This is a genomic window from Bradyrhizobium sp. Leo114 (assembly GCF_055229415.2).
The window spans coordinates 56,612-112,641 of record NZ_JBUYEN020000014.1 but is presented as its reverse complement, the minus strand read 5'-3'; the positions used below and the strand labels follow the sequence as shown (position 1 = coordinate 112,641).

At 60.4% G+C, this 56,030-nt stretch carries 57 protein-coding genes and 2 tRNA genes (2 of these 59 running past the window's edge); 27 read left to right on the top strand and 32 right to left on the bottom strand.

Annotated features, from left to right (window positions below; all coding sequences use genetic code 11):
• Positions 1-261: the end of a S10 family peptidase gene (locus tag ACZIRK_RS18875; RefSeq protein ID WP_463327911.1), read on the top strand. The gene continues 1,329 nt to the left of window position 1, outside the view; only the last 261 of its 1,590 coding nucleotides appear in the window; its start codon lies beyond the left edge, outside the window; it ends in the stop codon at positions 259-261.
• Between the two features lie 623 nt (positions 262-884).
• Here the strand turns inward: ACZIRK_RS18875 and ACZIRK_RS18870 are convergent.
• Positions 885-1,421 carry a tetratricopeptide repeat protein gene (locus tag ACZIRK_RS18870; protein WP_130231594.1) on the bottom strand — a complete coding sequence of 179 codons (537 nt, stop codon included), beginning with the start codon at positions 1,419-1,421 and terminating at the stop codon, positions 885-887.
• Positions 1,422-1,717: 296 nt separating this feature from the next.
• Between ACZIRK_RS18870 and ACZIRK_RS18865 the strand changes: the two genes are divergently transcribed.
• The 4 genes from ACZIRK_RS18865 to ACZIRK_RS18850 all read left to right on the top strand — a co-directional run bounded on the left by ACZIRK_RS18865 (position 1,718) and on the right by ACZIRK_RS18850 (position 4,008).
• Complete coding sequence (locus ACZIRK_RS18865; RefSeq protein WP_196237249.1) at positions 1,718-1,996, top strand: His-rich protein BRANT; 279 nt, start codon at positions 1,718-1,720, stop codon at positions 1,994-1,996.
• A gap of 211 nt (positions 1,997-2,207) precedes the next feature.
• Complete coding sequence (locus tag ACZIRK_RS18860) at positions 2,208-2,636, top strand: hypothetical protein (protein ID WP_028163278.1); 429 nt, start codon at positions 2,208-2,210, stop codon at positions 2,634-2,636.
• Between the two features lie 264 nt (positions 2,637-2,900).
• Entirely contained in the window at positions 2,901-3,617 is a 717-nt protein-coding gene (locus ACZIRK_RS18855; RefSeq protein ID WP_130231596.1) for an outer membrane protein, read from the top strand.
• Between the two features lie 151 nt (positions 3,618-3,768).
• Entirely contained in the window at positions 3,769-4,008 is a 240-nt protein-coding gene (locus tag ACZIRK_RS18850; protein WP_028163280.1) for a hypothetical protein, read from the top strand.
• On the opposite strand, the gene ACZIRK_RS18845 is transcribed toward ACZIRK_RS18850, so the two are convergent.
• The 7 genes from ACZIRK_RS18845 to ACZIRK_RS18815 form a co-directional block, all read right to left on the bottom strand.
• Positions 3,985-4,284: a hypothetical protein gene (locus ACZIRK_RS18845; RefSeq protein ID WP_051396658.1), complete on the bottom strand. Its 300-nt coding sequence runs from the start codon at positions 4,282-4,284 to the stop codon at positions 3,985-3,987. The genes ACZIRK_RS18850 and ACZIRK_RS18845 overlap by 24 nt on opposite strands.
• Positions 4,285-4,636: 352 nt before the next feature.
• Positions 4,637-5,062: a hypothetical protein gene (locus ACZIRK_RS18840; RefSeq protein WP_463327910.1), complete on the bottom strand. Its 426-nt coding sequence runs from the start codon at positions 5,060-5,062 to the stop codon at positions 4,637-4,639.
• A gap of 153 nt (positions 5,063-5,215) precedes the next feature.
• Positions 5,216-7,084, bottom strand: coding sequence for an acyltransferase family protein (locus ACZIRK_RS18835; protein WP_463327909.1), 1,869 nt, complete (start codon positions 7,082-7,084; stop codon positions 5,216-5,218).
• An 86-nt stretch (positions 7,085-7,170) separates the two neighbouring features.
• Entirely contained in the window at positions 7,171-7,362 is a 192-nt protein-coding gene (locus tag ACZIRK_RS18830) for a hypothetical protein (RefSeq protein ID WP_028163283.1), read from the bottom strand.
• A gap of 44 nt (positions 7,363-7,406) precedes the next feature.
• On the bottom strand, positions 7,407-7,559 hold the full coding sequence (locus ACZIRK_RS18825; RefSeq protein WP_165435568.1) for a hypothetical protein: 153 nt from the start codon (positions 7,557-7,559) through the stop codon (positions 7,407-7,409).
• A 92-nt stretch (positions 7,560-7,651) separates the two neighbouring features.
• Positions 7,652-7,726, bottom strand: a tRNA-Thr gene (locus ACZIRK_RS18820).
• Positions 7,727-7,849: 123 nt separating this feature from the next.
• Positions 7,850-8,296: a hypothetical protein gene (locus ACZIRK_RS18815; RefSeq protein WP_130229856.1), complete on the bottom strand. Its 447-nt coding sequence runs from the start codon at positions 8,294-8,296 to the stop codon at positions 7,850-7,852.
• Positions 8,297-8,512: 216 nt separating this feature from the next.
• On the opposite strand from ACZIRK_RS18815, the gene ACZIRK_RS18810 reads away from it, so the two are divergent.
• The 3 genes from ACZIRK_RS18810 (at position 8,513) to ACZIRK_RS18800 (ending at position 10,409) form a co-directional block, all read left to right on the top strand.
• Positions 8,513-9,208, top strand: a complete 696-nt coding sequence (locus tag ACZIRK_RS18810; RefSeq protein WP_130229857.1) for a HoxN/HupN/NixA family nickel/cobalt transporter — start codon at positions 8,513-8,515, stop codon at positions 9,206-9,208.
• Between the two features lie 160 nt (positions 9,209-9,368).
• Complete coding sequence (locus tag ACZIRK_RS18805) at positions 9,369-9,845, top strand: hypothetical protein (protein WP_130229858.1); 477 nt, start codon at positions 9,369-9,371, stop codon at positions 9,843-9,845.
• Positions 9,846-9,968: 123 nt separating this feature from the next.
• Positions 9,969-10,409, top strand: coding sequence for a hypothetical protein (locus ACZIRK_RS18800; protein WP_130229859.1), 441 nt, complete (start codon positions 9,969-9,971; stop codon positions 10,407-10,409).
• An 88-nt stretch (positions 10,410-10,497) separates the two neighbouring features.
• On the opposite strand, the gene rlmB is transcribed toward ACZIRK_RS18800, so the two are convergent.
• Complete coding sequence (gene rlmB / locus ACZIRK_RS18795) at positions 10,498-11,322, bottom strand: 23S rRNA (guanosine(2251)-2'-O)-methyltransferase RlmB (RefSeq protein WP_207231145.1); 825 nt, start codon at positions 11,320-11,322, stop codon at positions 10,498-10,500.
• A gap of 206 nt (positions 11,323-11,528) precedes the next feature.
• Here rlmB and ACZIRK_RS18790 point away from each other — a divergent pair.
• From ACZIRK_RS18790 to ACZIRK_RS18760, 7 genes are all read left to right on the top strand, one after another.
• Positions 11,529-11,614 (top strand) — tRNA-Tyr (locus ACZIRK_RS18790).
• Positions 11,615-11,970: 356 nt separating this feature from the next.
• Positions 11,971-14,415 carry an EcoAI/FtnUII family type I restriction enzme subunit R gene (gene hsdR, locus ACZIRK_RS18785; RefSeq protein WP_463327908.1) on the top strand — a complete coding sequence of 815 codons (2,445 nt, stop codon included), beginning with the start codon at positions 11,971-11,973 and terminating at the stop codon, positions 14,413-14,415.
• Positions 14,416-14,418: 3 nt separating this feature from the next.
• On the top strand, positions 14,419-15,873 hold the full coding sequence (locus tag ACZIRK_RS18780; RefSeq protein ID WP_463327907.1) for a type I restriction-modification system subunit M: 1,455 nt from the start codon (positions 14,419-14,421) through the stop codon (positions 15,871-15,873).
• On the top strand, positions 15,870-16,877 hold the full coding sequence (locus ACZIRK_RS18775) for a restriction endonuclease subunit S (protein ID WP_463327906.1): 1,008 nt from the start codon (positions 15,870-15,872) through the stop codon (positions 16,875-16,877). Before ACZIRK_RS18780 ends, ACZIRK_RS18775 begins: the two co-directional genes overlap by 4 nt.
• 231 nt (positions 16,878-17,108) lie before the next feature.
• Entirely contained in the window at positions 17,109-17,510 is a 402-nt protein-coding gene (locus ACZIRK_RS18770; protein WP_463327905.1) for a restriction endonuclease subunit S, read from the top strand.
• On the top strand, positions 17,507-18,190 hold the full coding sequence (locus ACZIRK_RS18765) for a hypothetical protein (RefSeq protein ID WP_463327904.1): 684 nt from the start codon (positions 17,507-17,509) through the stop codon (positions 18,188-18,190). The genes ACZIRK_RS18770 and ACZIRK_RS18765 overlap by 4 nt, the downstream gene beginning before the upstream one ends.
• Positions 18,191-18,353: 163 nt before the next feature.
• Positions 18,354-21,146, top strand: coding sequence for a TrlF family AAA-like ATPase (locus ACZIRK_RS18760; RefSeq protein WP_463327903.1), 2,793 nt, complete (start codon positions 18,354-18,356; stop codon positions 21,144-21,146).
• A 685-nt stretch (positions 21,147-21,831) separates the two neighbouring features.
• On the opposite strand, the gene ACZIRK_RS18755 is transcribed toward ACZIRK_RS18760, so the two are convergent.
• The 7 genes from ACZIRK_RS18755 to ACZIRK_RS18725 form a co-directional block, all read right to left on the bottom strand.
• Positions 21,832-23,412, bottom strand: a complete 1,581-nt coding sequence (locus ACZIRK_RS18755; RefSeq protein WP_463327902.1) for a hypothetical protein — start codon at positions 23,410-23,412, stop codon at positions 21,832-21,834.
• 27 nt (positions 23,413-23,439) lie between these two features.
• Positions 23,440-23,760, bottom strand: a complete 321-nt coding sequence (locus ACZIRK_RS18750; RefSeq protein ID WP_474418315.1) for a hypothetical protein — start codon at positions 23,758-23,760, stop codon at positions 23,440-23,442.
• Between the two features lie 545 nt (positions 23,761-24,305).
• Positions 24,306-25,091 (bottom strand): hypothetical protein, encoded by a 786-nt coding sequence (locus ACZIRK_RS18745; protein WP_463327901.1) that lies wholly within the window; start codon positions 25,089-25,091, stop codon positions 24,306-24,308.
• 2 nt (positions 25,092-25,093) lie between these two features.
• Positions 25,094-25,474 (bottom strand): hypothetical protein, encoded by a 381-nt coding sequence (locus tag ACZIRK_RS18740; protein WP_463327900.1) that lies wholly within the window; start codon positions 25,472-25,474, stop codon positions 25,094-25,096.
• Positions 25,475-25,798: 324 nt separating this feature from the next.
• Positions 25,799-26,308, bottom strand: coding sequence for a hypothetical protein (locus ACZIRK_RS18735; RefSeq protein WP_474418312.1), 510 nt, complete (start codon positions 26,306-26,308; stop codon positions 25,799-25,801).
• Positions 26,309-26,633: 325 nt separating this feature from the next.
• Positions 26,634-27,077 carry a hypothetical protein gene (locus ACZIRK_RS18730; protein ID WP_463327898.1) on the bottom strand — a complete coding sequence of 148 codons (444 nt, stop codon included), beginning with the start codon at positions 27,075-27,077 and terminating at the stop codon, positions 26,634-26,636.
• Entirely contained in the window at positions 27,074-27,982 is a 909-nt protein-coding gene (locus ACZIRK_RS18725) for a hypothetical protein (RefSeq protein WP_463327897.1), read from the bottom strand. Before ACZIRK_RS18725 ends, ACZIRK_RS18730 begins: the two co-directional genes overlap by 4 nt.
• Positions 27,983-28,321: 339 nt before the next feature.
• On the opposite strand from ACZIRK_RS18725, the gene ACZIRK_RS18720 reads away from it, so the two are divergent.
• Entirely contained in the window at positions 28,322-29,392 is a 1,071-nt protein-coding gene (locus tag ACZIRK_RS18720; RefSeq protein ID WP_463327896.1) for a hypothetical protein, read from the top strand.
• A gap of 187 nt (positions 29,393-29,579) precedes the next feature.
• Here the strand turns inward: ACZIRK_RS18720 and ACZIRK_RS18715 are convergent, their stop codons facing one another.
• The 10 genes from ACZIRK_RS18715 to ACZIRK_RS18670 form a co-directional block, all read right to left on the bottom strand.
• Positions 29,580-29,768, bottom strand: coding sequence for a hypothetical protein (locus ACZIRK_RS18715; RefSeq protein WP_463327895.1), 189 nt, complete (start codon positions 29,766-29,768; stop codon positions 29,580-29,582).
• Positions 29,769-29,779: 11 nt separating this feature from the next.
• A complete protein-coding gene (locus ACZIRK_RS18710) occupies positions 29,780-33,040 on the bottom strand; it encodes a bifunctional DNA primase/polymerase (RefSeq protein WP_463327894.1) in 3,261 nt (1,086 codons plus the stop codon).
• Entirely contained in the window at positions 33,033-33,296 is a 264-nt protein-coding gene (locus tag ACZIRK_RS18705; protein WP_463327893.1) for a hypothetical protein, read from the bottom strand. The genes ACZIRK_RS18710 and ACZIRK_RS18705 overlap by 8 nt, the downstream gene beginning before the upstream one ends.
• 67 nt (positions 33,297-33,363) lie before the next feature.
• Complete coding sequence (locus tag ACZIRK_RS18700; protein ID WP_463327892.1) at positions 33,364-33,558, bottom strand: helix-turn-helix domain-containing protein; 195 nt, start codon at positions 33,556-33,558, stop codon at positions 33,364-33,366.
• A 175-nt stretch (positions 33,559-33,733) separates the two neighbouring features.
• Positions 33,734-33,904 (bottom strand): hypothetical protein, encoded by a 171-nt coding sequence (locus ACZIRK_RS18695; protein WP_463327891.1) that lies wholly within the window; start codon positions 33,902-33,904, stop codon positions 33,734-33,736.
• Between the two features lie 14 nt (positions 33,905-33,918).
• A complete protein-coding gene (locus ACZIRK_RS18690) occupies positions 33,919-34,113 on the bottom strand; it encodes a helix-turn-helix transcriptional regulator (protein WP_463327890.1) in 195 nt (64 codons plus the stop codon).
• A 114-nt stretch (positions 34,114-34,227) separates the two neighbouring features.
• A complete protein-coding gene (locus ACZIRK_RS18685; protein WP_474418307.1) occupies positions 34,228-34,680 on the bottom strand; it encodes a hypothetical protein in 453 nt (150 codons plus the stop codon).
• Positions 34,681-34,708: 28 nt separating this feature from the next.
• Positions 34,709-35,962 carry a tyrosine-type recombinase/integrase gene (locus tag ACZIRK_RS18680; RefSeq protein WP_463327888.1) on the bottom strand — a complete coding sequence of 418 codons (1,254 nt, stop codon included), beginning with the start codon at positions 35,960-35,962 and terminating at the stop codon, positions 34,709-34,711.
• A gap of 424 nt (positions 35,963-36,386) precedes the next feature.
• Positions 36,387-37,673: an amidohydrolase family protein gene (locus ACZIRK_RS18675; RefSeq protein WP_474418305.1), complete on the bottom strand. Its 1,287-nt coding sequence runs from the start codon at positions 37,671-37,673 to the stop codon at positions 36,387-36,389.
• A gap of 166 nt (positions 37,674-37,839) precedes the next feature.
• The gene (locus ACZIRK_RS18670; RefSeq protein ID WP_130229862.1) at positions 37,840-38,943 is read right to left on the bottom strand and encodes an oxidoreductase; all 1,104 of its coding nucleotides are present in this window, start codon (positions 38,941-38,943) and stop codon (positions 37,840-37,842) included.
• Positions 38,944-39,095: 152 nt separating this feature from the next.
• On the opposite strand from ACZIRK_RS18670, the gene ACZIRK_RS18665 reads away from it, so the two are divergent.
• The 5 genes from ACZIRK_RS18665 to ACZIRK_RS18645 all read left to right on the top strand — a co-directional run bounded on the left by ACZIRK_RS18665 (position 39,096) and on the right by ACZIRK_RS18645 (position 44,156).
• The gene (locus tag ACZIRK_RS18665; RefSeq protein ID WP_130229863.1) at positions 39,096-40,040 is read left to right on the top strand and encodes a LysR family transcriptional regulator; all 945 of its coding nucleotides are present in this window, start codon (positions 39,096-39,098) and stop codon (positions 40,038-40,040) included.
• 360 nt (positions 40,041-40,400) lie between these two features.
• Positions 40,401-41,309 carry a glycosyltransferase family 9 protein gene (locus ACZIRK_RS18660; RefSeq protein WP_463327887.1) on the top strand — a complete coding sequence of 303 codons (909 nt, stop codon included), beginning with the start codon at positions 40,401-40,403 and terminating at the stop codon, positions 41,307-41,309.
• Positions 41,310-41,451: 142 nt separating this feature from the next.
• Positions 41,452-42,249, top strand: a complete 798-nt coding sequence (locus ACZIRK_RS18655) for an enoyl-CoA hydratase/isomerase family protein (protein WP_245475072.1) — start codon at positions 41,452-41,454, stop codon at positions 42,247-42,249.
• Position 42,250: 1 nt separating this feature from the next.
• Positions 42,251-43,516: a CaiB/BaiF CoA transferase family protein gene (locus tag ACZIRK_RS18650; RefSeq protein ID WP_463327886.1), complete on the top strand. Its 1,266-nt coding sequence runs from the start codon at positions 42,251-42,253 to the stop codon at positions 43,514-43,516.
• A 136-nt stretch (positions 43,517-43,652) separates the two neighbouring features.
• Positions 43,653-44,156, top strand: coding sequence for a winged helix-turn-helix transcriptional regulator (locus ACZIRK_RS18645; RefSeq protein WP_130225668.1), 504 nt, complete (start codon positions 43,653-43,655; stop codon positions 44,154-44,156).
• Here ACZIRK_RS18645 and ACZIRK_RS18640 read toward each other — a convergent pair.
• Genes ACZIRK_RS18640 through ACZIRK_RS18625 form a run of 4 tightly spaced genes read right to left on the bottom strand, consistent with a single transcriptional unit; the run spans position 44,136 to position 48,520 of the window.
• Entirely contained in the window at positions 44,136-44,990 is an 855-nt protein-coding gene (locus ACZIRK_RS18640) for an FAD binding domain-containing protein (RefSeq protein ID WP_130225667.1), read from the bottom strand. The two genes, ACZIRK_RS18645 and ACZIRK_RS18640, sit on opposite strands and share 21 nt — an antisense overlap.
• Positions 44,987-47,356 (bottom strand): xanthine dehydrogenase family protein molybdopterin-binding subunit, encoded by a 2,370-nt coding sequence (locus tag ACZIRK_RS18635; protein ID WP_130225666.1) that lies wholly within the window; start codon positions 47,354-47,356, stop codon positions 44,987-44,989. Before ACZIRK_RS18635 ends, ACZIRK_RS18640 begins: the two co-directional genes overlap by 4 nt.
• Positions 47,357-47,361: 5 nt before the next feature.
• Positions 47,362-47,844 (bottom strand): (2Fe-2S)-binding protein, encoded by a 483-nt coding sequence (locus tag ACZIRK_RS18630; protein WP_463327885.1) that lies wholly within the window; start codon positions 47,842-47,844, stop codon positions 47,362-47,364.
• A gap of 37 nt (positions 47,845-47,881) precedes the next feature.
• Positions 47,882-48,520, bottom strand: a complete 639-nt coding sequence (locus ACZIRK_RS18625; protein ID WP_130225664.1) for a hypothetical protein — start codon at positions 48,518-48,520, stop codon at positions 47,882-47,884.
• A gap of 222 nt (positions 48,521-48,742) precedes the next feature.
• Between ACZIRK_RS18625 and ACZIRK_RS18620 the strand changes: the two genes are divergently transcribed.
• Complete coding sequence (locus tag ACZIRK_RS18620) at positions 48,743-49,240, top strand: winged helix-turn-helix transcriptional regulator (protein WP_130225663.1); 498 nt, start codon at positions 48,743-48,745, stop codon at positions 49,238-49,240.
• A 124-nt stretch (positions 49,241-49,364) separates the two neighbouring features.
• Here ACZIRK_RS18620 and ACZIRK_RS18615 read toward each other — a convergent pair whose 3' ends face one another.
• Entirely contained in the window at positions 49,365-49,586 is a 222-nt protein-coding gene (locus tag ACZIRK_RS18615; protein ID WP_130225662.1) for a hypothetical protein, read from the bottom strand.
• Positions 49,587-49,705: 119 nt separating this feature from the next.
• Between ACZIRK_RS18615 and ACZIRK_RS18610 the strand changes: the two genes are divergently transcribed.
• The 3 genes from ACZIRK_RS18610 to ACZIRK_RS18600 are packed head-to-tail and all read left to right on the top strand — an operon-like array spanning position 49,706 to position 53,448.
• Entirely contained in the window at positions 49,706-50,434 is a 729-nt protein-coding gene (locus ACZIRK_RS18610) for a gluconate 2-dehydrogenase subunit 3 family protein (RefSeq protein ID WP_130225661.1), read from the top strand.
• 10 nt (positions 50,435-50,444) lie between these two features.
• Positions 50,445-52,223 carry a GMC family oxidoreductase gene (locus ACZIRK_RS18605; RefSeq protein WP_130225660.1) on the top strand — a complete coding sequence of 593 codons (1,779 nt, stop codon included), beginning with the start codon at positions 50,445-50,447 and terminating at the stop codon, positions 52,221-52,223.
• Positions 52,216-53,448 carry a c-type cytochrome gene (locus ACZIRK_RS18600; protein WP_130225659.1) on the top strand — a complete coding sequence of 411 codons (1,233 nt, stop codon included), beginning with the start codon at positions 52,216-52,218 and terminating at the stop codon, positions 53,446-53,448. The genes ACZIRK_RS18605 and ACZIRK_RS18600 overlap by 8 nt, the downstream gene beginning before the upstream one ends.
• 16 nt (positions 53,449-53,464) lie before the next feature.
• Here the strand turns inward: ACZIRK_RS18600 and ACZIRK_RS18595 are convergent, their stop codons facing one another.
• Positions 53,465-54,208: an IclR family transcriptional regulator gene (locus ACZIRK_RS18595; RefSeq protein WP_130225658.1), complete on the bottom strand. Its 744-nt coding sequence runs from the start codon at positions 54,206-54,208 to the stop codon at positions 53,465-53,467.
• Between the two features lie 287 nt (positions 54,209-54,495).
• Between ACZIRK_RS18595 and ACZIRK_RS18590 the strand changes: the two genes are divergently transcribed.
• Entirely contained in the window at positions 54,496-55,716 is a 1,221-nt protein-coding gene (locus tag ACZIRK_RS18590) for an ABC transporter substrate-binding protein (protein WP_130225657.1), read from the top strand.
• Between the two features lie 121 nt (positions 55,717-55,837).
• Positions 55,838-56,030 carry the 5' portion of an aldehyde dehydrogenase gene (locus tag ACZIRK_RS18585; RefSeq protein WP_207231012.1) on the top strand. It continues 1,301 nt past the right edge of the window, so only the first 193 of its 1,494 coding nucleotides appear in the window; its start codon is at positions 55,838-55,840; the stop codon falls past the right edge of the window.

The following is a 56,030-nucleotide window of genomic DNA, read 5'->3' as shown; positions in this document are numbered from 1 at the left end:
CGCGGGACAAACCCGGCCGAGTCGGTCTCACAGCTCCGGCAGATTCTCGCGCTCGATCCGAAGCTGAAGCTCCTGGTCGGCCACGGCCTGTTCGATCTCGCGACTCCTTACTTCGGCTCGGCGATGGCGCTCGACCAACTGCCGGCCTTTGCGAGGCCGGACCGTGTCAAACTCGTCGTCTATCCCGGCGGCCACATGTTCTATTCCCGCGACACCTCACGCCAGGCGTTCAGAGGCGAGGTCGAAGCGGTGATGAAGTAGGCAAGAGCGATTGACGTTCTTCGCCTACGTATTCAAACAGCGTGCTCTCTAGGAGACCCTCATGGTGACGAGCGCGTCTTCGCGCGTCTCGAACCATGAGGCCTCGATCTCACCCGCGCCATGCCTCGAGACGCCGCTTGCGCGGCTCCTCGGGATGAGGGTCGTCGCATTCATCGCGCAAGGGACGTGACAATATTTTGCAGCTTACTTGAAGTTGCCGTCTCGCGTGATCGGCAGCGCTTCTGTCGTATGACGCGCATCATTTAGCTGATGCAAAACTCACGTTTTTGAGAGTCGTGATTGAACCTGATGACGTGCGGCACTGACCAATTCAGTGCTGGGGATTTCAGGGCCCAGTGACGACCAACGCCACCAAGCAATACTCATTGCGCTCGGTGGCGTTTATTTTTGGCGAAGCTGTTTCGCCACAAGCCCCACCGTCGTCATTCCGGGGCGCGCGTAGCGCGAGCCCGGAATCCATTTCTCCACCTGCACCCGCGGCTCGATGGATTCCGGGCTCATCGCTGCGCGATGCCCCGGCAGGCACGACACCGGTGTGAAGCGCGACAGAAACTGAAGGGCACGGCGCGTGCGCCGTTGCCCGTCACACGGCAACTACCGCCTCAATACACCAGCCCGGTGCCGGGCGGCTTTTCCAGCGCGGCGGCGAGCGAGCGGTATTCCTCGCTGTTGGTGCCTGCGAGCTGGGCGATGCGGTTGAGATGATACTGTGCCTGGTCGCGGTTGCCCTGTTCGACCTGCCACAGACCGTAATACTGCCAGGTCTTGACGTGGTTCGGATCGGCCTTCAGCGCGCGCTCGTACCAGACCTGCGACAGCTTGTAGTCGCCGAGCTTGCGATAGGAATAACCGATCAGGTTGGCGACCGCGGCGGTGTCGTCGCGGTGCAGGGCCTTCAGTTGCTCGATCGCGTTCGCATAATCGTGGCGGTCGTAGATCGTGGCATAGGCGGCGTGATAGCCATTCTCGAAGGCGGCCTGTTCGACGTTCGGACGAATCTCCGACTTCTTCTTGCCCTTGGGCGGCGGCGGGGGCGGATCGTTATCCGGCGCGGCAAAGACCGCGGTAACGACGGGCGCTGCCGCAAGCGTCAGCGACAACATGGCGAGCGTCAACAGCCTGATCGCGAATTTCTGCATGCCTCTCTCCTGATGGTCAGCCCGGCGATCCTATACCGCGGCCCGTTTCCTTGAACACCCAGTGCTCGGAAACATTCCCGCTTCGGCACGCCATTTTGAAACTCACGCCTCGCAGACGTGACGCCGGTCAGGACTTAACGCAGTCGCGGACATGAACAGGATGTCATGGAGATGAACGAATTCCGTCCGCGCGTTTCAGCGTGGGTTCAGCGCCGCCGACTTAGGTCGTCATCACTGATCGGCGAGCCCGGCCATCCGACCGGAAGTCTCAGCGATCCCTGGAAGAGGAGACAACCATGCTCAAGACCATTTCCGCGGCGCTGCTTGCGGTTTCCGTGATGGCGGCGCCCGCGTTTGCCGGCAACTATGGCAAGACGACCCAGGCGCCGGTGATCAAGTCCGAACTGACGAAGTCGAAGGCGCTGCATGCCAACGCCAAGATGGTGCGCCATCATCATAAGCACCAGCGCTACGTCCGCCATCATGGCCACCACAAGCACATCGGTGTGATCAAGACGCATGTCACGCCGAAGGTCGCGGTCAAGCCCATCGTGCGGCCCGCCAAGCGCGGCTGAATCCTGACTTCCACGACTGGTCCGTCCGCCGCGGTTTTGATCCACATTGCCCCACCGCGCCGGCGGATATCAGGCCCACCCACGGCCATTGCATCCCCAATGGCCGTGGGATGGTGCATTGAGGCGACGCCTAGATGCGAATTCCCTTTCGCCGCTGGCCGGTCTAAGAAACTGCCGGGACCGACGCAGTCGACTTTGGGGCGAAAGGAACTTGGCGAAGACAGCAAGACTTACGGCAATCCTGCTGTTGCCGATCGCGCTCGGGGCGTGCTCCGCATTCAGCAGCGACGACAACAGGTCGATCAGCTTCACCGATGACCGCGGTGTCGCCGACCAGCCGTATCCGAAGAATTACCGCGCCGAGACCCTGGCGTTCATGCACACCTATCTCAACGACCCCACCGGCGTACGGGACGCGGCCATGGCCGAGCCGGTGCAGCGGACGGTCGGTGGGCGGCAGCGCTACGTCACCTGCCTGCGCTTCAGCGCCCGCGACTCGGACGGCGCCTATCGGCCGACGCGGGAGCGCGCGATCGTGTACGTCGATGGCCGGCTCGACCGCATGATGGAAAATGCTACCGAGCCTTGCGCCAGCGCGACCTACGCGCCATTTCCTGAGCTGGAGAAGATGTCGCGGTAGCGGCGGCTCGGTGGCCGCAGGGTTACCGGGATGGGATCACTTTTCGGCGAGGGGTGAACCTCTGCTTAGTCAGATCCGACATCCGTTCTGGTGGCCGGCTCCGGATTAACGGGAGGGAAAATTCTTCCATGCAATGGAACCCGCGGGTGTTGCGGCGCTGTCACTGTGACGAACACGTGATGCTCTGGCGGTGCCCCAAAGCAACCTAATTGAAGTCACGTTGTTTGGTTTGATGTCGCGTCGTGGAGTGAACGGGGAAGTACCATGAAGAAGTTTTTGCTTGGCGCAGTCGCCATGGCCGCATTCGCCGGCCCCGCTTTCGCGGCTGACATGCCGGCACGGCCCTATACCAAGGCACCGCCGGCCTATACGGCGCCGGCGTTGGTTTACAATTGGACCGGTTTCTATATCGGCGGCCATATCGGCGGCGGCTTCACCGACGGCAACAATCTGCTCGGCAGCGACGCGCGCTTCCTGGGCGGCGTGCAGGGCGGTTTTGACTATCAATTCGCGCCGAACTGGGTGGTGGGCGTCGAGGCGCAATACAGCTGGCTGCCGGGCAACAGCAATAATGGCTTCGTGTTCCCCGCTGGAACGGTGGTGACGGGCAATACCGACCAGCTCGGCTCGGTCACCGGCCGGCTCGGCTACACCTGGGGTCCGGCGCTGCTCTACGCCAAGGGCGGTTACGCCTGGCGTGAGAATAGCAATATCGGCGTCGCCTTCGCTGGCGTGCCGCAGCCCTTCACGACTGACGGCAACCGCAAGGACGGCTACACGGTTGGCGCAGGCCTCGAATACATGTTCGCGCCGAACTGGTCGGCCAAGGCCGAGTACCAGTATTACAATTTCGGCCACACGACCTTCACCTCCGGTCCGGCCGAGATCGTCGGCTCCCGCTTCCGGGACGACGAGCATACGGTCAAGGTCGGCGTGAACTACCGCTTCGGCTGGGGCGGGCCGGTCGCTTCCAAATACTGACCGCGGGTTTCCGCGGGGGCGAGGGCCGGCTTTCCGCCGGCCCTTTTGCTGCGGGGCTACCGGCGCCGCAGAAAATATTTTTTGCGGTGCACGGAACTTTCACGCTCAATGGTTTATTATGCCGGCCGCCGGGCGAGGTGGACACACGAACATGCGTGCTTTTGCGTTAGCGTTGATTTTTTCTGCGGCGATATCGCCATGCCTTGCCCAGACCGTGCTGAAATCCGAACCGCTGATTCTCGCCCCCTACGAGGTCGCCTTTGTCCAGGATCCGGCCTGCGGGGTCGGGAAGGTGCTCAAGGTCACCGGCGCGATCAGGGGACTGCACCGGCGTAAGGCGTGCGTGACGCTGGCCTCGGAGCAGGCCTCACTGGTGAGCGCGACGCCGTAAGGCTTTTTCCTGCGGCGGCTCGGGCGGCGAGAGCTGCGGCTCGCTCCGCGCCTCGCGTTCGGCATCGGCTTTGTTCTTGGCGGGGTCTTCGTTCGGCTCCGCCTGGCAGGGCCTGATCTCGTAATCATTGTCCAGGACCGGACGCGGGGCGGCCTTGTCCTCGTCCGTGGCGACATCGACGACCAGGCCGCTCTTCCGAGCGACCTTCCAGACATCCGCCTCGGTCGGATAGGCCTTGCTCAGCTTGGCATCGTTGGAAAACAGCGCGTACGGCATTCTTAGCTCGTGGCTCCGCAAAGGCAGTCAACGCCAACCCCGCCCCCGGGTTTCAGCACCGCCAACCGTCTTGTTTCACGCCCAGGTGAGGGCATCCGTCACCCCGTCTTGAGTCCCTAATAAGTGGTGAATCCCCCAAAAAAGAATCCGCAAGACTCCGGTGCTAGAATCGCCGGATGCTCCGGGCATGACAACGGTTCTGCACACATCCAGCGAACGCGTGCATGTCACGCTCACCGTGGCGCTGTTGGTCGCGTCGGTGGCCAATATGCTGCTGGTATGGGCCTGGCTCTGACCGCCAAGACCTGGCGGGACAGCCTGTGGGACTATTCTATTCGGCGGAGCGAGGCGGCTAGGTACCCTCGCTCAGAGTGGCGCGGACCTTGGCCATGGTGGCACGGCAGTATTCCTCGCGCTCCCGGGTAAACCGCTCCTGGTGGGCGCGGAAGCTTGCCACCCGGGCACGGATTTCGGACTGGAAATCGGCGGGGAGGTCGAGACCCGCGATCCGAGGCGGCTTCGCCTGAGACGGCCTTGCCTCAGGGTGCATTGTCTGAGCAGGCATCGTCTGAGCCGGGTTGGGCGGGACGGCGATCGGGAGCGGCGGAGGTTCGGCGAGCACGGCTTCAACGTTAACCACAGCGGTGGTTATAGTCGCGCGGACGGTCGTCTCGGTGGCCGGCGACAACAACTCGGCGTCGGGCTTCTTGCCGGTCACCGATTGCACGAACGCCATTGTCTGAGCGATCAGGAGATCGCGTTCCTTCATCCATTTCATGGCACACCTCGACCTTACTCGACTGCAGCAAAGGTTGCCTTCGGAATCAAGCATCCCAAGTTATGGCAGTCCCAATTTCCACCGAGGTGACAAAAGAGTAACACCGCGTCAATCGGAAGAGATCGTTTACCATAACAGGGTGATGGCAAGTCCTCACGGGCGCGGTGGAGACGGCAGCAATTCCTTGCCGATCGCTCTGATGAGAAACTTCGAGCCGGAGTCGGAGAGGTGCACGATATCTGTTATCAGCACCTGGTTGGCATCGGTCCCGATCCCCGTCAGACAGCCCGCAGCATTGCATAGCGTATGCCAGGCAGAGATGTACTCGATGCCTTCGGCTTTGCTGAAAGCCTCCATCCGCTGATCGTTGTCCAAGCCTGATACGCCCGACGCGATCCGCTCCGGAATCTCGTGCCAAATCCGGTAGTGATTGACGAGCGTATGGGGAAGCGTTCGCTTCCAGACCGGCAGTGGACCCAGGATGACGATGCGCCGGACCTTGCTGGCGCGCAGCCGCGCGATCGTTTCGTGCAGCTTGCTGAGATCGTTGTTCGTGCCCCACATCGCATGCAGCAGCACGACGTCCGGATGCGCGGACTGAAGTAGGCCGAAGGCGGTGCGATGGACTTCGTCGCAGCGTGCGTTCGCGCCCGAATCCAGGATCGGCGCGCAGCCCGGCGCGCTGAACCTCGCCAGGCGGAACGATCCGCTCGCAGCCTCTGCTTCCTTCAAGCCCGGATAGAGCGCGGCCGCGGTCGAATCGCCCCACAAAAATACGAGCGGCTGCGTTCCCTGCTCGATGCAGTCTGCGTTGAATTCAGCGCCCGGCGTTTCCAGGAAACACCTGTCGCCAAATCCCGCATTGTCCTTCGCCTGGGTCCGCGCGATCGCCTGCACCTCCACAGGAAAACGAAAATCGAATCCGGCCGCGGCGATGGTCACGATACCGGCAAGGCCGACGAGCGCGAGACCGAGCGTTAGTCTCTTGACTGCCCGGTCGTAGTGGCGAAGCGGAATTTCGACAAAGCGGAATGTCAGCCAGGAAAGAATCACGGAGACGGCGACCGCCGCCCAGATCTCCATCACGTTCGGCACGCCGTTGCGCAGAATGCCGAGATAGGACAGGACCGGCCAGTGCCAGAGATAGAGCGGATAGCTGATCAGGCCGATCCATACCATTGGCCGGTTCGACAGCAGCATCTTGTTCACCGCCGAATTTGGCGTGGCGATCAGGAGTACCGCGCCGAGCACGGGCAGCAGGGCGTAGAGGCCTGGGAATGCGCTGGCGCGATCCAACAGCAGCGCTGGGCCAAGGATCGCGGCGAGGCCCAACAAAGCAAGATACTCGCCGATCCGCTTGTCCCAGCTAACGTTCTTCCGTACGAGCACCAGGTGGGCAAGAAGTCCGCCCGCGAGCAACTCCCAGGCGCGCGTGAGCGGTGAGTAGAACGCGACGGTCTCGTAGCCGAAGAAGATACTCAGGCTGAACGCAAACGACGCCAGCGCGATGACCGCGATCCATCGGCCGCGGATTGCGGTTGCGGAGAGAAGAAGGATCAGCGGCGGCCAGAAGATATAGAACTGCTCTTCGACGCCCAGCGACCACAGATGCAGCAGCGGATTGTCCGCGGCGGCAGGTGCGAAATACCCGGTCTGCCTGAGCTGGAACAGATTGGCCGCAAAGGCGACGCCGGCGGCAATGTTCTCGCCAAGCAGGGTGAATTGATCGGGCAGCAGCGCGAACCATCCGACCAGATAGGTCGCGGTGAGCACGATGACGAGGGCTGGAAAGATGCGGCGAACGCGCCGCGCATAGAAATCGGCGAACGAGAAGGTGCCGGCATCGACCCTCGTCAGGATGATCCGCGTGATCAGGAAGCCGGAGATGACGAAGAAGACGTCAACGCCGATGAAGCCGCCCGGCACCAGCCAAGGCTGAGCATGATAACCGACGACCAGCAGAATGGAGATTGCCCTCAGCCCGTCAATATCGGGCCGATAAGCCGTTTCGTGATGCGCCATTGTGCGGATGATGTACCCGGTCCACGGCGACGCCGCCAGAGCGGGCAGCGGCCCGCTTCATCACGTATCAAATGTTTGTGGCCCGCCTAGCTCGCGGGAAGTGGTGTTGCGGTCGTCTCAGCCAGCCGTTCGGCGGCCTTTGCTTCGATCAGGTCGGCGTAGCGGTCATATTCATCGGCCATTTCGAGCAGTTTTTCGCGAACGTCTGCATCGATGACCTGATAGGCCAGCCGCTTCGCTTGCTCGGATTGAAACCGGTAGTGCTGCGTGTCGGACATGTGGGCACCTCGAACGTATGTCCGGCACCAACCGCAAAGGTTCATCAGGCAGCGGCAGGCTTCTTGTCCTGTCGAATCTCGACGTCGAACCAGCCCATCTCCTTGAGTTCGTGCGCCTTCTTCAGCGCGGCATCCTCGCTCTCGCGTCTTAGGATGATCTGCCCGGTGCCGTCGCGGGCGTAGATGAAATAAGCCATTCTTAAAATCCTGTTCGGCTGAAATACGCGCTCCGACAACGGAAATAATTGAAACGATTTTGGCCCAAAACACGGCGCTTTGATGAAACGGATGGTGCCGGCTGAGGGGATTGAACCCCCGACCTTCGGTTTACAAAACCGCTGCTCTACCGCTGAGCTAAGCCGGCCGATTTCGGCCGCTCGCATATCAGACTTGGGAGCGGAGGGCCAGAACCTGAGGGCAGCCAGGCGAGACCTGTGCAGGAAAAAGGCGGCCGGGCGGCCACCTTTTCCCCAACTGGTCGATTGGGTTACTGGCAGGGATGGCGGCGGCCATCCTCGCCGCGGAACCAGGTCCCGGGCGTGCAGACGAGGCCGTTACGCTCGGCGTAGCTCTGGGTGTAGTAGCCGCCTCGGTAGCCGTTATCGAAACCGGCAAATGGCGCAGTGGCAACCGCCGCCGCCGTGCCGACGGCGCCTCCGACAACCCCGGCGGCCACGTTGCCCGGCCAGAAGCTGCCGCGATCGTCCCAGTGGGCGTAGCTGTTGTTCCAGCCATTGTTGTACTGATAGGCGGCGGCGCGACGCTGCTGGTAGCTGCCGGTATAGGGATTTCCCGGTCCTTGGTTCTGGCAATTGGCGTTCGGATAGAACTGAGCGCAATAGCCGGGATTGTAGATCACCTGTTGCGCCCCGGCGGGAGCGGCCAGGGCGGAAGCGAGCAGCGCGGCGGTGCCGACGATAGCGAGTGGTCTCATGTGAGATTCTCCTTGAAGTCGCAATCGACACCAAGCGGCCGCGCGGCGGGCCTGTTCCAACGATCCTGTTCACACGATTTCAAACCCAAGTGATCGCAGCAAGCGCATCAAGAGAGTGGTACTCGCGGACGTTGATACGCCGCCGATTGTGGAAGGAGTGGCCTGACAAGGGCTGCCACTTCGTGTCAAATAGGGGCATCGAGCGGACGGGGCGGAATGTTTGGAATCCTGGGACTTGGTTTTCTGTTGGGCATGCAGCACGCGCTCGAGCCCGACCATATCGCGGCCGTCTCCAGCATCGCCGCGCGCCGGACCCATATCGGCGACATCGTCAGGCACGGGCTGACCTGGGGACTCGGCCACACGCTGACGCTGTTCTGCTTCGCGGGTGCCGCCATCCTGCTCGGACACGCGATCCCGGAGACAGTGGCGCAGCCGATCGAAGGGGCCGTCGGCATCATGCTGGTCGGGCTCGGCGTCCACGTGCTGTGGCGTCTGTGGCGCGACCGCATCCATTTCCACCGCCATGGCCACGGCGACGGCACGGTGCATTTCCACGCCCACAGCCATGCCGGCGAGACGACGCCGCATCGTGCCGCGACGCATGTCCACGCGCACGGCTTTCGCTGGCGCACGCTGCTGGTCGGCCTGATGCACGGCATGGCCGGCTCTGCGGCGCTGCTGGTGCTTGCGGTGTCGCAGGCCGCAAGCCCGATCGTCGGACTGGGCTATGTCGCGCTGTTCGGGATTGGCTCGATGATCGGCATGGGCGCGCTGTCCACGGTGATTGCAGTGCCGATCGCGGCCTCCGCGCGCTGGCTCACCTGGGCCAATCGCGGCCTGCAAGGCGCGGTCGGGCTCGTGACCATCGCGATCGGTATCAACACCATCGTCGAAACACTGCTGGTGTAAGCGCCCGCGCATACGGCGTTAACAAATGCTGACCACGATCGCCCGCAATTGAGCGAGCCGGCATGCTCACGCGTTAGGCTTACCGGCAGTTTGGCCTGTCGCTTTAACCTTTGGCTGCGCGCATTCGATTAGGTTGCTGAACGAGACAGGAAGGCAACCAATGCGCGTTGGCATTACAGCAGGGATTCTTTTGGCGATGACGTCAACGGCCTTTGCCGGTGGCGGCTCCGGCGGCGGCTTCGATATCGTCGTTCCCTATCGGCGGGGCGTGCCGATCATCATCAACGGCATCGACGTTTCCTATGCCGTGATCGAAGGCGAATGGGGTCTTGGCAAGAACGTCCACGTGCAGCCGACCATCTATGGTGGGCGTTACATCGATCCCGAGCCCAATGTCGGCCATTATTATCCGAGCCTCGGCCACATGCCGGGCTATGGGCGACTGGAGATCGAGCCGCCGTCGAACCGGCGCCTGCCGAAGCCGGCCGAAAGCTATCACCAATCCTGGTCCGCGCAGTCGATGCCGCTGCCGGCGCAGTCCAATCCGCCGGTCGATGCGCCGCCCATCATCTATGCGCCGCAGTATGACCAGTCCCCAGGCGACCATCGCCGCCGGCCGCCGAGAATTCCGCGCTAGGGCATGATCCGGAAAAGTGGAAACCGGTTTTCCCTCGCGACAAACGCTAAGCGTTTGCGCGGAGATCATGCTCAAACAAAGAGATGAGCCAATAAGAACACACCAACAGGAGAGAGTAGAGTAATGCGTCAGATGATTTCAGGAATGGTCGCGGCAGTCGCGGTCATGGCCGCGGCACCCGCAATGGCGTGCGGGTACGGGTACGGCTCGTGCTCACCGTGCGGCTCTTATGGCTATTATGCCAGCCCCTGCGCGCCGCCGGTCTACGCCGCGCCGGTCTATTCCGCACCGGTCGTGAGCTACAACTACACTTCCGGCTGCGGCGGCTGTGGCGTTGGCTATGGCTGGGTCACCCAGCGGCTCCCGGATCCGGAGCAGCAATACTACTATGTCAACCAGGGGCCGACCTATACCGGCCCGGGTAACTGGGCGCCGGTTCCGACCTATCGCGAGAGCGGAGTCTCGTACTATCGTCCGTTGCGTCCGCGCTACTATCGTTCGCACTATCGCTACGGCCACTCGCAATATTACCAGGGTCAGCGCGTGCTGCGCCGCTACTACTGATCTGATAGGCGCTCTTGAAATTGGCGCCCGCTCGCCTCGTGCGAGCGGGCGCTTTCATTTGCCTCGAGCTACTTCGCTCGAAGACGCTCTACATCAGGCCAAGCCGGCTTGCGCCGATATAGAGCGCGAGCACAGCGGCGTTCGAGACGTTGAGGCTCTTGATCTCGCCGGGCATGTCGAGCCGCGCCACCACGCTGCAGGTCTCCCGCGTCAGCTGTCTCAATCCCTTGCCCTCGGCACCGAGCACCAGCGCGAGCGGCTGCCGTAGCGCGACCTGGCTGAGATCCTCGCTCCCCTGACTGTCGAGACCGACGGTCAGGAAGCCGCGCTCGTTCAATGCGGTCAGCGCGCGGGCGAGGTTCTGCACGGTGACCAGCGGCACCAGCTCCAGCGCGCCGGAGGCCGATTTCGCGAGCACGCCGGTCGCCTCGGGGCTGTGGCGGGCGGTGGTGACGATCGCCCTCACCGCGAAGGCCGCGGCCGAGCGCAGGATGGCGCCGACATTGTGCGGGTCGGTGATCTGGTCGAGCACCAGCACGATGCCCTCGGGCTCGAGCGTATCGATATCGGGCGAGGGCAGGGGATCGGCCTCCACCAGCAGCCCCTGATGCACCGCATCCGGCCCGAGACGCTGGTCGATGGTGCTGGGGCGGACGAGCTCCGGGGGCACCCGGGTGTCAATCCCTTCCTCGGCGAGCCGTCGGGCCGCATTCTCGGTTACGAACAGCTTGCGAATCCGGCGCTCCGGATTGGCCAACGCCAGCGAAACCGTATGCCAGCCGTAGAGAATCACCGGGCCGTCGGCATCCGAATCACGGCTGCGCCAAACCGGCCGCCCGGCCGATTTTCGCCCTTTTTCGAATGGTTTAGCCCCGCCGCGGCGGAACGGGGGCTTGCGGTCACGATCGCTCATCAGGGGCGTTGTGTCACGGGTTCCGGACAATGGCAATTTTGCCGGCAAAAGGATGCCGATTAACGGCTTCCCTTGGTTGACTTTGCCACCTCCCTTCGCACATAAACGCGCCGGCCGTGCACCCCGACGGGTCCCACGGTCACCAGCGTCACCGATTGACCTGTCCGCTGCCACCAAGGGCGGGTGGCGTCCGACGCTGTTGGGACGGGGGAGTGTCCCGAGTGGCAAAGGGAGCTGACTGTAAATCAGCCGCCTCATGGCTTCGCAGGTTCGAGTCCTGCCTCCCCCACCATGTTGAAACTGCTAGGGAATATCCAATTTCCTGGCCCGCGTTCGAGAGCCTCTCCTTCGAGGTGGCTGCTCCAAGCCCCACTCCAGGCCCCACCTGCATGGGCGCTATGATCGTCTCACGCGAGAAGCGATCCTCAGCGCTGCGCTGGGTGAATCCGCTGTCCCCAATACCAGGAAGGTATCCCTCTGCGTCATCCACACTGTTTAGTGCTGAACAGTCGCGGAGGACTTCAGCACCTAGTTGTTTCATGCTCAACTTTCGCGCATTGAGGGGTGCGAGATTAGGTCCGGGGCAAGTCATTCATCTGAATTTGCATTCGCCTGTCGCGCTTCGCGCCGCAACAAAGCTTGCCATCAATGGACAAACGCTCATTAAGCGAACGAGATATTTGCACGAAGTACATCACGCCAGCGCTGCGCGATGCTGGCTGGGACGAAATGCTGCAAATCCGCGAGGAGGTCGGCTTTACCAAGGGCCGCATCATCGTGCGCGGCAAACTGGTCACGCGCGGGAAGGCCAAGCGCGCCGACTACGTCCTCTGCTACAAGCCGAACATGCCGCTGGCGCTGATCGAGGCCAAGGACAATTCTCATAGCGTCGGCGACGGCATGCAGCAGGCGTTGGACTACGCCGCCACGCTCGATATCCCCTACGTGTTTTCTTCCAACGGTGACGGCTTTGTGTTCCACGACCGCACCGGCCAGAGCGTTCCGATCGAAGCGAACCTTGGCCTTGACGCCTTTCCGGCGCCCGCCGAACTGTGGGCACGGTATCGCGCCTGGAAGGGTCTCGACGCAGAGGCCGAACAGATCGTGCTTCAGGATTATTTCGACGACGGCAGCGGCAAGTCGCCGCGCTATTATCAGGTAAATGCCGTCAACGCCGCGATCGAGGCAATCGCCAAGGGCCGGGACCGCGTGCTGCTCGTGATGGCTACCGGCACGGGTAAGACCTACACGGCATTTCAAATCATCTGGCGTCTATGGAAGGCGGGCCGCAAGAAGCGCATCCTGTTTCTCGCCGACCGCAACGTGCTGATCGACCAGACGATGGTGAATGATTTCCGTCCGTTCGGCGCGGCGATGGCGAAGCTTTCGACCAATGCCAAGACTATTGAAAGACAAGACGGAACCGCTGTCGATCTGACGTTAGCGCTCGATAAGAAACGGCGGATCGATACAGCTTTCGAGATTTATCTTGGGCTCTATCAGGCGATCACGGGGCCTGAAGACCGGCAGAAACTCTATCGCGAGTTCTCGCCCGGCTTCTTCGATCTGATCGTGATCGACGAGTGCCATCGCGGCAGCGCGGCCGAGGATTCGGCATGGCGCGAAATCCTCGACCATTTCTCCGGCGCGACTCAGATCGGCCTCACCGCCACGCCAAAGGAAACTGAATACATCTCCAACACCGATTATTTCGGTGAGCCGGTCTTCACCTATTCGTTAAAGCAGGGAATCAGCGACGGCTTTCTCGCTCCCTATAAGGTCGTCAAGGTTCACATCGACCGCGACGTGGAAGGCTATCGCCCAGAACTCGGGCAGCTGGACCGCGATGGCAACGAGATCGAGGACCGAATTTACAACACCAAAGATTTTGACCGCAATATCGTGCTCGACGACCGTACGGTGCTCACAGCGAAGAAGGTGACCGAGTTCCTAAAGGAAAGCGGCGACCGCTACCAGAAGACCATCGTGTTCTGCGTCGATGAGGAGCACGCGGCGCGCATGCGACAGGCGCTGGTCAACGAGAACGCCGATCTGATTGCGGAAAACCAGCGCTATGTCATGCGTATCACCGGGAGCGACAAGGAAGGCCAGGATCAGCTAGGTAACTTCATCGACCCGGAATCGAAATATCCCGTGCTGGTCACAACGTCGCGACTTCTCTCCACTGGCGTGGATGCGCAGACCTGTCGCCTGATCGTCCTCGATCGCGCGGTGGGCTCAATGACCGAGTTCAAGCAGATCGTCGGGCGTGGTACACGCGTTCATGAGGATACAAAGAAATTTTACTTCACGCTGATCGACTTTCGCGGCGCGACTAGCCATTTCGCCGATCCGGATTTCGACGGCCATCCGGTCCAGATTTACGCGCCCGACGAAGGCGATCCGATCACGCCGCCAGACGATGCGCCGACCACAGCCGAGGGCGACGATGCGATCCCACCGACGCCGGGCGAGGACGAAACCATCGTCGATCAGCCGGGACTGCCATTGCCGCCCAGTGACCCGATCCGCAAGATTTACGTCGATGGCGTCGGCGCCCGCATCCTCACCGAGCGCGTCGAATATCTCGACGAGAACGGCAAGCTAGTCACCGAGTCCCTGCGCGATTTTACCAAGAAAGCGCTGAAGAAGCGCTTCGCCAGCCTCGATGACTTCCTCAAGCGCTGGAAGTTGGCCGAGCGCAAGCAGGCGATCATCGAGGAACTGGAGGCCGAGGGTCTGCCGCTCGATCCCATCGCCGAGGAGCTTGGAAAGGACCTCGACCCCTTCGATCTGATTTGCCACGTTGCATTCGACAGGAAGCCGCTTACGCGGCGCGAGCGGGCCGAGAACGTCAGGAAACGGGACGTGTTCACCAAATACGGGCCGCAAGCCCGCGCCGTGCTCGATGCGCTGCTCGAAAAGTATCACGACGAAGGCGTGCTCAATCTCGATGACGCGAACGTGCTGAAGGTGACGCCCTTCACCGCGATGGGGAGCGTCGTCCAACTCATCAAGGCGTTCGGCGGCAAAGAGGGCTTCGAGAAGGCCGTCCACGAAATGCAGGACGCGATCTACCAGGAGACCGCATAGGCAATGATTGTTCGCACCACTGTCAAATCCATTCAGGACATCATGCGCCAGGACGTAGGCGTCGATGGCGATGCGCAGCGCATCAGCCAGCTTACCTGGATGTTCTTCCTCAAGATCATCGACGATCAGGATCACGAACTTGAACTGACGAGGGACGGCTACCGGTCGCCGATCCCGAAGAAATTCCAGTGGCGCGCCTGGGCTTCCGACCCGGAGGGCATTACGGGGCAGGCGTTGCTTGATTTCATCAACGACGCATTATTCCCAGCGCTGAAGGAGCTGAAGCTCACCGGCCAGCCGGGCGACCGGCGGCGCGTGGTGCGCGACGTGTTTGAGGACGCCTACAACTATATGAAATCCGGCCATCTCATCCGGCAGGTCGTGAACAAGATCAATGAGATTGACTTCAACAACCTCGACGAGCGCCGGCACTTCGGCGAGTTCTACGAACAGCTATTGAACGATCTGCAATCGGCCGGCAATGCCGGCGAATATTATACGCCGCGCGCCGTCACCGCCTTTATGGCTGACCGAATCGATCCGCATCCTGGCGAAATCCTCTTCGATCCCGCCTGCGGCACAGGCGGCTTCCTCACGTGTGCCATCCGCCACATGGAGAAGAATTACGTCAAAACACCCAAGCAGCGCGAAAAGATGCACGGCGCGTTGCGCGCGGTAGAGAAGAAGCCGCTTCCGCACATGCTTTGCGTCACCAACATGCTGCTGCACGGCATCGAGGACCCGAGCTTCGTGCGCCATGACAACACGCTGGCCCGGCCGCTGATTTCGTGGGGTAAGGATGAGCGCGTCGATATAGTGCTCACGAATCCGCCATTCGGGGGGCGAGAGGAAGACGGCATCGAGAACAACTTCCCCACCTTCCGCACTAAGGAGACGGCCGATCTGTTCCTCGCCCTGATCGTGCGCCTGCTAAAACCGAATGGACGTGCCGCTGTGGTGCTGCCTGACGGCACGCTGTTCGGCGAGGGCGTCAAGACGCGGCTCAAGGAATATCTGATGGAGGAGTGCAACCTCCACACCATCGTCCGCCTGCCCAATTCTGTGTTCAAGCCCTATGCCTCGATTGGCACCAACCTCCTGTTCTTCGAGAAGGGCGAGCCGACGAAAGATATCTGGTTTTACGAGCACCGCGTGCCCGAAGGCCAGAAGGCCTATTCGATGACCAAGCCAATCCGGCTGGAGCATTTCCAGGACTGCATCGAATGGTGGGGCGGCAAAGAGCGCAAGGGGCGAAAGGAGACGCCGCAGGCGTGGCGCGTTACCGCCGAGGAGATCAAGGCGCGCGGCTACAATCTCGACATCAAGAACCCGCACGCGGTGGCGGACGACCACGGCGACCCGGTAATGCTGCTGGCCGATCTTGCAAAGGCCGAGGTTGAGGCGGCGGCTTATCGCGACCAGTTGAAGGCGATCCTTGCCGAGGCACTGACCCGATGAATGCGGAGCGCCTGCTGAAGCACTACGAGAAGATCGCCGACGCGCCTGACGCGATTGCCCGTCTGCGCCGCTTTATTCTCGATCTGGCCGTGCGCGGCAAGCTGGTGGTCCAGGACCCTAAGGATGAACCGGCGACGGGATTGTTGAAGCGGATTGCGATTGAAAAGGCGCTGCTGGATCGCAAGCGGGGTCCTCAGCGAGAACTGAAAAAACTCAATGACGATGCTGGGGCCATTCAAATTCCGCGGAATTGGGCGTTAGCACCTCTGGCCGATCTCGTCACTGTTCTGAATGGACGTGCTTACAAACAGCATGAACTATTGAACGCCGGAACGCCGGTTCTTCGGGTGGGAAATCTCTTCACCTCAGACAAATGGTACTACTCCGATTTGAGCCTCGACGACGACAAATATTGCAATAAGGGCGATCTGATTTTCGCTTGGTCCGCTTCCTTTGGGCCGTTCATTTGGGACGGGGAGAAGGTGATCTATCACTACCATATTTGGAAACTTCTGCTTCATAGCGAAGCTGATCTCGATAAGGGCTACCTATATAACTTCCTTCTCCAGAAGACGCGGGAGATCAAAGAGTCTGGTCACGGCATTTCAATGATACATATGACAAAGGAGAAAATGGAGCGACTTCTAGTCCCCGTCCCACCGCTCGCCGAACAGCGGCGCATTGTTGCCAAGGTCGATGAACTGATGGGCTTGTGCGACCGGCTGGAGGCGGCGAGGGGAAGCCGCGAGGCGGTGCGTGACCGGCTAGCGGTCACAAGCTTGGCCCGACTCAATGCGCCCGATCCTGAGACTTTCCAGGCCGACGTCTGCTTCGCGCTCAATGCGCTGCCAGCCCTTACCGTGCGTCCAGATCAGATCAAGCAACTGCGCCAGACTATCCTCAACCTCGCTATTCGCGGCAAGCTCGTACCGCAGGACCCGAGGGACGAACCAGCGCCCCCCCCCCGGCGGTTTTCGCCGAATCCGAGCTTGGAGGCCGACTAGATACTAAGATTCCGGCTACCTGGCGATGGGTTCGTGTTGAAGATGTAGCGGATGCCCGGCTCGGGAAGATGCTCGACAAGTCCAAAAATAGAGGCCAGCCATATCCGTATTTGCGGAATACAAACGTTCATTGGTTTGATATTCGCCTCGACAATCTAAAAACTATTAAACTCGACGATGCCGAATTGCAGGAGTATCGCCTGCAGAAGGGCGACGTTCTAATATGTGAGGGTGGGCACCGGTATCGGCCGCACCGCGGTATGGCGAGGCGGTTTCGAAACCCTCGTGTTTCAGAAGGCGCTACATCGCGTTAGGCCCGGCCCTTATCTTGATCCGAACTTCTTCGCGCATTGCTGCTTTGTGTATTTCGATGCTGGGATTATGCAGACGTACTTCACTGGTGTCGGCATCCCGCATTTCACTGGACGAGCACTTGCAAAACTAGTCTTTCCCCTTCCGCCTCTCGCCGAACAACACCGCATCGTCGCAAAGGTCGATGAACTGATGGGTCTGTGTGACCGACTGGAAGCGAGCCTCAATGCCAGCGCCAACACCCGCCGCCGCCTGCTCGACGCGCTGCTGGCCGAGGCGCTCGGGCCGGAAGCAGACCGCGAACTGGAGGCGGCGGAATGAGCGGCGTATCGAATATGCAGGTAGGTGAATATTTCAATCCCGAAAAAGTGGCCTACTGGTATTTCCGCTTGAATGGCTTCCTGCAGATCGAAAACTTTGTCGTTCACCCGGAGCGGCGCGGGTCCCAGCGGACGGACGCCGACCTGTTGACGGTTCGATTTCCGTTTCGTGCCGAGCGCCTGTTCGATGATCCGAACGATATCATGGCGGACGATGTACAGCAGCTAGCGCTCTCCGACAATCTAATCGACATCGTCATTGCCGAAGTGAAGACAAATCAACCTTGCGCCTTGAACGGACCATGGACTCGACGAGATCGGCAGAATGTCCACCGGGTACTGGCGGCAATCGGTTGCCTGCCATCCGACCGGATCGAAGCTGCAGCGACGGATATCTATCGGGCAGGCTTCCACCGCAGCGACACGCTTCGCGTTCGCTTGGTTGCGGTGGGGCGTGACCGCAGCGAGGACATCGCAGCGGCATATCCCGAGGTGACGCAATTGCGATGGGCAGGGATGTTGGCGTTCATCTGGGAACGATTTCATCGATATCGACGGCAGAAGGCGCAAGTGGATCAGTGGGACTCGGAGGGCTTGAAGATCAAACAGCTCGCCGATCGATCTAAGAATCTAGCGGAGTTTAGCCGGGACGCCTTACGCCTCATGGGGATAGAAGGATAATGACTCTCGCGCAGATGGAGCCGAGCACCACCATGGTCACGACCATCGCTCCAGCTTTCATGGAGTTACGCAAAATTGAAATGAGCCGCGTCCAGGCAAGGCCGGAGAACGCGCATGGCGTGGCTTCGGCGAGGCGAGCTGCGGTCAAGGGTGATTGTATTCCATGATCGACAAAGGGGCACATTTCCACCGCTGTGACTTTCAGGTTCACACCCCGCGAGACCTGCAATGGACGGGCGCAGATCGTGTGTCCGATGAGGAGCGGCTGGCTTATGCGACGAGCCTTATCGATGCATGCCGAAAAAAGGGCTTGAGCGCGGTCGCGATTACCGATCATCACGACATGACATTTGTGCCCTATGTCAAACGGGCTGCTCTTGCCGAGACGGACGAGACAGGAAGGCCCCTCGTACCGGAGAAACGTCTTGTGGTTTTTCCCGGCATCGAACTCACTTTGGCTGTCCCTTGCCAGGCGATCCTCATTCTTGATGCTGATTTTGAGGACAATAGGTTTGGCGCGGTTCTCACAGCGCTCGCCATAAACCCCGCACCGGAAAATGCCGCCAAAACAGCGCAAACGGAACGACTTGAGAATATTCAGTCCCTGAAAGCACTAAAGGAAAAGCTAGACGAGCATACCTGGCTTCGCGATCGCTACATAGTCTATCCGAACGTGACAGGCGAGGGGAAATTTTCGCTGCTGCGTAACGGGATGATGGCTAAGTACAAGGAAATGCCGTTTGTTGGCGGCTATGTTGACGGCCTGCTAAGCGACCTAAAAGCCGGTCCCTTAAGCATCCTCGCCGGCAAGGACAAGAGTTGGGGTAACAAGCGAATTGCCTGCATTCAAACCTCCGACAACCGTCGCGAAGATCACGCCGATCTCGGAAAGCATACGTCGTGGATCAAGTGGGCACGGCCGACAGCCGAAGCTCTTCGGCAGGCCTGCCTTGCGCAAGAATCTCGTGTTACTCATGAAGAGCCTCAGCTTCCCGCTGCGGTCATTTCAAGTATCAGCGTCAGCAACAGCCAGTTTCTCGGACCCGTAGAGCTTACATTTAATTCGCAGTATAATGCCCTCATCGGCGGGCGCGGCACAGGCAAGTCCACGATACTTGAGTATCTGCGGTGGACATTATGCGATCAGCCACCCGCCTCGGATGATCCTGACGCCCCCAACTATCAGTCGCGGCGCAGCCGACTGATTGAGAATACGTTGAGACCTCTCAACGCTACGGTAGAAGTCAGTTTCGCAGTTAACGAGGTAGTTCACGTTGTCCGCCGAGACAGCAAGGATGGGAGCCTGTTAATAAAGATCGGCAACGATGACATGCGACTATGCAACGAAGCGGAGGTGCGCGCACTTCTCCCGATCCAGGCTTATAGTCAGAAGCAGCTCAGTGATGTAAGCGTGCGAACCGAGGAGCTGTCTCGCTTCATCACGGCCCCTATCCGCGCGGAGCTGAACCAGCTCGACCGGCGGATCGAAGAGGGGGCCGAGCGCATCCGACAAACCTACGCCAACCGCCACCGCCAGCAGACACTCCAGAATGATCTTGCGAAGCGGGCTCTTGAAGGGCGCTCACTGCAAGAGCAGGCTGATGCGATCCGCAATTCGCTAGCCGGCCTGTCAGAACAAGACCGTAGTTTGCTGAACGAAGGCAAGTCCTACGACGCTGCGGAGGACATTGTTGATGGCTGGCTTTCCGACTTGAAGGCGGTTGCTGGCAGTCTTTCCTCCCTGTCGGCGAGCATAGCCGGGAATCTAAACCAAGCAAGTCCTCTGCCAGAGACGCCCGAGGGCACGCTGCTTAAGGCGGCATATGGGGAATATGTCACGATCATGGGACGAGCCCGTGAAGTCGTGGACGCGCTTCTTCCTGAAATCAGGAAACCCATCGACGTCGTTGACGGAACCCCGTGGACGGAATGGCGTGAAAAGCTTCAAGCTTTCCGCGATGCTTATAATGCTGCGGTAAGTCGGTCCTCGACTCATCGCGAACGTATGGAGCAGCTTCACGCAATCGAAACAAGGTTGTCAGCGTTCCACAAGGAAACGGCGCGGATTCAGGAAGAGCTGAAAACCCTCAATGCTGCAAGCGACATTTACAACACTGAACGCCAAAGTTGGTACAATCTCAAAGCCGAACGGGACAGTCTCTTCGACGGTCAATGTCAGAAGCTGACTGAAAATGCCAATGGAGCGATCCGCGCGCACATTAAGCGCTTTGCGGACGCGAGTGATTTTGTAGAGCGGCTACGCGAATCCTTATCGGGCTCGAACGTCCGAAGGGAAAAGCTTGAGGCCTTAGGATCTTCTATCGTCGAGGCGGAAAATCCGCAGGATCGGTCGGCGCACGTCTTATCCGAACTCGAACAGCTCGCCGCGTTCGACCCCGAGCAAGAGGGCGCGGACCGTAGGCCGGACACGGCTTCGCTTTTGGCCACCGGCATGACGGCGACCGATCTCGACCGCATTGCGCGTAAGCTCCGGCCGGACGATTGGCTCGCGCTCTCATTGATCGACGTGAAAAGCGTGCCCGTCTTCGAATATCGGGCGCGCGAGAATGACTACATACCCTTTAGCAATGCCTCCGCCGGTCAGCAGGCGACCGCGCTGCTAAAGACTCTACTGAATCAAGTTGGTCCCCCGCTTCTAGTCGATCAGCCGGAAGAGGACCTAGACAATCCCGTTATGCAAGAGATTGTCGAGCAGCTTTGGAACGCCAAGCAAAAGCGTCAAATCATCTTCGTAAGTCACAATGCCAACCTCGTCGTGAACGGCGACGCCGAGCTGGTCGCATGGTGCGACTATCGAAAGGCGGGTGACCAGTCAGGTGGCAAGATAGCTGGCGAAGGGGCGATCGACGTGCCCGAGGTTCGCGAGGCCATCAAGCGCATCATGGAAGGCGGAGAGGAGGCCTTCAATCTTAGGCGGGAGAAGTACGGCTTCTAGCCCCGCAGCGTCTCGGGCCTAGATCGCGCCAGTACAGCACGGTTCGACCGCAGATCCTCTCTCGGCTCTGTCTGCGCTAGAAAGCGCGGCAAGGGATTCTGATCTCTCGCACCCGGGGCGCCGAATACGCCCTTAACTCCTATGGGCCAGTCGGGAGATCGCATTCATTCATAAATCGATCAGCGGCGTCAGCATCTATCGAGATAAGCCGAACTCCCACCTTGTTGAGTCTCATCAAAGCGCCGTGTCTGTCAAATGGGTTTCCGTTTCCTCGAGCGTGCAGCGTAAAGACTGATCGACCGAAACTTACGGGCTCATCTGGATCCCGCGTCCACCAATTGGCTGCTCCCACTTGGAAGCTGTGTGTCCCGCTGTTTGAGGGCTCCTCCGTGTATATCGCCTTGCAAACCTGCCAAGAGCTAGGCCAGCTTGGTACGTCGACGAGTTCGTCCCCGTCGCAATATTGGTACCAATCAACACGGCATTCCACCCAGTCATAATAGATGTAATCAAAAGTGCCCGAGGCAACTGCAGGCAGCGCAGCGACAGCCGCAGCACGGCTTGAACTTGTTTTAACGGGTTCGGGCTCCCGATTTTGCGCAATTGCCGCCGCCATATTAATCAGCAGCATGAGCGCAATCCATCCGATTTTACACATGTGATAGTCTCACCGTATGAGCGCAGCTTAGAAAGTGTCGGTGACGAGCTTGTAGGCCTGAGTCCTTGCTTGAGTGTTCAAGCACTCGACAAACATCGCACATCGAACACTACTTACACGATCAATCCAATGGTCGTATAGCTGAAGAGAGTATTCGTATTTTCGCTGATCAACAGCTCCGGTCTTTTTTACTAAACGATCTAGCAGATCCTTCGGAAGAGCATTTATTGGGACTGGTAGTTTCACCGAGAACTGAAAATCGTTAAATGTCAGATTCTTTTGTGCCAGCGCGCGGGAAGCCTTCTTACATGTGGTTTCCGAGACTGGGCGTTGATGGCAGGCTATGTCGAGCAATTTTAGGTAACCCTCCATCGCATCGATCTCGTTCAGGAGACTTTCGTTCGTTTTTGCATAGTCAGTCCCTCTCAAGCCGTGTATCCGATCATGTAAGTAAGCGTACTCGCTAGCATTTGCTTGATGTTGCCGAAAATCAGCAATGACCGACTGCAGCTCATAGAAAATCGTTTGCAGCCTCTGCAGGTACCTGATGATCGAAGTTCGAAGGTCGGCTACGGGCGGTGTAGCAAAAGAAATCGGCCAATTGTTCAATGCGGTATAGGGCACGATGATTACGTATAGAGGCCGACCGTTCTGGAAAGCCTCTCCGGGCAATGCCGAGATGCGCGCCGCAACATCTTCTACCTTGACGGGGAGTGCTGCAATTTTACCCCCATTCTGCACATAATAAATCCCGAGCTTGTCGCGCGAGACCAAGTCTTTGAAATCAATCGACGAACTTGCTGATCCTCCTGCGTTGAACATTCCACCAACGCCACCTCCTGCGCTGAAGGAGCTAGTTACTTTCAGCCTTGTATCAGTGTCGAGATGTGTGAAATGATATAGAATGTAGAGATCTGCTCCGGTCCCAATGGAGGCAACGAAGCCATCGCCGCAAGCCGCACGAAACGCTTCTAGGGATGTGCCAGATCCCTTGAGCAGCTTGAGAGCGGCGTCGCTCAACCTTACGCCGGCTATATTGGGCGAGGTAGGCTGCATTTGCTTATCGCCCGTGGGGGCTTGGGCGGCAACATAAACAGCGCCGTTAACTACAGAAGCGTGAGCAACTATCAAGTCGTCCTTGGATGTAAACTTGTAAGACGAATCGATGCCAAGGCTCCCGCTCGCACTTCCACTAAAAACTCCAATTGATCCACCCGCGTGCGCGGACGAGTTAAAGTTTAGTGCTATCGACATCGTTTCGTCATCGATAGATCTTGTGTAATTAAGATTCGCCTGCTGATAGCCGTCGGTTGCAGTTGCTCCGAAGTTGATGCATTGGCTGTAAACGCGAGTATTTGTGAGATAGTCCCAGCCGTCACCTAACCGCGCGCCGGACTGATACGGATATTCAACTGTCCGAGGGGATAGCGGCGACGCTCCGCCTACAAGCTTACCTGGCTGATCCTTATTAAATTTAAGTGGTTGTTCCATATTCTCGATATTTTTGGCATCTATGCCTCTCAATGGGCCATTCCTCGTCGTCTCCCAGGACGAAGCATCGCTGATTGAGAGAAACTCTATTAGAGTGAAAAAAACCAGTGTGCGCATCTTAGCCCCCCAGAAGCGGCGTTGTCGTTAGGGTTTCTTCCCTTGCTGCGCTCTACGCAGGAGCTGCTCAAACAATTGTTGAGAGACCCCCTGAGCGGCAATAGCGCCCTTACGAAAAGAAACGCCCTTCTTCTTACCCGTTGCTTGATCATTATCCGTGCAAGTGGTCTTGCAGCAGTCGTCGCCGCACTCTCCGCTCTCATCGTAGTAGGCGATGCATCCTTGATCATCGTCGCAAGTAACTTTGCAGTCCGGATGGCCGGGCGCGACACAAGTTTTGTCGGCGAAAGCCGGTGCGCAGTAGCAAAGACCCGCCACAGCAAGGAAAAATCTGATGTGTTTGCACATTGGCACCTCAGATTTGACGAACCGTCGGGGGAAGCTCACGTCTCGCCACAGCCATCATCGCACTCTTGCTGCGCGAGTTGCTTGGCCTCGTTTTCGTTCGCAGACGTAACGACTATATTCGGCTTATTGGTGCCGTCCGCGCACTGGCATTTGTATTCCCAGTTGAAGTTGCCTGGTGAACCCGCCGGCGTCTTTTTGAGAAAAGTGATAGTGGACATTCTACCTCGCTGCCGAGCTAGAAACGTACGTTCAAAAATTTACACAACTCGAAAGAAATACAAATACGTGTTACTACCAACTCATACAACTTGCAACCAAAATTGCAATTTTTTTCTCATCCTCAAGCGCTGGCCAAGATCATGGGCTGGCGGAATTGGGTCATGGACTCTTCGCGACTTGATAGCGCAGCACCAAGATCAGCACGGGTCATGTCACGGCCGCGCCTCTTCCGCACAACGGCGGCCTTCTCGCATAGCGTGAGTTGCCGTGCACCATCCCGCGTATTTGGACAGGATGGCACAATTCTGCTTCAAGCGCCGCGCCCATCACTCACGCGGCCAATGCTGGTTACCATTGACGAAGCCGGCGGGCAGATGAATCACAGAAAGCGGAGTTTCGTAGCGACCAGGGCGGTACATGGTGCGCTCAACTACGATTTCTTCGCGACCGAGCTCCGGGGCTTCAAATCTTTGCAGGTGATGAACCCATACAGGCTCCGGCCGATGGAGCGTGCCGTCTGCATTTTCTTTCGCGCGGTTCACAGCGCCGTGCGCATAGCGCCACACGGGGTGCATTTCCCGCCGCTCACTCGCCTGCCGGTCCGGGTGCTTGCGATACGTGTCGTCGATTCCGCGCACCGAACCAAATCCTGAAACGTATCGGCCAAGTTCATTGACCGCTCTCGCCTCAGTGTTGATCGCGTCAAGGCGGGTGAGTACATCTGCAATCGCGGCGGCGTGTCGATCGTACTCCGCGAGAAGCTCAGCGCCCTCGACCTCAACCGCTGTGCGCGCAGCTTCCACACGCTTGCGGAAACGTTCTGCTTCGGCCTGCTTCTCGGCCTCTGCTTCAGTCGCGAGCGCTTCGGCATGCGCCTTTTCGAGGTCGGCGATGCGCGCCGCAGCGCGGTCTGCAGCGCGCCGGTGCACGTCATGTTCGGCTTCAGCCTTGGCGTGCTCCTCGTCGCTCATGGCTCCAAGCCCAGCCAGTGCAGCGCCGCGCTTGGCGATAGCGTTGTCATGCTCGGTGCGCGCCTTCTCGATCTCGGCCGCGATGGCGGTGGAGTTGGGGGTCTTCTTTCCAAAGATTTTGGATAGGACGTTGATATTCATTGTTAGTCAGCTTTCGTGCGGGTCGAGAGTCTAAATGCAATTCGGTCGCGCCAGTCAGGCATGTGCCTTTTGAGATCATCATTCAGCGCGGACGGCTTTTCAGCGCGGGGCGCCGCCGGGGTGACGGAAGACGAGGCGGCCGCAACTTGTCCAATTTTTGCACTAGTTGCCGGTGCCTTGAAGGGTTGCGGCGCGCTGGCTGCAAACGCTTCATGAGCGCGGAGCCATCGGTGAAACGACACATGCTCGCGCGACGTGGCGAACATCAGATTATGTGCCAGGCCATGCCGCGCATTGAAATGCGCATCAGCAAGCGCGCGGCGCGCCGCAGCGAGGTCGGTGGTTGCCGTCTGAAGGTCGGCGAGAAGCTTGGCGCGGCTCATTGGGCACCCCCGACCTTGTGCGCCTCACGCCAAGCGTCGAGGTCGACAACAGAGTAGCGAACGGTGTTCGCGATGCGCGTATGGGTCGGGCCAATCCCCTTCGTCTCATACGACTTGAGGGTATTCGTCGCGAATCCGAGGTAAGCGGCGGCCTTTCGGCGGGAGAGAGATTTCATGCGGTCGATCCTAAAAAAACTGCGGCGGTGACAGACAAGAGGAAAGCACTACCGCCGCGTTTTTGTCGTTTTTGCTTTGTCAGAGCGGGATTGACGAAGAGCATTTTGGATCAAACTGATCAGATTGAAGAGCCCGATCGAGTAGCCCTTAATTCGCTAGCGCCGTGGCGCGACGGCGGGGCGTGTTGTCGTTGGCGGCGGCTTCCCTACGGCGGGTGATTTCGGCAAGGCGCTGATCGGCCGCGATGGCCCTGTTCTGTTGGCGCGCAGTCCAGTCGAGCAGCGCGGCGAATGCTTCCGGCATGCTGACCTTCATCTTCGCGGCGAGCGCGGCCATGTCGGCGGCGATCTCAGGAGGTTGGATTTCGAGCAACGGCGTCGGGATGAACTGATATCCGATCGCGTTCAAGCAGGCCTCCATGCTCGCGAGTCCAGGCGCGTTTTTTCTTCTCCAAGCTTTGATTGAAGCCCGGCGCACGCCGCTTCCTTCCTCCGTTTCATCGTAAGTGACTCGCAGGCGTGCCATCTCTGCGAAGAGGAGTTTGACCGGGGGCGAAACACCACTAGGAACCGTCACGACGCGGCGATGCTTCGGCTGCGCCCGCCGATAAAGCGGGCCATCGGTTCGGGAATAGGTGGTGGCGTAGCGGTGTCCCATGTGGGCTCCTGCGTGATGGGCTTCGACCACTGCAGAATCCGTGATGGGCTATTTCGCAACAGCCCATTGCAATCGCCCTTAACGCATTGCCCCACGTCAGCGGGGCGGGATCATCCGAGAACAACAACCGACCTCAAATTCCTTGTCCCTAGAAATAGGCCGAGGTCGCACGTCACCCGCGTGGGGGGAGGGCCTAGGAAGGACCCAAAGTGGTGCGCAAAAAGCTAGAACACGTCCGATGTCCGCTTGTCGCCCAACAGCAGCGCAATGGCGGTCATCGCCTGCAGTCGCAGATGGGCCATGAACGGACTAAATGGCATCGCGCCTACGTCTGGAATTTATCGACTAGCTCTTCCAATCCGACTAACCATACGGAAATGTCGCGAGCTTCTTTTGGAAGCTTAGCATAGTTGTGCGCAGCTTCATTCCGCAGATCGTAGTCCTCGTTAAGCGCGAGGAGCGTCTTCGGGTCCTCGTCGAAAATCACTTCCAACTTCTTGCGAATGGGGAAGCTCTTTATATTTTGCTGCACAAACTTCCAGGCGCTTCCGTTGACTCCTTTTAACCGAGCCATTCCTTCTACGCGGCTTCGCGCTTCCTCGCGCACAAGGTGTTCGAACCGGGACCACCCAAGCAGATAGAACGCGACGTCCAACGCTTCGCGAAAGCGCTGAAGGTCTTTTGTATTGCTGCCCTTCTTCAGGATCTCGGCGTCCACCAATTTGGCGATTGCATCATAGGCGCGCTTTGTATCGGTCAGCTTGCTCATGATGTTCGCACCAGTTCAGCAAAGGCTGCTTCATCGAACGGCGAGGACTTACGTCGATCCTCGCTACTCACCACAGCCCATTCCGGCTTCTCTAGTGCTTTCGCATTATCGACAAGGATATGTGTTCCAACATGAGTAACAAGATTGATGCGCCCATTGGCCCCGATGATCCATAGCGCGACGGGCACGAAGCTCGCTGCTGTCTGATCCTCTCGTAGGACGTCCAAAACTGGCAGTTCGCGATCTGGAACAGCGAATTGCTGCATGAGCTCTTCAGACATAAGAACATTGCGTGTTCTTTCTGTTCGAAACCCGGCATGCTTCGCCCACCGAGCGACCTCGTCATAAAGTCTGATTATGCGACTTTCCCAATCGAGGACGCGAGCTTGGACGCGGGCTCGACTGAACGTTGAGCCGTCTAGATTAAATTCCCAGACATCTAAGGGACGCAAACTCGTTGCCCCTATCAACCTGCCTTCTTCGAGCACAAACATCTGAAGGTGAAGTCTCTCTAGGTTAAAATTCCATACCTCCTGCCTAAAGCCGGGTGGAGTGTCCTTAAACAGCTGGTGAAAGCGCTCGAAGTCACCCGTTCCAGCATCTCGATCGCGCACCTTGATCTCTACGAGGACCTTTTGTCCGCTGTGATCGGTGAACGTTAGGTCTGCCATGGTGTCCGGGGGGGCGGGCATGATCTCCGCGCCGGACAAGCGAAGACTTCTTATGAGCCGTTCTTCGGAGATCTCACGTTGGTCGGGAACCCGAGGCAAACGCTCCTCAACGTCTTTCGGCCCAAAGGCGCGGCTGGCGGGAAGGCTGGACTCTGATCCAAACAAAACGTAACGATTTCCGACGTTGACAAGCACCTGCCTGCTGTCTGCGTCGCTTAAATTTGTGCTGACCATGTCGGGGCGCTCAGGCAGTGAACATACGTTTGGTCCGGGCGATCAATGTCTAACCAATGTCGCTTATAATTCCAAATTTGCCTCATCCATCGTATGCAATGCAAGAGGCCATTTCGGGTCAAAATGCGAAGAACTTAGCGGGAGCAAATCAAGTCGGCTACGCCCCACTAAGCGGACTTCAAACGAGGGGTGTCGGCACTTCGGTGATGAGGCAAATCCGGACCATTGCGCACCATGGAATGGTGCCTCCACGGTCTGTCGTGGACATCCACATGATTCCAGACAAAGGCACATTCAAAGGTTGCGTCCCCTAGGCTAGTCTGTACGGGGGGAAAGACCATGAAATATCCGAAAGATGCGTTCGGTTATGCTTGGCGCGGATCGGGCGGCCGCTGGGACAATGCGTGGGTGCAATTGCTAGGCTGCCTTGTTGGCGGCCTCTTGATCTTAATCTCAGGAATTAAAGTACCCACAGCGATTCTGGACAATCCTGCTCTTAGTGGAGTTGCCGCCATTGCGATTGGGGCTCTTGCTGGCGCCCTGATCGTTTTCGTTGCCCGCCTGTGCTGGTGGCCCGTTCACCAGCGCGTTGCGGGCTATGGTGGACTGCTGTCGTTTCTCGACAAGAACTTGGGGGCTCTGATGTGGCCTATGATTTCGATAGCAACAGGCATCCTTCTGTTCGCGCTCTTTTGCGGCGGCGGACTTGTATGGCTCATGCTGCAACTTCGCACCGGACAAGGCAATTTTGCAGTCGCGGATAGCTTAACGGTAAACGGCTCGCCGAATACCGTAGGCAACCCAGATTTCATACTGCTGGGGCCTGAGGGGCGTTACCGGTTCAAATGGGATCCTATGGAGAAGACCCAATTCGATATCCGCCTCGACACGGAACGCAATCCAGATTTCTTTAACAACCCAGCGTTTGTGGTTCGCAATAAAACCAACACTGTCGCCTATAATGTCACAGCCACATGGAAGTCCGAAATCGGCGCCAATGTGGCTGCCCTCACAAAGGCTCCAAGGCTCGCCAAATACAAATTTGAAGTCTCGGAGACCAAAATGCTTATATGGCCACCTGAGGGCTCGAAATCAGGTGGGTATCAGTACTACCTTTCGGACAGCCCCAAGCAGATACTGCCGGTCATAGCCAAAGAAGCAGAGGTTTACCTACCGCCAGACATTTGGGCAGTGGCCGCGTTGTATCTCATCGACAGAATGCCCTCCAAAATAGGTGAAACAACAGAGCCTTTTGTAGTTAGAATCATGTTGAATTGGGAAACTTCTGAGGGAAAAAGAAGCAGAGCCTATCGTGTGCGAATTACAGCCACCAATTCTAAAGTGTCAGAGACGGACGCTCCCGTTGCAGATGCTTTCTTGAATTTCAGCTTGGAGGAGATTCCCCAATAGGGACTGTTTACTCAGCCTGCTTCCCAGAATACGGATTCGAATGACCGCTCGGGGTCAAACGTCGCCGTTCGGAAGTCGGCTGATCATTCCGGTCTGTCCCGCTAAGCAGGACCTCAGCGAGACGAACCCCACTTCGGTGGCCTGCGGTTTGGAAGCTTTTGCCAGGGGCTGGTCTGTGCGGTCGAGGTTACGTCCCGATCAGCTTCGCGAATGCCATGCCTGCGCCGAATAGCGCCACGCCAGTGACCATCCCACCAACGGGGAACAGCCAGAGCGACCGGGCATCCTTTGTGATCAAGGCGCGCTGCTCAGCCGCGAACTTGCGAACATCTTCTTGCGCGGCAGCGATGCGGGTGATCTGCTCTTGGAGGTCCACGGCCCCGAACTCTACGGGTTCTGTTCGAGGTCGTCAAAGAACGCAGCGATTGATTGCAGCGCATCGCTCGCGAGCTTCACGCGGTCGGCCGTGTCCCTGCCGATCTTGGCAAAGGTGGCGCGGTCCTTGGCCCGCTCAACCTTAAGGGTCGCGAGCGGACCTAGCTTGGCTTCCAGCCACGTGCGCAAGGCGGCCACGCCGCCGGGCATGATGCCGGGGAGATAGAGGCCGGTGTTCGGCTTCTGGCCGGGGCCTGCCTTCCGGTAGGTGAACCGGCGGGTGGGCGAGGTTGCCCCGGAATGTCTAATAAGAGACTCTATAGAGAAACCGGGGCAACCTCCGACCTTCTCGGCGGCGTGTTTCGAGACCTCGAACGCCGTCAGGGCGTCGCGGCTATTCGACAGGATTACGCCGACCACCGCCATATCGGCCAACGCGCCGGGAGCTACATCGTCCCACCGCTCGACCGCATGAACCGGGATCGGCAACGGCACGTCGCAGACAACATCCAGCCAACACGGCTCAGCGCGCCGGTGGGGACGCAAACGGCCGATGGCCTGTAGCAATTCGCCTTCCGTGATCCGCCAGCGTAGCGCCTCCGCAAGCGGCTCAGGATGCCTCTCTGCCGTGGTCGCGACTACCGAGCCATCAGCAAGCTGGATGCCACCGTTCGACCGATCGAGGAACCGATCCTCGCCAACGACAGGCCGCCCGGCGAAGACCGACGCGGTTTTCTCTACGTCGGACCGCCTGGGGGCAGGACGCCCGATCACGATCAGTCCGGCGACGTCCTGCATGTCGTTCATGCCGGCCAGCGCCCCGAAGTGCCGAGCGATCACGTTGGCAGGAAGCTGCCCCGCGATCTGATCAAGCACGCCCTTGTAGGTGATGACGCCGATCTGCTGGGGGAAGGCTAAGGCGGCCCGCAGCCGAACGAACCGGACAACGTCCAGCACGTTGCGCGGCTTGGGGGCGTCCCATAGTCCGAGCTTTCCCATGCTGACCGGGGCACCGATGATCTGCCGCACCCGGACATGATCGGGCCACTTGGCGGTAACGTCCAGCTGTTCGGTCACCACCGGCGAAAGGTCGGGGTTTTGGATTTCGCCAAGCGCAATTGCGATCAGCGAAGCCGGCGGCGCGGTGGCGTCGAGAACCAGCGTCGGCGCGTCACGCCATGACGGATGCGCCGTCCGCAGCGGCATCACAGACACCTTGCCGCCCTCAACCGTAATCCGCCCCGAGTGCGTTCGGTCGCCGATGGTGGCTTCGATCTTCCATTCCTCAAGAAAGATCGCGGTCTCATGCCAAAGCGCCCCGGCGTCCCGGGCAAGCTCGTTCCGGGCCGCATGGCGATAGGCGGCGGTCTTGAGTTCGCTTTCCCGCATGTCGGGGCGCAAGATCGTTGAGGTGATGCGGCGTTGTTCGAGCCAACCGGCTGCATTGGCGATTTCGGCATCAATCCCGTGGTTGATCAGCGCGGCGCGGGCCAACGGGCCATCGCCGTTCGCCTTGATAGCGGCGGCAAGCCGGTGGCGAAATCGCTCAACCGCGTCGTGGTCTTCGTCTTTACAGCCCTCGATCTTTGATCCGAGCAGCGCGGCTACATCGATCTTCACCGGGTCGCCGATTGCACCGTCAATGAACGACTCGTCAATTACGACCGCATCCGGCGGGGAAATGAAGTCCGGCCGCTTCGAGTACAGCAACGCCGCCGGTGTGACCCATACGGACGGCCGCGCCTCGCGCTGGCGTTCCATGCCGCACACCTTCGCGAGCGGGCAGCGGACAATCTCGTTATCGATCCTGCGTTCGCAAACAGAATCCCGGATACTGACGCCAAGATCACGCGCGGCTTTGTAGGCCGAGATGTTGCGGCACATGAGATGCTCGGGCGCGAGCGGGTCGGGACGTTCATAGCCGCGATAGACTTCAGCCTTGACGCCATCCGCAGCTAAGTCCGCCGCGATCTGTTCCGCAAGATCATGGCGGGGCACGACATAGGCGATGCTGCGGCCGAGCCGAGCTTGCTTCGCGGCGCCCTCCCGCGCGGCGTGGGTTTTGCCGATACCGGCTTCCGACCGCACCACCGTGACCGGATGCACCGGCAGGAACAGCGGCGGCTTGAGTGCCGCCTGATTCCGAACAGCGATGCCGTTCAAAATGGCGGCGGCAAGCTCGGGGCCGGTGAGCGTCTGAAGACGCTCGGTGGCATCTTCAAGGGGTACACGCTGGTCTGGATAACTCGGCACCACCGCCGATGCAGGGACGCCATTCCGCAAATTGATTAGAGGCGCGTCAGGGAGCCCGAGCTTATCGCGGAGCCAGTCGCGCGCCTCGCCGTAACTGATCTCGCACGCCCTTGCGGTGATTGTGATGGCGGAAAACGTCTCGCCCGAACCAAAGTCAACGATACCGGTCGGATGGATGCCAAGATTTGCGCTGCGCGCGGCGGCCCCGCGACCCGAGCCGGACGCGCGCCATGGCGCCACGGCGCGATAGCCCGCACCATGTCTGCGGAGCTTCGGCAGGCCAAGATCGGGCACCCAGGACGACAGGGTCGCGAGCGCGGCCGAGTTCACGTCATCATCGCCCCAGATACCGGGCGCGTTGTTGTGCGCAGGCCGTTCACCGGCGGCGCCACGCGGCTGGCGACGCTCGCTATCCGCCCAACCGAACCGCGCAAGCACTTCCTCCATCGCCGCGACATGCGCACCGGTGATCCCCGGAAGCGCGGCAAGGGGCGTATCGAGAAGCGTCCGCTCGGTGGTCCATTCATAAGAACGGCCGGTATCGGGATGGCAGCTAGGGGGTAAAACCGTCTGTTTGCCGACGCTCAGAAAGTCGAGCAGCCCCCGCTTATCGGCGGTGCGGTAGTTTTTCGACGGCAGCGGCTCGGTGGCGCGAAATAGCGCCGTCCGACCTTTCCGTCCTCGCTTGGCGACCATGACCGGCGGCAGCACCGCGAGGATCGGATCAACCAAGGCGTCATCGTCAATATCGACCGCGACGACGCCACCGAAGCCGGTGGCGAGGCCAAGCCCGCCGCCGCAGCGGTCGGCCATCCTTCCCCAGGCAGCAGTCTTGGCGGCGGACGCGCGTTCGGTGCAGAAGCTCTGCCAGCCGGGCAAGCCGAACCACGGTCCATCGCCTTCATCGGTGACGAAGCCGCGATAGATGCCAGGAGACTTCGTGCCCGCGCCGATCGGCAACAGCGAATAGCCGTTGCCGTGCATCGCTTGTGCGGCGCGCTCGAAGGCGGATTCAGGCACAGCGCGTGCTCAGACAGTCCGCCTGCCGCGCGTGCTTATAGAGGCGCATCAGGCGGCTGCGCGGCGTGCCGCCTCGAAACATGAGGTCCAGAAAAGAACGCACGTCGCGGACGCTCAATTCGTAAAAGCCGCCGTCGTGGTGGTAGAGCCGGACGCGACTATCGAACGGCGAACCGCGATCGATGTAACTGGCGCGAATGCCGTGAGGGCAACCAAAATTGCCTGACGAACAGGCGGCAGGGAGCGTAGGGTTCATTTGTTCAGCCTTCCGTCTTTCTCTTGACCCGCCGTGCCCTCCCAAGCACGGCGGGTTTCTTCTTGGGTTACGCGGCCATGCCGCCGGGTGCGATGCTATTGGCCTGCATGAAGGCCGCAAGGTCTTCACGCCGGTAACGAGGCGAGCGGCCAACACGAACGTAGGCGGGGCCGTAACCCTCGCGCCGCCAGCGCGCCAAGGTTTTGACTGACTTCCCGAGGAAGTCAGCGACTTCGGCTTCCGCAAGAAAATTGATGTCCACGGTCTTGCTCCATAGGTCCGAGTAGGTGTGAGGATATTTGAGGAGTTTCGAGGATTTGTCGGGGCTGTTTCGGTATCCCTTGCCAAAAATCCTCTTGCACAAGGCAAAAACACCGACGCGAGGCAAGACACCGCGTCGGTGTTGATGTTTTGTTGAGAAGTAAGGGCGTGAAGCGTCAGGCAAGCCCGGCATCGATCAGGGCTGCGCGGTCCCGCAGCGCCTTTGCGCACAAGGCTTGGTCGGTCGGGCCGAGCCTGACTTCCTCGGTGCCTTCAAGGGCTTCGGCAAGCGCGAGGGCATACTTGGCGCGGTCGGCGGTGGAGTCGAGATTGTCGATGTTGATCATCGGTGCGTTCTCCCTCACGCTGCGGTCTTGGCGCGGCCGGAGAGTCCCGCCATCCACGTTTCAATTTCAGCCGCGTCGAAGAAACGCGACCGGCTGATATAGATCGGCGCGGGGAAGCCATTCGTTCGCAGCTTCACAAGTCGCTCGAACGAAGAGCGGGGCATGTCGAGGCGTTCACGCACGGCCTCAGACTTAATCAGTTGCTTCATGTTGAACCTCTTGGGCCTGGTGATATCTCAAGAGGTATCGCGAGAGCGGGGCTTAGTCGTCTCATTTAACTACCCCACTTTGCTGGAATCTGTCCGTCGCTCATCCGTCGATCGCTACAAAGAGCGAAGCTCACCGTCCGCCATGTAATGCACGCCACCGTGTTGCTTCATGGCGTTGTGCACGGTGGTCTTGCTGACGCCCTTTTCCTTGCACGTCATCTCGACGGCTGCCGCCGACGAAAAGCCGGCCCGCCGCAACTTCTCAACCTTAACTGCAATGTCAAAGGCGCGGCGCGCTCTGAACGTGGCGCCTCCCGAATCGCGATTCCGGCCGTCTTTCCAGATTCTTCCGACCGTTTCGTTATCGATCGTCGCCCGCCTGTCACCGTTGTGCGCTCGCTCGGCAATAGACCCCACCGCCTCCGCGAAGCGGTCGATTTCGGCATTGATCGATTCGGGAATCTCGCAACCGTACTTTCGCGCGAGAAAGAAGGCACGCCACGCTGCGGACGCATCGCCTTCGCGCTCGAATATCTCCACCATAACCGCGATTTCGCTGCGTGCCATTTCTTGAGCCGAGGGGAGGGGTGCCATGTCACGCCCCCGCCTTGAAGGGCACGACGTTTGACTCGCGCGCCGCCGTCAGGTCGGCGAGGAAATCCGCCCATAGGTTGAGCGCGTGCCGCTTCTCGGCGGCAAAGGTGTGAAGCTGATAAACCGCCATCACGCCGCGCATCTGATGGTTCAACACGCGCTCGACAGTCACCACGTCCACGCCCAGCCGGGGCATCGTCGTTGCTGCCGTTCGTCGCAGGTCATGCAGCCGCCAAGGCTCGATTTTGGCCGCGTCGGGATCATCGCCGCGCTCCGCCGCGTCTTCCCGCGCGATCTCAAGCATTTTCTCATCAAGGCAACGCTTCGCGTGCCCCGCCGAGAGGGGGCGCCGCTCCGCGTGCCGTGTCGAGAACGACTCGAACACGCGCGGCGCATCCTTAATCCTGTCCATGCCGGACAGAAGCGCGACGGTAGCCGGGGCGAGGGGGACGACGTGCGCCTGTCCGTTCTTTGACCGCGCGCCCGGGAGGGTCCACGTCGGGGCGGCGCTGTTTAAGTCGAGTTCCAGCCATTCCATTTCCGCGACTTCGCTTAGGCGCTGATCTATCGCCCGCAGCAAGAGACGCAATTCGTCGTCGGTCAGCACGCGGTCGCGCGGCGTTTCCTTCACCGCTGCGGTGCCTTCGAAGGGGTTGGTCGCGACCAGCTCTTTAGCGATACACCAGTTGAAAAAATGCCGCCCGTAAGACCGAAGCCGCTGCGACTGGATAGGCGCGCGCGACTTCATCGCGTCGAGAACCCGGATTGCGTCGCGGCGTTGAATGTCGTCGATCCGCCGCTTGGCCCAGCTCTTAAGCTCTCTGCTCAGCACGCGCCGCACTTCGTCGCCGGACCTCAGATGGTCCGCGTGGTCCGCGTAGTATCGGCCCAATACCTTCTCGACGGTGTCGTCCTTCCGGCGGGCCTCCCGTTCCTCGGCAGCGATGCGGGCGGCTTCCGCCCTGCGTGTAGCGCGCTTCTGTTCGGCGGGGTCAATGCCCATCGCACGCTGCCTGCGCGCATCACCAGCCGCCTCACGGGCTTGCGTCAGCGTAAGTGCGCCCCGACCGCTGGCGGGACCGATCACCACGGTCATATCCTTCTTATCGCTGCGCCGGAACCTGTAGACGAACGACTTCGCACCGGACGGATACACCAGCACCCGCAATCCAGGGTGCCCGGCGTCCGGCAAGGCGTAGCGCGTCGCCTTCGGTTTCGCATGCTCGATCGCCTTCGCGCTTAGTGGCTGCCGCATCAGCTATCCCCCAGTCCTTCTTCCAAGCCCCACTCTAAGCCCCACCTAGATGTTGTATATGGTGGCAGTTCCTGAAGTGTCGCCTGATGCCACTATAGCGTTATGACATTGAAAGGAAAGGGTTTCGGCTTCTCAGTGGAGGTTTATGGTTGTGCGTGAAAATCCGAAAAAGCTGACTGTAAATCAGCCGCCTCATGGCTTCGCAGGTTCGAGTCCTGCCTCCCCCACCATCATGTTAAGGCCTGACGATCAACGCCGAAGCTGCAGAAAATTCCCTTGGGCATTCTATCCTCGCTTCTTGGTCGAGTGTCTCGATCATCATTTTTCCAAGGTCGTCGTTATTCGCGTTCTCGGACGGCGTAGCCTCTCGGCGAAAGCGCCCGGCGGCGCGGTCTATCCGCCGCGCCGCCGCAGACGTGGGCGATCAGGCTGTCGTCTTGAACAGGTCGGGATGGTGGCCGCTGACCTCCGCGAGCCACTGGCGCGAGGCCTCGACGTCGCGGCGCAGTTTGGGGACGTCAACGTCGACCAGCTTGCCGCCGCGCTTGCGGAAGGAGCCAGCCACCATGACGGTGTCGATATCGGAACGCTCGACCGCCTGCACGACCGCCGCAACGGCGTTGGTGACCGGAAAGACCGCGATGCTGTCGGTACGCACCATGATCAGATCGGCCTTTTTGCCGGGTGCGAGCGTGCCAATCGCGTGTTCGAGACCGGTGACGCGCGCGCCATTGACGGTGGCGGCCTGCAACACGGCCTCGACTGTGATCGGCGCTGGAACGTTCGGCTCGCCGCGCAGCACACGGTAGCGCATCGCGGCACGCTGCTGATGGAAGAGGGCATGCATCTCGCCGAACATGTCGCTGCCGTAGGTGGTTTCCACGTCGATGCCCAACCCGGGCTTAAAGCCGTGGTCGATCGCCTCTTGATAGGCGAAGCGCTCGTCGTCGAAGCCGAACAATACGTCTGAACGCGGGTTGACCGTCACGTTGACGCCGGCCTCGGCGAATACCTTCCATGTGTCCTGCGGGAGCCGTGCGCAGTGATTGAAAATGGTGTGCGGCCCAAGCAGACCAGGTTTCGCGAATTCAGGGGGAAGTTTGTTGTAATCGCCGACCATCTCGAAGAGCACGCGCATATCCAGCCTCCGGGCGACTTCGAACTCGTCCAGCTTGAACTTGAGATGTCCGAAATAGCCGACCTGCACGAGGCCATATGCATGGTTCCATCTCTTGGCGAGGCGCTTCAGGTCCCCTGGCAGATGGCCGTCGGTGAATTGCTTGTCCATCGGAGCGCCAACCATGTGCAGCGCGCGGATGCCGCTATCGCGAAGCGCGTCGAGTGAAGCGTCGCTATGCTCAGGGCCGCGGGTATTATGCGCGGCGTCGAGGAGGGTCGTGATGCCAGCGTCCAACGACGCCAGGGCGGTCAGTTTGGTGCTCAGATAGGTGTCGAGCGGCCGATATTTCGAGCCAATCTTCTCGGCAACGAGGTCGATGTAAGCGAAGAGGTCGGCGCAATCGGGCATTACCCGACGTTGCACCCCCAGCCACACATGGTGGTGGGCATCGATGAACCCGGGCAGGATAATGCATCCCTTGGCATCGATCACCTCCGCTTCGTCGACCTGGATATTCGGAGCGATCTCTTCGATGTGATCGCCACGAACGAGGATGTCGCCAGTGGTGAGGTTAGGGACGCGCTCATCCATGGTCAGGATGGTCGCGCCCTGGAATAGAATGTTGCGTTTGGCCATTTGCTGCCTCCTTGATGGTGTGGATGGGGAACGGAAAGAATGGCGGAAAGCCGACAGCCTCACCTAGGCCATCCACCAACCAGAGAGCCCTCCTCGGTCAGTCCAGGGAGGCGACAGATACCTACATCGCGAGCTCGCTCGCTTTGATGTTCGCTATAGGTGCGAGGATCGCGGGATTGAACTCGTTGAGCGCGCGGCGCATCGACAGACGGTTCGGCATGTCCGGGTTCGCGAGGGCACCCCGGCCGATCGTCACGATATCGGCGCCATGGTCTAGTGCTGCCATTGCCTGCCCAATATTATGCAAGCTGCCATTGGCTAAAATTGTCGCCTTTGAGGCGTAGCGCTTGGCGAGGTGCATCAAGGACGGGCCTTGCTCGCCGAAAGCGGGCTTCCACGCTTCGAACTCGGTCACATGGATGAAGTCAGCTCCGGCATCGGCGAGGCTGCCGAAGATGACTTCGGCGTCGCGCTCGGCACCGGCCCATTTATGAAAGTGGTCGTTCACCTTGCCTTGGGATATACGGACCCCGACCGGCACCGCGGCCCCGACCTTCGCCCGAACCTTCCTGAAGGTTTCGACGATCAGCCGCACGCGATTTTCGATGGCGCCGCCCCAGCGATCCGTTCGTTCATTGGCATAGTCCGTCAAGAATTGGTCGAGCAGATAGCCGTTGGCGCCATGGATTTCCACGGCGTCGAATCCGGCCACCTCGATTGCCCGCGCAGCCGAGGCGCCGAAACCAGCGATGGTGTCGGTGATTTGCTCTTCCGTGAGCGCGGCGGGCACAGCGTAGGCGCCGTTGCCGTGGTAGAACTGCATCTGTTGGCCCTTGGGCTGGATTGCGGACGGCCCGACCGGATTTTCGCGAAAGCAATTGCTTTGGCTGATTGCCCCGGCGTGCATGAGTTGGGCGACCGCCAGCACGCCGTGCGTCTTGATGCCCCTTACGACCGGCTTCCAGGCATTGGCCTGTTCATCATCAGTGATGCCGGGCTGATGGATATAACCCTGCGAGAAGGCCTGATCGGTGTAGATGCCTTCTGTGATGACCATCCCGAAACCGCCCCGCGCGAACCGCTCATAGTAGCGGGACATGGTTTCGGTAGCTCGGCCGTCCTCCGTGGCACTGACGCGCGTCATCGGTGCAACGGAAATGCGGTTCTTGACAGTGCTGCCGTTTATATCAACAGGCGCGAAAAGCGCCTCGCTATCAGCGTACATTGTGCAGGTCTCCATCCGGCGCGGACGTGACGCCAAATGAGCTGCGGCCCATCTTTTGACGGCGAACCAGCTCTGCACACGGAAATAGCTCAGGCCGAGAAAGCGCAGAAGCCGAGCTGGTCGATAATCACTTTATCGATTAGTGTTACAGTATGGACCTAGCAAACGTCGCCCTGTTCCGCACGATAGCGGCCGCCGGCAGTCTTTCTGCCGCGGCGCGACAGGTGGGCGGAACGCCGATGCTGGTTAGCCGAAGGCTAGCGGCGCTGGAGGCTGAACTAGGTGTTCGCCTCTTTCATCGCACCACGCGCTCTCTCGCTCTCACGCCGGACGGCGAGGCCTTTCTTCCGCATGCGAACGCCTTGCTGGAAGCCAGGGAGACGGCGCTGGCGTCGATAGGATCCGGGGAACGCGGCGTGAGCGGGATGCTGAAGATGACCGCTCCTAGTCTGATCGGCCGCTCGATCGTGGTCCCCGTAGTAACGAGCCTGCTTGCCGACAACCCACTTCTTCGGGCCGACGTCACTTTGACGGACGGTGTCATGGATCTCGCCGCAACTGGTCTGGATCTTGCCGTTCGGGTATCGCCTCTCGTGTCTTCAGACATGATCGCCGCGCACCTGGCGTACAATCCGCGTGTCGTATGTGCGGCACCTTCCTACATCGCGCGTCACGGGAAGCCGTCATCGATCGACGATCTGGCCTGCCACACTTGCCTGAAACTGCACGCTATGGAGACCTGGCCGTTTCAGATCGCTGGCGAACTACATCGTGTCCGGATCGACGGATCGTTTTCAGCCAACAGTGTTGACGCTGTTCGCTCCGCCTGTATCGAAGGCTTGGGCATCGCAATGCTGAGTTACTGGGATGTCTGGAAGGGGCTGTCCAATGGCGATCTCCAACAGATCGACCTGGACCGCACCCTCCCTGACGAACTTGGTGTCTGGGCCGTATATCCGTCCCGCAAGCACACACCACCGCGAGTTCACGAATGCATACGCGCCCTCAAGAGCCGTTTCATCGAACTCTCGGCACGAACTCGCTCGGTAGGAGCCCGCATTGGCGACACCTTCAATGAGCTGCGGAATCTCGGCTAGCAGAGCTTACGCGTACCATTGGTCATGGTCGGGCACACAAAATGTTGATGACGCAGCCGCAACTGCGCTGACACAAGATGCAGCTATCCGGCGCTGTCAGACGGTGGCGTTTGTTGCAACGACGATGCTTCAAGAAAATATCGATCCGCTCAGGCAGCGAGTGAAGGCTGCAGACTGAGATGGTCTTCCAATAGTCAGCTAGCGTCGCTCAGCCCGCGCTCTCTACTGGTTACAGTCGCAACCCGATTGAATGATTCACGACACGATCGCGTAACAGCTTCGAACCATGGTCCGGAGCAGCCTGCGGGCCAGGCGGAGAATATCGGCGACAGCGCGATTCTGAGCGTTTGGGTTTGAATGATGGCATCGGCCACCGTCGGGATTCTGAACGGATTCGGACGCGCGCTTGGCGACGCGATCGTCGGCCTGCAGGCACTCCAGTTGGCGATCCGGGTCGGCGTCGTACCACCGCGGCCGCTACTGTTTCGGCTTCCTGGTCTCTCCAAGATGGTCGAAGCTGTCCACGCCGCCGCTGACTTCGCCGATATTCGAACGCTTTCTCCCGAGTTTGCGCGGCCGATCGATCTTGGTGACGCAGTTACTCGCGTCATCGACATTCGCGACTTTGCGTTCGATCCGGAGTTCCAGTGCAGGGCGATGATCGATTTCTTCCTGCAACGCCTCGGCGTAGCGGCGGAGCAGGTGCCGGCAGGCTGGCGACGAAATAGCTGGCTGGCATCGCGGGTCAGACCGGCGCGACCTGCCTTGCCAAGCGGCTATGTCTTGGTCTGCCCGAAGGCGTCAATGCGACTGCGCGAAATGCCGGACGAGGTCCACGCGCATGTTCTCCGACGCGCGCTTGCGGTCGGGCCCGTCGTGACGCAAGGGACCGTCCCCGATGCACTCAGCCGCAAAGTCGTTCATTTGGAGCCCTGTGCCACGCTCGACGAACTGTGCGGCATTGTGCGTCACGCGCGATGGATTATTTCGACTGACACCGGGATGGTGCATCTGGCCGATGCCTTCGGCGTAGCGTGCCTGGCGTTCTTTCCGACCCATCGTCCCGAATGGCGCGTGCGTGACTATCCTCGCACCCTGTCGTTCGAGTTGTCGTCTCGGTTGCCGCGTGGCATCGAATTCGCCCGCGGACCGGACGACTATGCGCTGGCGAGGTCGAGCTGGTTTCCCAACGGAGATGATCTTGGGTGGCTGGTTAGACGAGGCGCAACGCTCATTCGGAGGCGGTGGATCATAGAACTCCATCTATGAGTTGCCTCCTGCTGGAGCGCCCGCGCGCCAAGGCCGTCATCGGACAACGACTCGTGACTTGCAAAATGCAAGTCATGATGTAGTGTTCTCCGAAACGAGAATACGGCCATTGCGAAGCAGCGCCGACACACAGGAGGCAATTTTGTCCGAGGACGTGCTCGTGACGCGCGAAGAGCGCGGCAACATCTCCGTTTTGACCATGGTTTATCGGCCGTACAACCTGCTCGGCCCAAAGCTCATCAATGCGCTTGTCGAGCAGGTGGAGGCGGCCCAGAGGGTCGGCAGCCGCGCTATCGTGATCCGCAGCGGACTGCGCCATTTCTCTGCCGGCGCGGATCTGGATATCTTCGACAAGCGGGTCGCCGCGGGTGCCGCTGATCAGGCCAGCGAAAACAGGCGGCTCAACGGCGTCGAGTTCCTGCGTTTCATGGAGTTGTTGCCAATTCCGCTGATCGCCAGCGTTCACGGCGTCTGCCTTGGCGGCGGACTCGAGCTTGCGCTCTCCTGCGACTACATCATCGCCGCCTCTTCGGCAAAGATCGGATCGGTCGAGGCGACGCTCGGGCTGCATCCTCTGCTCGGCGGAATCCAGCGGCAGGTGCAGCGTATCGGAGCTCAGCGCGCCAAGGAGATGTCGATGCTGGCGCGGCGCTACGACGCGCCGACGCTGGAGAAGTGGGGGCTGATCAATCTGACGGTTCCGGAGGAGTCGCTGGAGCAGACCACGATGACGCTTGCGGAAGAATTCGCGCAGGGTCCGACCGTGGCGCATGCGGCCACCAAGCAACTCGCGTACATCGCGGTCAATGAAGGTGTCGCTGCTGCCGATGAGGCGATGGCGAGGGTGCAGGCGCCGATCTGGACCTCGGAAGACCTGAAGACCGGTCTCGCGTCATTCCGCAAGAATGGCCCGGGCCTCGCAAAATTCGCGGGGCGCTGACATGAGCGGCCCTTTAAGCGGAATCCGTGTTGTCGACTTCTCCCGTGTGCTCGCCGGCCCGTTATGCGCACGGACGTTGCAGGATCTTGGTGCCGAGGTCATCAAGATCGAGCCGCCAAGCCCGGATGTCTCGCGCTTTGCATTTCCATCGAGCGACGGCATGTCGGGCTATTACGCGCAGCAGAATGCCGGCAAGCGCAATGTCAGCATCAATCTCAATGTGCCCGGTGCCTATGAGCTGGCGCTGAAGCTCTGCGACACGGCCGATGTCGTCGTCGAGAATTTCCGTGCGGGCACGCTGGGTTTCTTCGGTCTCGACTATGAGACTCTGTCAAAGCGAAATCCGCGATTGATCTATGCCTCGATCACCGGCTATGGCCAGGGAGGACCGTGGCGGAGTCGGATGGCATACGCGCCGACGGTGCAGGCCGAGGCAGGTTTCACCGAGAACAGCGTTCGTCATTATGGGAGTGCGCTGACTGAGCCGCGCACGGACAGTCTATCGCACGCCGATGTCTATGCCGGACTGCAGGCTGTGATCGCCATCCTGGCAGCGCTCAACAGCCGCCAGAAGTCCGGACGCGGCCAGTACATCGATGTCGCGATGGCTGCGACGCTGCTCGCGGTCAACGAACGGGCGCATGTCGATCTTTCCGACGATGATATCGGCGCCGAACCCGCCGTGCTTGGTGCCACCGATTGCTCGTTCTTTACCGGGCCGCAAGGCGAGCACTTCACGGTCGCGACCAGCATTGTCGGAAGCCGGACCTTTCCGTCGTGGTTGCGCGCGATGCGCCGAGCGGACCTGATGGACGATCCGCGATTCTCCAGCGCGGCCGCGCGCCGGCTGAATTTCGGTGCGCTTCACCAGATCATCCAGTCGTGGATACTGACCTTCCCGGATATGGCGACCTTGGACGCCCAGTTCGATGAAGCCAAGATCGCGATGGGCGAGATCCGCTCGATCAAGGAACTGACGGCATCGGAATGGAGCGACTATTGGGGAGCCGTGCAATACGTCTCCGACCGCAGCGGTGGTCAGTATCGCCTGCCTGGACGTCCCTGGCGCTTTTCGGCCGAAGAGCTGACGCCGATCGGCACTCCAGCCTTTCAAGGTGAGCATAATGCCGCGGTGTTCGGCGAACTCGGCGTCAGCGAAGCTGAATTGAAGCGCTTGAGCGAAGCCGGCGTACTGGTGACACATCGGCGCGCACTTGAGCCTGAGACCGCCGTCAAGCCGCAGACCGAGCCGGGTCAGGCGGCCTGATCCACCGAAAACAGGCAAGCTACGCTGACACTGGACATACGCGAACTCGCCCCAATATGGTACGGGCTCGAGTTCGGAGCTGAAGAGAGCTATGTCCGGCGTCAAGCAAAGCCGTCTCGCAAACAAGGAATGTTCCATGGCGCGAGCCATGGAAATCGTCGGCGATCGCTGGACGATCCTGATCCTGCGAGAGGCCTATTATGGTGTGAAGCGGTTCGACGAATTCGAGTACTATGTCGGCGTGGCGCCCAATATCCTGAGCAGTCGGCTGAAGAAACTTGTCGAGGCAGGCGTCATGGCTCGTGTGCCGTTGCCCGAGCACGCCGGCCGATACGAATATGTTCTGACCGACAAAGGGCGCGACTTTTTCCCCGCCTATCTTGCACTCAAGAAATGGGGGGACAGTTGGCTCGCAGAGCCGGAGGGGCCGCAGGTGGTTTTTCGTGAGCGCCGCGCCGGACATCCGATCGAGTATCCGGAACTGCGGACGGCCGGCGGCAAGCCGCTGCGTCTCGAAGACATCGAGGTGGTCCCGGGAGCCGGCGCCGTGCCGTTCAACCGCAAGCGGTTCGGCGGCGCGGCCTCGGCCGGGAAGACGACCGAACCGCCCCAACGCGCCTCACGCAGCAAGAGCAAGTAGCGCGCGCGTTATTTCCGTTCTGACCAGGCTGGCGCGATACTCGGCCGATGCGTAGCGGTCCGACAGGCACTCGGTCGCTGCGCTCTGGAGCCTCGCGGCCTCTCCGATATTTCCTTGTGACAATGCCTTGCCAGCCAGGAATTTTGCCGCGACATCTCCCGCAAATGCGTGCCCCGCCGCGCCGGTGACGCCGATCGAGACGTCTGCGGCGACGCCGACGTTGACGCGCACGCCGGCAGCCACACCGACGACGGCATAGCCGCTCGCAGGATGCCGGATTTTCCGATAGCTGAAGCGCGTATCCGCCGCCGGGCGCGGAATATGGATGGCGACCAGCACCTCGTCGGGCTCCAGCGCCGTGGAGAAGATATCGACAAAAAAGTCATTCGCCGCTACGCGTCTTGATCCGCTGGCGCTTGCGACCTCCAGTTCCGCCTTCAGCGCGATCACGATGGCCGGCCAATCGGCTGCGGGATCGGCATTGGCGAGTGATCCACCAATAGTGCCGCGGTTGCGCACCTGCGGATCGGCAATCAAATTGGCCGCCTGACGGAAGATCGGAAGCACCTGGTGTAGCGCGTTGGATGCAAGCAGTTCGGCATGTGTCGTCAGCGCGCCAATGCTGATGGTGTCCTCGCCGACCAGGATTCCTTTCATTTCCGCGACGCCGCGGATATCGACGAGCAGCGCTGGCGAAGCAAGCCGAAGCTTCAGCGTCGGGATCAGCGTGTGGCCTCCGGCGACCAGCTTCGTGCCGTCTGGATCACGGCGCAGGAGATCGATCGCCTCGGCGAGCGAGCCCGCGCGAACATAGTCGAAGGGCGCAGGGATCATTGGCCTGCTCCGTTGCGCGCGCTCTGGACCGCCGCCCAGATGCGCGGCGGCGTCAGCGGCATATCGAGGTGGCTGATGCCGAAGGGCGACAACGCGTCGAGCACGGCGTGAACCATGCAGGGCGGCGCCGCAATCGAGCCGCTTTCGCCGATGCCTTTGACGCCGATCGGATTGGTCGGGGAGGGGGTCTCCTGGAACAGCGAGGTGATGCTGGGCACATGCTCGGCACGCGGCACGGCGTAGTCGAGCAGCGAGCCGGTCAGGAGCTGTCCGCTGTCAGGATCGTAGCTGACCTCTTCATAGAGTGCCTGGGCAATGCCCTGCACGACGCCACCGTGGATCTGGCCCGCCGCCAGCAGCGGATTGATCAACGTGCCGACGTCGTCGACCGCGACATAGTCGATGATGTCGACGATCCCGGTCTCGGGATCGACCTCGACATAGGCAAGATGGACGCCGGACGGCGCGCTCATTCCGGTCGGATCGTAGAAGACGGTTTCGTCGAGGCCAGGCGTGACCCCATCGGGGAGCTTGTGTCCGACATAGGCCATGCGCGCGACCTTGCCGAAGGCCAGAGGTGCGATGTCGGTGCCGGGCACACTGAACTGGCCCGCGGCATAGGCGACGTCCTTCTCGTCGACCTCCAGCATGCCCGCGGCGATCTTCTTTGCTTTCGCGACGATGCGCTCCGAGCAGACATGCAGGCTCGATCCGCCCACTGCCATCGAACGCGAGTTGAAGGTGCCGTGGCCAGCCTGCACCTGGCGGGTATCGCCCTGAATCACGTCGATGTTCTCGATCGCGATTTGCAGCACGTCGGCGGCGATCTGCGACAGCGAGGTGACGTGGCCATGGCCCTGGCTCATCGAACCCGAATACACCGTGGCGCGGCCGCTGGAATCGATCGCAACCCGCGCGCTCTCCCAGCCGCCGCGATCGAATCCGATCAGCGCAAGACGCCGCGACGGCGCCATGCCACACATATGCGTGTACGCGGCAACGCCGATGCCGCGGTAGATGCCGTCGCGGCGCAAGGTGTCGCGTTCGTTCCGGCGAGCGTCGTAGTTGAAAGCGGCGAGGGCCTTGTCGAGAAGGCCCTGATAATTGCCGCTATCGTAGATCACGGCCATGCCTCCATAGGGCCGGTAGGGAAAATCGGCGAGCTGAATGAAATTCTTCCGCCTGATCTCGACCTGATCCAGATTCAGATGACGCGCCACGGCGTCGATGGCGCGCTCGGCGATATAGGCGCCCTCCGGCCGGCCATAGCCACGATAGGCATCGACGGGCACGGTGTTGGTGACGACGACGCGCGACGTCGCCTCGTAGTTCGCGATTCTATAATTGCCGGTGCCGAAATTGACGGTGTTAACGGTCGGCCCACCGCTCGCCATGTTGGAGAGATAGGCTCCGACATTCCCGAGCGTTTCGACTTTCAGTCCGAGAATGATGCCGTCATTTTTGATCGCCACCTCGATATTTTCAGTGTGGGCGCGGCCATGGTTGGTCGATTGATGGCTCTCGGAACGGCTTTCCCACCATTTCACTGGTACGCCGAGTTCGCGCGCGAGATGCGGACAGAGCAGCTCCTCCGGATAAAGATGCATCTTGGCACCAAAGCCGCCGCCGATATCGGGCGCGACGACGCGCAATAGGTGTTCCGGAATGCCGACGGTCTCGGCGATCCAGCGCCGATGCATCTGCGGGACCTGGCTTGGCATGTACACCGTCAATGTGCCGTCGGGCTCGGGCGCGGCGACCACGCTGCGCGTTTCCATGCAGGTCGGAATCAGGCGGTTGTTGACGAGGCGCAGCTTGAGAACCTGATCGGCTCCGCGGACGGCCGTGGCATAGTGCCCGCCGCGCACCTTGTACACGGTCGTGATGTTGCCGGGCACGTTGTCATGAAGCTGCGGCGCGTCGGCGGCGATCGCGGCTTCTTCGTCGATGACCGCAGGCAGCACCTGATAATCGACGTCGATCAGGCCGACGGCGTCATAGGCTTGCGCTTGCGTCTCCGCCACCACCAGCGCGACGCATTCACCGACGAAACGCACGCGATCGATGGCGACAACCGGGCGAAACGGCACCTTGGTGCCGGGCATGACCCAGTTCGGAACAATCGGACCGATCTTGCCCTGAAGATCCTGACCGGAGAGGGCAAGGCGAACGCCCGGCGCTGCCTTGGCCGCGCCAAGGTCGACGTTCTTCATGATGGCATGCGCATGCGGCGATCGCGCGATCGCCATATGGAGCATGCCGGGCAGCCTGATATCGTCGACATAGCGGCCCTTGCCGGTGAGGAATTTGAAATCCTCGCGGCGCTTCAGCGGCTGGCCGATGTAGGGGAGCACGGTTGCGTTCATGGCGATCAGCCCTTTGCAACGAGGGACTCAACGGCGCGGACGATGTTGTGATAGCCGGTGCAGCGGCAGATGTTGCCGGCTATGCCGTGGCGGATGTCGTCTTCACTTGGATCGGGATGAGCGCGCAGCAACTGGCGCACGCTCATGATCATTCCCGACGTGCAGAAGCCGCACTGCAGCGCGTGATGCTCATGGAAGGCGGTCTGCACCGGATCCAGGGGCGATCCCGCCGGCGACACGCCCTCGATCGTCGTGATCGAGGCGCCGTCAGCCATGACGGCGAGCACGGTGCATGATTTTGTCGCCTGTCCATCGATCTCGACGGTGCAGGCGCCGCATTGCGAGGTGTCGCAGCCGATATGCGTGCCAGTCAGGCCGAGATCGTCCCTGATCAAGTGGACCAGCAGCTTACGGCTTTCGACCTCGAGCGTACGGCGGATGCCGTTGATCTCGATCGTCACCGTGTGACGTTTTTCCGCTTCGACCATATATCCTCCCGTCGCGGTCCGGCGACCGCGTATCTCGTTAGAAGAACCTGACGGCGGCGATGTCGATGGCGACGCCGATCCCGTTTGTCATGGGAGTGCCGTCTGCATTGCGGCGATAGGCTCGACGCTTGGCCGGGATCTTGATGCCGTCGAAGTCGCGATAGTCGGACACGTAGTGGGCGGTCGGAACGCCGCCGATCACATCAGCGAAATAATCGAGCCTCGAAATGAGCCCATCGGCGCGGACATAGAAGACTTGTTGGTGAGAGTGTGTCGCAACTGAGCTGGGGAAGGTCACTTTGAGCCGGCGCCACGTCTCTCCGCTCTCGTTCCAAGGCTCGATCTCCTCGGTCGAAAAGCCCGGCAATGCGAACATGAAGGGCGTGTTGAGATAGTTCCACATCGCATAGCCGCTGAAATAGGCGAGGTGCAGATCGTCCCATGGGGTGGCTGGGGTGTGGTCGGCAAAAGAAGCGCGCGGACTGCTCCGCTCTCTCAGGCGTTTGCCCTCGACAGTATCGATTGCAACCAGATCGGGCCGATAGAAGCTGCGCAGGCCGTCGGCGGTGAATGGCTCGTAGCTGAGCTGCTGGCCGGGGATATCGACCGTGACGCGAACGTCCTTCAGCACCTCAGGCCAGCCTTTTCCGGCCCAGAGCGAACCAACGATCGACATGTCGCCCCTCAATGCCGCGAAACCGTTTCCATTGCGCTGCGCCATGGGCATCCAGAACGAGATCGCGGAGATCTGCCATAGCTGTTTCCTTCCGATCCAAGAGTTCTAATGAGACCTTTAACTCTAATGATAAGAGTGAGCAGAAAGCAAGAGATTTGCAAGGGTTGTGCGCACGTCGAAATTACTCTAATTATTAGAGCGATTTGCGAGGGGGTATGACGAATGCGCTCGAAGAGTTTCGAGGGAATGGTGTGCTCGATTGCCGGCGTTCTGGACGCCGTCGGCGACCGCTGGGCAATGCTGATCCTGCGGGACCTCGGTCTTGGGCTGCGCCGCTACGATGACCTGCGCAAGTCGACCGGCGTCACCCACGCCACGCTGTCCGATCGTCTCAAGCATCTCGAGGAGAATGAGCTGATTGAGCGGCGGCTGTATCAGACCGGGCCCGACCGCTATGAATACGTTCTGACGCGAAAGGGAGCGGACATTATTCTCGTGATCCAGGCACTTGCGCAGGTCGGCGACAAATGGCAGATCGCTGGCGACAAAGGTCCGCCGCTGAAATTCATCAATCAGAGCAGCGGGCGGGCGGTCAAGCTTGCTCTTGTCGACGAAAAATCAGGTGAAGTTGTCCGCCTGCGGGATGTACGGCCGCAGGCCGGTCCGGGCGCCGACGATCTCGTGCGCTGGCGGCTGACGAAGTTCAATGGATCGCGGTGATAGCCAGCTTCACTCGTTGCGCTCACGGCGACCAACGCTCCGGCATCTCACAGCCTATCCTTGGTGACGCTGAGCAAGTCGCATTTTCAGCGTATTGCTCGTGGATGGTCACCTCAGGTAAACATCAGGTATGCCGGGCCATCGTATGATAATGGTGCCGCGTCTGCGCACGGAAGATCTGATGGCTGATCTCTCGGTCCTTCTTCAGCCCGCCGAGCTGCTTTTGGGAGTTCGCCATACCGGTCGATTCCCGAGCCTGCTGCTCCTTGGTCTGGCTCATCGCCGGAGCGGCACCAAGGATCGCGATTGTGATGGCAAGACATAGCATGCGTGGCATGCGTGTCATTGCGTGCTCCTTTCGGTGTTTTCCGGCGTAACGCCGCGGCGGGAGCGACGTTCCTACCAAAGAATTAGGAACTGGCGAACGGCGCCGACGTTGGCCGAGGTAGCTCGATGGGACCTCCCATGCGACGGCGATCGTTCTTATTTTCGCTCGCAGCCTGGCTTGTCGGCACCACGTCGCTGACACGCGCGACCGTCATCCGCGATCATGTGCCTTGGGCGCCATTTCCGAACTCGGCGCCGGAGATCGAGCGGCCAGGACCCTGGCAATTCTTCACCGCCGACGAGGCCCGCGCGATGGAAGCAATCGTCGATCGGATCATTCCGCCAGATCCGGAAACGCCAGGCGGAAAGGATGCCGGCTGCGCCGTCTTCATCGATCGGCAACTCAAGGGGCCCTATGGATCGAACGAGGGATTGTACACGCTCGGCCCGCATGTGAAGGGCATCAAGGAGCAGGGGCCGCAATCGGAGCTTTCGCACGCGCAGCTCTATCGCAAGGGGCTGGCGGGGCTCGACGCCTTCTGCCGATCGAACCACGGCGGCAGGGCTTTTGCCGAATTGAACATCAACGAGCAGGATGAACTGCTGAAGAAGATCGAGGCGGGCGATGCAAAATTCGACGGCGTCGACGCGCAGGGATTCTTCGATGCGCTATTGAAGGACGTACCGGAAGGTTTTTTCGCCGATCCGATCCACGGCGGCAATCGCGACATGGTCGGATGGAAGATGATCGGCTTTCCGGGCATCCGTTACGACTATCGCGACTGGGTGATGCGGCACAACGAGCGTTATCCGTACCCGCCCGTGAGTATCGCCGGCCGCGCCGACTGGACCCCTGCAAAATCGTGAGCGCCGAACAATGGCCCGCAAACTGCCGCCAAAGGATGTCGTGATCGTCGGCCTCGGTTGGACCGGGTCGATCATGGCCTACGAGCTTGCCGATGCAGGCCTCGATGTGGTTGCGATCGAGCGCGGACCCTGGCGCAACACCGCCACCGATTTTCCGCCGGGCTATGCGGCGGACGAACTGCGGTTCCGGATTCGACACGAACTCTTCCTGCGTCCCGACCAGACCACCTTCACCTTCCGCAACAAGATGAATCAGACGGCGCTGCCGATCCGTAGCTGGGGTGCGTTCATGCCGCCCAACGGGGTCGGCGGCGGAGGCGTGCACTGGAACGCGGAGACCTGGCGTTTCCTGCCGTCGGATTTCGTATTGCGCACGCATCTGACGGAACGCTATGGCGCGAGCTTCCTGCCCGAAGACATGACGATCCAGGACTGGGGTGTGACCTATGACGAGCTCGAGCCGCATTACGACCGGTTCGAGTATCTCTGCGGCACGTCAGGCCAGGCCGGCAACATCAAAGGCAAGATCATCGACGGCGGCAATCCTTTCGAAGGGCCGCGCTCGAGGCCCTATCCAAATCCGCCGCAAGACCAACCGTTCAGCTACACGCTGTTTGCCAAGGCCGCCCGCGACCTCGGTTACAAGCCATTCCCACAGCCATCGGGTAACATGTCGCGCCCCTATCAGAACCCGCTCGGCGTGCGGCTTGGTCCCTGCACGTATTGCGGTTTCTGCGAATGGTTCGGCTGCGGCAACTATTCGAAAGCCTCCCCGCAGACCACGATCCTGCCCGCGCTGATGCGTAAGCCGAATTTTTCGGCGCGCGACAACAGCGAGGTGACGCGGATAAGCCTTGACGGTTCGGGCAAACGCGCAACCGGTGTCACCTTTGTCGATACCACCGGCAATGAATGGGAGCAGCCGGCCGATCTTGTGGTGCTATCGGCCTACACCATCTTCAATGTGCAGCTGCTTCTCTTGTCCGGGATCGGCAAGCCTTACGATCCGGCAGCCAACACCGGCGTGATCGGCCGCAACTTCACGCACCAGACGATCTCCGACGTCGTCAGCTTCTTCGACCCTGCCAAATTCATCTTCAATCCTTTCATCGCCTCCGGCGCGATCGGAATGTGCATCGACGAGTTCAACGGCGACAATTTCGATCACGGGCCGCATGGCTTCGTCGGCGGCGGCTATATGGGGCAGGTGCAGACCAACGGTCGGCCGATCGAGACCACTCCGGTGCCGCCGGGAACGCCGCGATGGGGCGCGCAATGGAAGAAGGCAGTGAAGGAGAACTATCTCAGCGCGCTCAAGCCTGGAACCGGCGTGCATGGCAGCATGTACAGCTATCGCGACGTTTATGTCGATCTCGATCCGACCTACAAGGATCGCTTCGGCCGACCGCTGGCGCGAATCACCATGGATTTCCACGACAACGAGATCAAGCAGAACAAGTTCTTGACCGACAAGTTCGCCGAAATCTTCCAGGCAATGGGCGCGCGGCAGGTCCAGAAGGAATATCGTAAGGCACCCTACGACATCACCAAGTACCAGACGACGCATCTGTGTGGCGGTGCGATTATGGGCACCGATCCCGGCACCAGCGCGCTGAACCGCTATTTGCAGAGCTGGGACGTGCCGAACCTGTTCGTGCTGGGCGCGAGCGCCTTTCCGCAAAACGCCGGCTACAATCCGACGGACACGGTCGCGGCGCTGACTTACTGGGCAGCAGATGCGATCCGCGGAAAATATCTCAAGAAACCGGGACAGTTGATCGATGGCTAGAAGGCTGCGGTTCGTGCTTGCGAGCATCGCGCTCGTCGTTGGCGGGTCCGCGGCCACAAGCGCGAGCTTGCAGGATTTCGCAGCGGTGGAGCGCGGCCGCTACCTCCTCAATGCCGCCGACTGCGGAAGCTGCCACACGGTCCCGGGAAGCGATCGTCCCTTCAGCGGTGGGCGAGCGATCGAGACGCCGTTCGGCGTGCTGGTTTCCCCAAACATCACGCCTGATCGGGACACCGGGATCGGCGCGTGGAGCGACGAGGAGTTCGACGCGGCGGTACGGCGAGGGATACGCCGGGACGGCAAGCGGCTCTATCCGGCCATGCCGTTTCCGTATTTCACGCGGATGTCGCGCGAGGACGTCAAGGACATCCGCGCTTATCTCTCGACCGTCGCTCCCGTTCACAACGCAGTTGTCTCCAACAAGCTGCCATTCCCCTTGAATATCCGGACGGCGATGATGGCCTGGGACAAGCTCTACTTCACGCCGGGAGAGTTTCGCGAGGATGCCTCGAAATCTAAGGAATGGAATCGAGGCGCCTATCTCGTGCAGGGACCAGGGCATTGCGGCGCCTGCCACACGCCCAAGACCTGGTTGGGTGGCGACAAGACATCGGCGCTATTGCAGGGCTACACGCTGCAGGGCTGGGTCGCGCCGGATATCACCAGCGGGGAGGGGCCGCTTGCAACCTGGTCCGTCGAAGATCTCGCGCAATATCTGAAGACCGGCCATAACCGTTTTGCGGCGGCTGCGGGATTGATGGGCGAGGTCGTAGACCTCTCGACGTCGAGGCTGAGCGACGAGGACGTCAAGGCCATGGCGACCTACCTGAAGGACGTGACCGGGCCAAAGCCCGTGGCGGACAACTCGTCTGCTGACCAGAAAGTGCTCGCGGCCGGCGGCGCGATCTATCAGGATCTCTGTTCAGCATGCCATAAGTCGGATGGCACCGGAGTTCCGAACCTGATCCCGAATCTCTCGCAAGCCGCAACCGTCAACACGGGCGATCCCACGACAGTGTTGCGGGTGATTCTGCAGGGCGCGCAGAGCGTGGCGACGGATCGCGAACCGACCGGCCCTGTAATGCCGGCATTCGGCTGGCAGCTTAACGACGTGCAGGTCGCGGCTGTCGCCAGCTATGTCCGCAACCACTGGGGCAAGGCCGCGCCGGTCAGCGAGGACCAGGTGAAGCGAGAACGCGAGGCGCTCGAAGCCAGGACGAACTGAGCCTTGGCCGTAAATCTCAATTACTTTCCAGCTCGGACGCGAAGCGGCGCAATGCTTGCTGCATCGTTGCTGCCGTCAGTGCTCTTCGTTCCAGGCACCGAGACGTCGGTCCGGCAACGACGATCGAGAGCTGTCGTGAACTGAGCGGAAGGGAAAGCGCGACGCCTGCCAGATCGGGAATGTACTCCGACGAACTCTGGTGGTACCCGCGCTTGGCCGCGATCTCGAGTTCAGCCTCCACCGCGTCGGCGCTCACGGGCGTGGTTTCGGAAAACGGCTCGAACTTGATCTTGCGATAGATGGCCCGCCGTTCTTCGGGAGAATGCTGCGCCAGGATGGCCCTTCCCACCGAGCTTGCATACACCGGCACCCGGTCGCCCACTTGAGCGAAGTAGCGCACCGAATGCCCGGATTCCTCGACATGCAGGAAGATCGCAGAGGTGCCCGCTAGGGCCGCGATCGCCGTGGTCTCTCCGGTCTCCTTGGCAATTTCTGCCACGAGTGCATAGGCGACTTCTGGAAGCGGCGCCGCGTCCGCAACGGCGCGCGCCAGCGTCAGCCAGCGCGGGCTTGGATAGTAGCCGCTTCGCGCTCGCGTCTCGTAGAGCCATCCCTTGTCGACAATCGTGCCGACAAGATTGAAGGTGCTGGAGCGCGGCCAGCCCAGATCGTCCGAGATCTCGGCCAGCGTCGCCGGTCGTTTGCGGCGCGCAAAGTACTCCAGCAGCTCGAGAACGTTAGCAGCCTGCCTGACCAACATACGAAACCCGCATCTTTCTCCGCGAAGGTTGGTTGCTCCGTCACGTCGAACAACAACTCCCGCTTACTCAGCCGCTGATTGGCGACTCCACGGTCATAGCATCATCCGCTCAGCCGGAAGCTCGTCCCGGAATTTGAGCCAGCGCGTCCTGTGGACTTCGGCTCAGAGGTCGGATCGAAACGCCTTGACTTGAAATTCATATACGTGTCTTGTGAATTCACAATAAAGAATTTCGTTGAAGGCTGGGGCTGCCACCATCAGCGAAAGCCCACGGGGGAGGACCTTTCATGGCTGCATTCAGGAATTTGGTTGCATCGGCGGTGGCGTCGGTTTGCATGGTGACCGCCTCGGCCGCCTTGGCTCAGACCAGTGTCAAGCTCGGCGTGCTCGCCGACATGTCCGGCATCTTCTCGGACATCGGGGGCATGGGGGCCGCCGAAGCGACCAAGATGGCGGTCGAGGATTTCAACAAGCTGCCGGGTTCGGAGAAGTTCAAGATCGAGGTTGTCAGCGGCGACGCGCTGAACAAGCCGGACGTGGCGCGCGGCATCGCCCGCAAATGGTTCGACACGGAGAATGTCGATGCGGTCGTTGACCTGCCGACGAGCGCGATCTCGCTGGCCGTCGCACCCCTCGTTCAGGAGTTGAACAAAGTCGCGCTGTTCACCGCATCGGGCACGTCGGATCTGACTGGCAAGTCCTGCACGCCGAATTCGGTGCACTGGACCTACGATACCTGGGCGTTGTCGCACGGTACCGCCGATGCCATCACCAAGGCCGGCGGCAAGACCTGGTTCTTCGTCACGGCCGACTTTGCCCTCGGGCATTCGCTGGAGCGCGATGCGAGCGCCGTCGTCAACGCGAACGGTGGCAAGGTCGTCGGCAGCGTCAAGCACCCGACTGATTCGAACGACTTCGCGTCCTTCCTGCTTCAGGCGCAGGCGTCGCGCGCCGAGATCATCGCGCTCGCCAATGCCGGTGGCGATACGATCAAGGCGATCAAGCAGGCCTCCGAATTCGGCATCATTGAGGGCGGGCAGAAGCTCGCAGGGATGCTGCTGTTCATCTCGGACATTCACTCGCTTGGCCTGAAGACGGCGCAAGGCCTCCAACTGACCACCGCGTTCTATTGGGACCTGAACGACAAGACGAGGAGCTTTGGCGAGCGCTTCGCGGCTCGGAACAACGGGCGCTATCCGTCGATGAACCAGGCTGGAGCATATTCCGCGACGCTGGCCTATCTGACCGCCGTCGCAAAGGTGGGATCGCCGCGTGATGGCGCCGCCGTCGTCAAGGCGATGCGCGAGCTGGGCACGTTTGACGATCCTCTGTTCGGAAAGACGTCGCTGCGCGAGGACGGTCGCGTTCTTCACGACATGATGCTGATCCAGGTCAAGACGCCCAGCGAATCGAAGAAGCCCTACGACTACTACAAGATCGTTTCGACCATTCCTGCCGAAGCGGCATTCCGTCCGCTCAAGGACGGCGGTTGCCCCCTTGTGAAGTGAGTGTCCGGCTCGGTCGAACGCGAGCGAGCCGGAAATTCAAGCGAGAGCCGCGCCTGCCTTGCGGCGAGCCGCATGGCGGGGCTGCTCCGAGATTTTGCGTTGACCTGTGGAGGATCAATCCGTGCTGAAATCCGATCGTCTCATCCGCTACGATCATCTCTATATTGGCGGCTCGTGGGGCGCGCCTGAAGACGGCGGTTTTCTCGAAAGCATCGATCCATCTACGGGACGCCCCTGGGCTCGCGTCGCCTTCGGCGGCCCCGGTGATATCGACCGCGCCGTCGCGGCGGCGCGACAAGCACTGAACGGTCCTT

Bases quoted from the DNA above. Each gene is read 5' to 3' on its own strand.
- ACZIRK_RS18750 (WP_474418315.1), bottom strand. From the start codon at position 23,760: ATGTGCAAACACATCAGATTTTTCCTTGCTGTGGCGGGTCTTTGCTAC.
- ACZIRK_RS18590 (WP_130225657.1), top strand. From the start codon at position 54,496: ATGGCTGCATTCAGGAATTTGGTTGCATCGGCGGTGGCGTCGGTTTGC.
- ACZIRK_RS18660 (WP_463327887.1), top strand. From the start codon at position 40,401: ATGGCATCGGCCACCGTCGGGATTCTGAACGGATTCGGACGCGCGCTT.
- ACZIRK_RS18845 (WP_051396658.1), bottom strand. From the start codon at position 4,284: ATGCCGTACGCGCTGTTTTCCAACGATGCCAAGCTGAGCAAGGCCTAT.
- ACZIRK_RS18670 (WP_130229862.1), bottom strand. From the start codon at position 38,943: ATGTACGCTGATAGCGAGGCGCTTTTCGCGCCTGTTGATATAAACGGC.
- ACZIRK_RS18665 (WP_130229863.1), top strand. From the start codon at position 39,096: ATGGACCTAGCAAACGTCGCCCTGTTCCGCACGATAGCGGCCGCCGGC.
- ACZIRK_RS18780 (WP_463327907.1), top strand. From the start codon at position 14,419: ATGATTGTTCGCACCACTGTCAAATCCATTCAGGACATCATGCGCCAG.
- ACZIRK_RS18650 (WP_463327886.1), top strand. From the start codon at position 42,251: ATGAGCGGCCCTTTAAGCGGAATCCGTGTTGTCGACTTCTCCCGTGTG.
- ACZIRK_RS18605 (WP_130225660.1), top strand. From the start codon at position 50,445: ATGGCCCGCAAACTGCCGCCAAAGGATGTCGTGATCGTCGGCCTCGGT.
- ACZIRK_RS18610 (WP_130225661.1), top strand. From the start codon at position 49,706: ATGCGACGGCGATCGTTCTTATTTTCGCTCGCAGCCTGGCTTGTCGGC.
- ACZIRK_RS18850 (WP_028163280.1), top strand. From the start codon at position 3,769: ATGCGTGCTTTTGCGTTAGCGTTGATTTTTTCTGCGGCGATATCGCCA.
- ACZIRK_RS18825 (WP_165435568.1), bottom strand. From the start codon at position 7,559: ATGGCTTATTTCATCTACGCCCGCGACGGCACCGGGCAGATCATCCTA.
- hsdR (WP_463327908.1), top strand. From the start codon at position 11,971: ATGGACAAACGCTCATTAAGCGAACGAGATATTTGCACGAAGTACATC.
- ACZIRK_RS18870 (WP_130231594.1), bottom strand. From the start codon at position 1,421: ATGCAGAAATTCGCGATCAGGCTGTTGACGCTCGCCATGTTGTCGCTG.
- ACZIRK_RS18805 (WP_130229858.1), top strand. From the start codon at position 9,369: ATGCGCGTTGGCATTACAGCAGGGATTCTTTTGGCGATGACGTCAACG.
- ACZIRK_RS18775 (WP_463327906.1), top strand. From the start codon at position 15,870: ATGAATGCGGAGCGCCTGCTGAAGCACTACGAGAAGATCGCCGACGCG.
- ACZIRK_RS18695 (WP_463327891.1), bottom strand. From the start codon at position 33,904: ATGATCAACATCGACAATCTCGACTCCACCGCCGACCGCGCCAAGTAT.
- ACZIRK_RS18635 (WP_130225666.1), bottom strand. From the start codon at position 47,356: ATGAACGCAACCGTGCTCCCCTACATCGGCCAGCCGCTGAAGCGCCGC.
- ACZIRK_RS18615 (WP_130225662.1), bottom strand. From the start codon at position 49,586: ATGACACGCATGCCACGCATGCTATGTCTTGCCATCACAATCGCGATC.
- ACZIRK_RS18765 (WP_463327904.1), top strand. From the start codon at position 17,507: ATGAGCGGCGTATCGAATATGCAGGTAGGTGAATATTTCAATCCCGAA.
- ACZIRK_RS18835 (WP_463327909.1), bottom strand. From the start codon at position 7,084: ATGGCGCATCACGAAACGGCTTATCGGCCCGATATTGACGGGCTGAGG.
- ACZIRK_RS18620 (WP_130225663.1), top strand. From the start codon at position 48,743: ATGCGCTCGAAGAGTTTCGAGGGAATGGTGTGCTCGATTGCCGGCGTT.
- ACZIRK_RS18630 (WP_463327885.1), bottom strand. From the start codon at position 47,844: ATGGTCGAAGCGGAAAAACGTCACACGGTGACGATCGAGATCAACGGC.
- rlmB (WP_207231145.1), bottom strand. From the start codon at position 11,322: ATGAGCGATCGTGACCGCAAGCCCCCGTTCCGCCGCGGCGGGGCTAAA.
- ACZIRK_RS18690 (WP_463327890.1), bottom strand. From the start codon at position 34,113: ATGAAGCAACTGATTAAGTCTGAGGCCGTGCGTGAACGCCTCGACATG.
- ACZIRK_RS18755 (WP_463327902.1), bottom strand. From the start codon at position 23,412: ATGCGCACACTGGTTTTTTTCACTCTAATAGAGTTTCTCTCAATCAGC.
- ACZIRK_RS18745 (WP_463327901.1), bottom strand. From the start codon at position 25,091: ATGAATATCAACGTCCTATCCAAAATCTTTGGAAAGAAGACCCCCAAC.
- ACZIRK_RS18830 (WP_028163283.1), bottom strand. From the start codon at position 7,362: ATGTCCGACACGCAGCACTACCGGTTTCAATCCGAGCAAGCGAAGCGG.
- ACZIRK_RS18760 (WP_463327903.1), top strand. From the start codon at position 18,354: ATGATCGACAAAGGGGCACATTTCCACCGCTGTGACTTTCAGGTTCAC.
- ACZIRK_RS18800 (WP_130229859.1), top strand. From the start codon at position 9,969: ATGCGTCAGATGATTTCAGGAATGGTCGCGGCAGTCGCGGTCATGGCC.
- ACZIRK_RS18625 (WP_130225664.1), bottom strand. From the start codon at position 48,520: ATGTCGATCGTTGGTTCGCTCTGGGCCGGAAAAGGCTGGCCTGAGGTG.
- ACZIRK_RS18705 (WP_463327893.1), bottom strand. From the start codon at position 33,296: ATGAACCCTACGCTCCCTGCCGCCTGTTCGTCAGGCAATTTTGGTTGC.
- ACZIRK_RS18675 (WP_474418305.1), bottom strand. From the start codon at position 37,673: ATGGATGAGCGCGTCCCTAACCTCACCACTGGCGACATCCTCGTTCGT.
- ACZIRK_RS18815 (WP_130229856.1), bottom strand. From the start codon at position 8,296: ATGAGACCACTCGCTATCGTCGGCACCGCCGCGCTGCTCGCTTCCGCC.
- ACZIRK_RS18640 (WP_130225667.1), bottom strand. From the start codon at position 44,990: ATGATCCCTGCGCCCTTCGACTATGTTCGCGCGGGCTCGCTCGCCGAG.
- ACZIRK_RS18735 (WP_474418312.1), bottom strand. From the start codon at position 26,308: ATGGGACACCGCTACGCCACCACCTATTCCCGAACCGATGGCCCGCTT.
- ACZIRK_RS18685 (WP_474418307.1), bottom strand. From the start codon at position 34,680: ATGGCACGCAGCGAAATCGCGGTTATGGTGGAGATATTCGAGCGCGAA.
- ACZIRK_RS18725 (WP_463327897.1), bottom strand. From the start codon at position 27,982: ATGGTCAGCACAAATTTAAGCGACGCAGACAGCAGGCAGGTGCTTGTC.
- ACZIRK_RS18810 (WP_130229857.1), top strand. From the start codon at position 8,513: ATGTTTGGAATCCTGGGACTTGGTTTTCTGTTGGGCATGCAGCACGCG.
- ACZIRK_RS18645 (WP_130225668.1), top strand. From the start codon at position 43,653: ATGGCGCGAGCCATGGAAATCGTCGGCGATCGCTGGACGATCCTGATC.
- ACZIRK_RS18600 (WP_130225659.1), top strand. From the start codon at position 52,216: ATGGCTAGAAGGCTGCGGTTCGTGCTTGCGAGCATCGCGCTCGTCGTT.
- ACZIRK_RS18740 (WP_463327900.1), bottom strand. From the start codon at position 25,474: ATGAGCCGCGCCAAGCTTCTCGCCGACCTTCAGACGGCAACCACCGAC.
- ACZIRK_RS18865 (WP_196237249.1), top strand. From the start codon at position 1,718: ATGCTCAAGACCATTTCCGCGGCGCTGCTTGCGGTTTCCGTGATGGCG.
- ACZIRK_RS18595 (WP_130225658.1), bottom strand. From the start codon at position 54,208: ATGTTGGTCAGGCAGGCTGCTAACGTTCTCGAGCTGCTGGAGTACTTT.
- ACZIRK_RS18840 (WP_463327910.1), bottom strand. From the start codon at position 5,062: ATGAAATGGATGAAGGAACGCGATCTCCTGATCGCTCAGACAATGGCG.
- ACZIRK_RS18730 (WP_463327898.1), bottom strand. From the start codon at position 27,077: ATGAGCAAGCTGACCGATACAAAGCGCGCCTATGATGCAATCGCCAAA.
- ACZIRK_RS18680 (WP_463327888.1), bottom strand. From the start codon at position 35,962: ATGCGGCAGCCACTAAGCGCGAAGGCGATCGAGCATGCGAAACCGAAG.
- ACZIRK_RS18855 (WP_130231596.1), top strand. From the start codon at position 2,901: ATGAAGAAGTTTTTGCTTGGCGCAGTCGCCATGGCCGCATTCGCCGGC.
- ACZIRK_RS18720 (WP_463327896.1), top strand. From the start codon at position 28,322: ATGAAATATCCGAAAGATGCGTTCGGTTATGCTTGGCGCGGATCGGGC.